At 62.0% G+C, this 57,671-nt stretch carries 47 protein-coding genes (1 of these 47 running past the window's edge); 22 read left to right on the top strand and 25 right to left on the bottom strand.

All coding sequences use genetic code 11. The annotated features are described in order from the left end of the window. On the bottom strand, positions 1 to 44 hold the 5' end (the start) of the coding sequence (locus tag TU79_RS23380) for a response regulator transcription factor (protein ID WP_057010203.1). It extends 658 nt beyond the left edge of the window; 44 of the gene's 702 nt are visible here — the first part of the coding sequence; it begins with the start codon at positions 42 to 44; the stop codon falls past the left edge of the window. Positions 45 to 208: 164 nt separating this feature from the next. On the opposite strand from TU79_RS23380, the gene TU79_RS23375 reads away from it, so the two are divergent. The 3 genes from TU79_RS23375 (at position 209) to TU79_RS23365 (ending at position 5,187) form a co-directional block, all read left to right on the top strand. Next, complete coding sequence (locus tag TU79_RS23375; protein WP_057010202.1) at positions 209 to 1,351, top strand: efflux RND transporter periplasmic adaptor subunit; 1,143 nt, start codon at positions 209 to 211, stop codon at positions 1,349 to 1,351. Between the two features lie 6 nt (positions 1,352 to 1,357). Then, complete coding sequence (locus TU79_RS23370; protein WP_057010201.1) at positions 1,358 to 4,456, top strand: efflux RND transporter permease subunit; 3,099 nt, start codon at positions 1,358 to 1,360, stop codon at positions 4,454 to 4,456. Between the two features lie 89 nt (positions 4,457 to 4,545). Beyond that, positions 4,546 to 5,187, top strand: coding sequence for a DUF1345 domain-containing protein (locus TU79_RS23365; protein WP_057010200.1), 642 nt, complete (start codon positions 4,546 to 4,548; stop codon positions 5,185 to 5,187). A 50-nt stretch (positions 5,188 to 5,237) separates the two neighbouring features. Here TU79_RS23365 and TU79_RS23360 read toward each other — a convergent pair whose 3' ends face one another. From TU79_RS23360 to TU79_RS23350, 3 genes are all read right to left on the bottom strand, one after another. Further along, positions 5,238 to 6,995 (bottom strand): autotransporter outer membrane beta-barrel domain-containing protein, encoded by a 1,758-nt coding sequence (locus tag TU79_RS23360; protein ID WP_057010199.1) that lies wholly within the window; start codon positions 6,993 to 6,995, stop codon positions 5,238 to 5,240. 769 nt (positions 6,996 to 7,764) lie between these two features. After that, a complete protein-coding gene (locus TU79_RS23355; protein WP_231986841.1) occupies positions 7,765 to 9,861 on the bottom strand; it encodes a hypothetical protein in 2,097 nt (698 codons plus the stop codon). Between the two features lie 150 nt (positions 9,862 to 10,011). Then, positions 10,012 to 11,907: a hypothetical protein gene (locus tag TU79_RS23350; RefSeq protein ID WP_231986842.1), complete on the bottom strand. Its 1,896-nt coding sequence runs from the start codon at positions 11,905 to 11,907 to the stop codon at positions 10,012 to 10,014. A gap of 356 nt (positions 11,908 to 12,263) precedes the next feature. Between TU79_RS23350 and TU79_RS23345 the strand changes: the two genes are divergently transcribed. The 5 genes from TU79_RS23345 to TU79_RS23325 all read left to right on the top strand — a co-directional run bounded on the left by TU79_RS23345 (position 12,264) and on the right by TU79_RS23325 (position 17,401). After that, the gene (locus TU79_RS23345) at positions 12,264 to 13,292 is read left to right on the top strand and encodes a LacI family DNA-binding transcriptional regulator (protein WP_139136783.1); all 1,029 of its coding nucleotides are present in this window, start codon (positions 12,264 to 12,266) and stop codon (positions 13,290 to 13,292) included. A gap of 80 nt (positions 13,293 to 13,372) precedes the next feature. Next, on the top strand, positions 13,373 to 14,155 hold the full coding sequence (locus TU79_RS23340; protein WP_057010198.1) for a sugar phosphate isomerase/epimerase family protein: 783 nt from the start codon (positions 13,373 to 13,375) through the stop codon (positions 14,153 to 14,155). Beyond that, a complete protein-coding gene (locus TU79_RS23335; RefSeq protein WP_057010197.1) occupies positions 14,148 to 15,089 on the top strand; it encodes a sugar kinase in 942 nt (313 codons plus the stop codon). The genes TU79_RS23340 and TU79_RS23335 overlap by 8 nt, the downstream gene beginning before the upstream one ends. 45 nt (positions 15,090 to 15,134) lie before the next feature. Continuing rightward, positions 15,135 to 16,427: an MFS transporter gene (locus TU79_RS23330; RefSeq protein ID WP_057010196.1), complete on the top strand. Its 1,293-nt coding sequence runs from the start codon at positions 15,135 to 15,137 to the stop codon at positions 16,425 to 16,427. After that, a complete protein-coding gene (locus tag TU79_RS23325) occupies positions 16,424 to 17,401 on the top strand; it encodes a 2-hydroxyacid dehydrogenase (protein ID WP_057010195.1) in 978 nt (325 codons plus the stop codon). The genes TU79_RS23330 and TU79_RS23325 overlap by 4 nt, the downstream gene beginning before the upstream one ends. A gap of 421 nt (positions 17,402 to 17,822) precedes the next feature. On the opposite strand, the gene TU79_RS23320 is transcribed toward TU79_RS23325, so the two are convergent. From TU79_RS23320 to TU79_RS23275, 10 genes are all read right to left on the bottom strand, one after another. After that, entirely contained in the window at positions 17,823 to 19,526 is a 1,704-nt protein-coding gene (locus TU79_RS23320) for an AMP-binding protein (RefSeq protein WP_057010194.1), read from the bottom strand. Between the two features lie 31 nt (positions 19,527 to 19,557). Next, positions 19,558 to 20,856 (bottom strand): acetyl-CoA C-acetyltransferase, encoded by a 1,299-nt coding sequence (locus TU79_RS23315; RefSeq protein WP_057010193.1) that lies wholly within the window; start codon positions 20,854 to 20,856, stop codon positions 19,558 to 19,560. Beyond that, the gene (locus TU79_RS23310; RefSeq protein ID WP_057010192.1) at positions 20,853 to 21,743 is read right to left on the bottom strand and encodes a MaoC/PaaZ C-terminal domain-containing protein; all 891 of its coding nucleotides are present in this window, start codon (positions 21,741 to 21,743) and stop codon (positions 20,853 to 20,855) included. The genes TU79_RS23315 and TU79_RS23310 overlap by 4 nt, the downstream gene beginning before the upstream one ends. A gap of 3 nt (positions 21,744 to 21,746) precedes the next feature. Further along, a complete protein-coding gene (locus TU79_RS23305; RefSeq protein WP_057010191.1) occupies positions 21,747 to 23,090 on the bottom strand; it encodes a 3-oxoacyl-ACP reductase in 1,344 nt (447 codons plus the stop codon). A gap of 108 nt (positions 23,091 to 23,198) precedes the next feature. Further along, positions 23,199 to 25,751, bottom strand: coding sequence for an acyl-CoA dehydrogenase (locus TU79_RS23300; RefSeq protein ID WP_057010190.1), 2,553 nt, complete (start codon positions 25,749 to 25,751; stop codon positions 23,199 to 23,201). Positions 25,752 to 25,905: 154 nt separating this feature from the next. After that, positions 25,906 to 27,315 carry an outer membrane protein transport protein gene (locus TU79_RS23295; protein WP_057010189.1) on the bottom strand — a complete coding sequence of 470 codons (1,410 nt, stop codon included), beginning with the start codon at positions 27,313 to 27,315 and terminating at the stop codon, positions 25,906 to 25,908. Between the two features lie 123 nt (positions 27,316 to 27,438). Then, positions 27,439 to 27,942, bottom strand: a complete 504-nt coding sequence (gene praB, locus TU79_RS25740) for an alkane oxidation protein activator PraB (protein WP_169793816.1) — start codon at positions 27,940 to 27,942, stop codon at positions 27,439 to 27,441. A 134-nt stretch (positions 27,943 to 28,076) separates the two neighbouring features. Then, entirely contained in the window at positions 28,077 to 28,571 is a 495-nt protein-coding gene (praA, locus tag TU79_RS23285; protein ID WP_057010188.1) for an alkane oxidation protein activator PraA, read from the bottom strand. A gap of 58 nt (positions 28,572 to 28,629) precedes the next feature. Next, entirely contained in the window at positions 28,630 to 29,910 is a 1,281-nt protein-coding gene (locus TU79_RS23280; protein ID WP_057010187.1) for an alkane 1-monooxygenase, read from the bottom strand. Between the two features lie 183 nt (positions 29,911 to 30,093). Next, positions 30,094 to 31,134: an alpha/beta fold hydrolase gene (locus TU79_RS23275; protein WP_057010186.1), complete on the bottom strand. Its 1,041-nt coding sequence runs from the start codon at positions 31,132 to 31,134 to the stop codon at positions 30,094 to 30,096. A 201-nt stretch (positions 31,135 to 31,335) separates the two neighbouring features. On the opposite strand from TU79_RS23275, the gene TU79_RS23270 reads away from it, so the two are divergent. The 11 genes from TU79_RS23270 (at position 31,336) to TU79_RS23220 (ending at position 44,742) form a co-directional block, all read left to right on the top strand. Next, positions 31,336 to 32,874, top strand: coding sequence for a flavin-containing monooxygenase (locus tag TU79_RS23270; RefSeq protein ID WP_057010185.1), 1,539 nt, complete (start codon positions 31,336 to 31,338; stop codon positions 32,872 to 32,874). Next, entirely contained in the window at positions 32,871 to 33,761 is an 891-nt protein-coding gene (locus tag TU79_RS23265) for an SDR family NAD(P)-dependent oxidoreductase (protein ID WP_057010184.1), read from the top strand. The genes TU79_RS23270 and TU79_RS23265 overlap by 4 nt, the downstream gene beginning before the upstream one ends. A gap of 16 nt (positions 33,762 to 33,777) precedes the next feature. After that, on the top strand, positions 33,778 to 34,626 hold the full coding sequence (locus TU79_RS23260; protein WP_057010183.1) for a metal-dependent hydrolase: 849 nt from the start codon (positions 33,778 to 33,780) through the stop codon (positions 34,624 to 34,626). A 160-nt stretch (positions 34,627 to 34,786) separates the two neighbouring features. After that, on the top strand, positions 34,787 to 35,068 hold the full coding sequence (locus TU79_RS23255) for a peptidylprolyl isomerase (RefSeq protein ID WP_057010182.1): 282 nt from the start codon (positions 34,787 to 34,789) through the stop codon (positions 35,066 to 35,068). Between the two features lie 126 nt (positions 35,069 to 35,194). Further along, complete coding sequence (locus TU79_RS23250) at positions 35,195 to 37,054, top strand: extracellular solute-binding protein (protein WP_057010181.1); 1,860 nt, start codon at positions 35,195 to 35,197, stop codon at positions 37,052 to 37,054. Then, entirely contained in the window at positions 37,054 to 38,112 is a 1,059-nt protein-coding gene (locus TU79_RS23245) for a microcin C ABC transporter permease YejB (protein ID WP_057010180.1), read from the top strand. Before TU79_RS23250 ends, TU79_RS23245 begins: the two co-directional genes overlap by 1 nt. Next, positions 38,112 to 39,134, top strand: coding sequence for an ABC transporter permease (locus TU79_RS23240; RefSeq protein ID WP_057010179.1), 1,023 nt, complete (start codon positions 38,112 to 38,114; stop codon positions 39,132 to 39,134). Before TU79_RS23245 ends, TU79_RS23240 begins: the two co-directional genes overlap by 1 nt. Positions 39,135 to 39,144: 10 nt before the next feature. Continuing rightward, complete coding sequence (locus tag TU79_RS23235; RefSeq protein WP_057010178.1) at positions 39,145 to 40,716, top strand: ABC transporter ATP-binding protein; 1,572 nt, start codon at positions 39,145 to 39,147, stop codon at positions 40,714 to 40,716. A gap of 232 nt (positions 40,717 to 40,948) precedes the next feature. Further along, complete coding sequence (locus TU79_RS23230) at positions 40,949 to 41,722, top strand: 3-hydroxybutyrate dehydrogenase (RefSeq protein ID WP_057010177.1); 774 nt, start codon at positions 40,949 to 40,951, stop codon at positions 41,720 to 41,722. A 163-nt stretch (positions 41,723 to 41,885) separates the two neighbouring features. Beyond that, positions 41,886 to 44,423 (top strand): PAS domain-containing hybrid sensor histidine kinase/response regulator, encoded by a 2,538-nt coding sequence (locus TU79_RS23225; RefSeq protein WP_057010176.1) that lies wholly within the window; start codon positions 41,886 to 41,888, stop codon positions 44,421 to 44,423. Positions 44,424 to 44,466: 43 nt separating this feature from the next. After that, positions 44,467 to 44,742, top strand: a complete 276-nt coding sequence (locus tag TU79_RS23220) for a peptidylprolyl isomerase (RefSeq protein ID WP_057010175.1) — start codon at positions 44,467 to 44,469, stop codon at positions 44,740 to 44,742. Positions 44,743 to 45,209: 467 nt separating this feature from the next. Here TU79_RS23220 and TU79_RS23215 read toward each other — a convergent pair whose 3' ends face one another. The 8 genes from TU79_RS23215 to TU79_RS23180 are packed head-to-tail and all read right to left on the bottom strand — an operon-like array spanning position 45,210 to position 51,568. Then, a complete protein-coding gene (locus TU79_RS23215; RefSeq protein WP_057010174.1) occupies positions 45,210 to 46,118 on the bottom strand; it encodes a sugar kinase in 909 nt (302 codons plus the stop codon). 38 nt (positions 46,119 to 46,156) lie between these two features. Continuing rightward, a complete protein-coding gene (locus tag TU79_RS23210; RefSeq protein WP_057010173.1) occupies positions 46,157 to 47,365 on the bottom strand; it encodes an amino acid deaminase in 1,209 nt (402 codons plus the stop codon). Positions 47,366 to 47,374: 9 nt separating this feature from the next. Next, positions 47,375 to 48,139: an IclR family transcriptional regulator gene (locus TU79_RS23205; RefSeq protein ID WP_057010172.1), complete on the bottom strand. Its 765-nt coding sequence runs from the start codon at positions 48,137 to 48,139 to the stop codon at positions 47,375 to 47,377. A 6-nt stretch (positions 48,140 to 48,145) separates the two neighbouring features. Beyond that, on the bottom strand, positions 48,146 to 48,535 hold the full coding sequence (locus TU79_RS23200) for a RidA family protein (protein ID WP_003238127.1): 390 nt from the start codon (positions 48,533 to 48,535) through the stop codon (positions 48,146 to 48,148). A 16-nt stretch (positions 48,536 to 48,551) separates the two neighbouring features. After that, positions 48,552 to 49,334 (bottom strand): amino acid ABC transporter ATP-binding protein, encoded by a 783-nt coding sequence (locus tag TU79_RS23195; RefSeq protein ID WP_057010171.1) that lies wholly within the window; start codon positions 49,332 to 49,334, stop codon positions 48,552 to 48,554. Further along, positions 49,331 to 49,993, bottom strand: coding sequence for an amino acid ABC transporter permease (locus TU79_RS23190; RefSeq protein WP_057010170.1), 663 nt, complete (start codon positions 49,991 to 49,993; stop codon positions 49,331 to 49,333). The genes TU79_RS23195 and TU79_RS23190 overlap by 4 nt, the downstream gene beginning before the upstream one ends. An 11-nt stretch (positions 49,994 to 50,004) precedes the next feature. Further along, positions 50,005 to 50,667, bottom strand: coding sequence for an amino acid ABC transporter permease (locus TU79_RS23185; protein WP_057010169.1), 663 nt, complete (start codon positions 50,665 to 50,667; stop codon positions 50,005 to 50,007). 52 nt (positions 50,668 to 50,719) lie between these two features. Then, entirely contained in the window at positions 50,720 to 51,568 is an 849-nt protein-coding gene (locus TU79_RS23180) for a transporter substrate-binding protein (protein WP_057010168.1), read from the bottom strand. A 322-nt stretch (positions 51,569 to 51,890) separates the two neighbouring features. On the opposite strand from TU79_RS23180, the gene TU79_RS23175 reads away from it, so the two are divergent. Continuing rightward, complete coding sequence (locus TU79_RS23175) at positions 51,891 to 52,139, top strand: hypothetical protein (protein WP_057010167.1); 249 nt, start codon at positions 51,891 to 51,893, stop codon at positions 52,137 to 52,139. A gap of 90 nt (positions 52,140 to 52,229) precedes the next feature. Continuing rightward, positions 52,230 to 52,583 carry a thioredoxin domain-containing protein gene (locus TU79_RS23170; protein WP_057010166.1) on the top strand — a complete coding sequence of 118 codons (354 nt, stop codon included), beginning with the start codon at positions 52,230 to 52,232 and terminating at the stop codon, positions 52,581 to 52,583. Here the strand turns inward: TU79_RS23170 and TU79_RS23165 are convergent. The 3 genes from TU79_RS23165 to TU79_RS23155 form a co-directional block, all read right to left on the bottom strand. Beyond that, positions 52,543 to 54,108, bottom strand: coding sequence for a TerC family protein (locus tag TU79_RS23165; protein WP_057010165.1), 1,566 nt, complete (start codon positions 54,106 to 54,108; stop codon positions 52,543 to 52,545). The genes TU79_RS23170 and TU79_RS23165 overlap by 41 nt on opposite strands. 376 nt (positions 54,109 to 54,484) lie before the next feature. Then, positions 54,485 to 55,318 carry a glutathione-dependent disulfide-bond oxidoreductase gene (gene yghU, locus TU79_RS23160; protein ID WP_057010164.1) on the bottom strand — a complete coding sequence of 278 codons (834 nt, stop codon included), beginning with the start codon at positions 55,316 to 55,318 and terminating at the stop codon, positions 54,485 to 54,487. Positions 55,319 to 55,408: 90 nt separating this feature from the next. Continuing rightward, entirely contained in the window at positions 55,409 to 56,176 is a 768-nt protein-coding gene (locus TU79_RS23155) for an SDR family NAD(P)-dependent oxidoreductase (RefSeq protein ID WP_057010163.1), read from the bottom strand. Positions 56,177 to 56,313: 137 nt separating this feature from the next. On the opposite strand from TU79_RS23155, the gene TU79_RS23150 reads away from it, so the two are divergent. After that, entirely contained in the window at positions 56,314 to 57,462 is a 1,149-nt protein-coding gene (locus TU79_RS23150; RefSeq protein ID WP_057010162.1) for an aldose epimerase family protein, read from the top strand. Positions 57,463 to 57,671 lie beyond the last annotated feature (209 nt).

The raw sequence follows: 57,671 nt of genomic DNA, 5'->3' as shown, positions 1-57,671 counted from the left end.
TCGGAGAGCGCGGCGTCGTCTTCCACCAGCAGGATGTTCGGCATCAAGATGTTTCCAAATAGTACGGCTTTGCAGGATTGTGCAAGGATATACGCCCTCGGCCCACAGTGGGCTGCACCTTACATTTATTCACACCCGACCTACACAGCTTTACAGCACCACGGCGCCGGTGACCTTAGGATGCGCCAGTCAATATTGGGATAAGAGCATGTCGAAGAATCTGTTTGCGCCATTCTGCCTGTTGGCACTCACACTGGCGCTGAGCGCGTGTGACAAGTCCACGGCCAAGGCGCCGCAAATGCCCCTGGCCAAAGTGCGCATCGAAACCCTGCAGGCCAAGCCGCTGTCCATCACCAACGAGCTGAGCGGGCGCATCGCCGCGCCGCGCATCGCCGAAGTGCGCGCCCGGGTGGCCGGCGTGGTGCTGCAGCGTGTGTTCAAGGAAGGCCATGACGTGAAACAGGGCGATGTGCTGTTTCGCATCGACCCGGCGCCGTTCAAGGCTGACCTCGACAGCGCCCAGGCCAACCTGAGCAAGGCCGAGGCCAATGCCTTCCAGGCGCGTCTGCAAGCGCAGCGTTATAGCCAACTGGTGGAAGGCAACGCGATCAGCGGCCAGGACTACGACAACGCCCGCGCCGCCGTGCGCCAGACCACCGCCGAGGTCGCCGCACAGAAAGCCGCCGTCGACCGCGCCCGACTGAACCTGGGCTACGCCACCGTCACCGCCCCGATTTCCGGACGCATCGGCCGTGCGCTGGTCACCGAAGGCGCGCTGGTGGGCCAGAACGAAGCCACGCCGCTGGCGACCATCCAGCAACTGGACCCGATTCACGCCGACCTCACCCAGTCCACCCGCGAACTCAATGACCTGCGCCGGGCCTTCCGCGCCGGCAGCCTCAAGCAGGTCGGCCAGGATCAGGCCAGGGCCACCTTGATTCTGGACGACGGCAGCCTGTACCCGCTGCCGGGCAAATTGCTGTTCGCCGAGATCAGCGTCGACCCTGGCACCGGGCAGATCATTCTGCGCAGTGAGTTCCCCAACCCGGACCTCGACCTGCTGCCCGGCAGCTTTGTGCGGGTGCGCTTGGAACAGGCCGTCGACCGCCAGGGCATCAGCGTGCCGCAACGCGCCATCACCCGCGACAGCGCCGGTATCCCGATGGTGCTGCTGCTGGACGCCGAGCAGAAAGTCAGCCAGCAGCCGGTGGAGCTGGGCTCGGTAGTCGGTGATCGCTGGATCGTCAGCAGCGGCCTCAAGCCGGGCGACCGTATCGTCGTCGAAGGCCTGCAACACGCGCGCCCCGGTGAAACAGTTGAAGTCGACGCCAGCCCGCTCGTGAAGGAATAACCCGCCATGCCGCAGTTCTTTATCGACCGCCCGGTGTTCGCCTGGGTGGTGGCCCTGTTTATCCTGCTGGCCGGTGCGCTGGCCATCCCGCAGTTGCCGGTGGCCCAGTACCCTGACGTCGCGCCGCCGAAAGTGGAAATCTACGCGGTGTACCCGGGCGCCTCGGCCCAGACCCTGGACCAGAGTGTGGTCAGCCTGATCGAGCAGGAGCTCAACGGCACCGACCACCTGCTGTATTTCGAATCCCAGAGCAGTCTGGGGTCGGCCACCATTACCGCCACCTTTCAGCCGGGCACCAACCCGGAGATGGCCCAGGTGGATGTGCAAAACCGCCTCAAAGCGGTGGAGCCGCGCCTGCCCCAGGCCGTCACCCAGCAAGGCCTGCAGGTGCAGAAAGTCTCCGCCGGCTTCCTGCTGCTGGTGACCCTGACCTCCAATGACGGCAAGCTCGATGACACCGCGCTCAGCGATTACCTGGCGCGCAACGTGATGAACGAGCTCAAGCGCCTGGATGGCGTGGGCAAGGCGCAGCTGTATGGCTCCGAACGAGCGATGCGCATCTGGATCGACCCGCAGAAACTGATCGGCTTCAACCTCACGCCGGCCGACGTGAACGCCGCGATTGCCGCGCAGAACGCCCAGGTTGCCCCCGGCAGCATCGGCGACCTGCCGGGCACCAATACCCAGGAAATCACCGCAGCGATTCTGGTCAAGGGCCAGCTGTCGACACCGCAGGAATTCGCCGACATCGTGCTCAAGGCCAACCCGGACGGTTCCACCGTACGTGTCGGCGATGTGGCGCGGGTGGAAGTCGGCAGCCAGGAATACCAGTTCTCCACGCGCCTGAACGGCAAGCCGTCCACTGCCGTGAGCGTGCAACTCTCGCCGGGCGCCAACTCGTTGAACACCGCGACGCTGGTGCGCGCAAAGATGGATGAGCTGTCGCGCTATTTCCCGGCCAATGTGGAATACAAGATCCCGTACGACACCTCGCCGTTCGTCAAGGTCTCGATCACCAAAGTGGTCTACACCCTGCTCGAAGCCATGGCCCTGGTCTTCGCGGTGATGTTTCTGTTCCTGCAGAACGTGCGCTACACGCTGATCCCCACCCTGGTGGTGCCGATTGCCTTGATGGGCACCTTCGCCACCATGCTGGTGCTCGGCTTCTCGATCAACGTGCTGACCATGTTCGGCATGGTGCTGGCGATTGGCATCCTGGTGGACGATGCCATTGTGGTGGTGGAAAACGTCGAGCGCATCATGGTCACCGAAGGCCTGTCGCCCAAGGACGCGACAAAAAAAGCCATGGGCCAGATCACCGGCGCCATCATCGGCATCACTCTGGTGCTGGTGGCGGTGTTCCTGCCGATGGCCTTCATGAAAGGCTCGGTGGGGGTGATCTACCAGCAATTCTCGCTGTCGATGGCCACCTCGATCCTGTTCTCGGCGTTCCTGGCCCTGACCTTGACCCCGGCCCTCTGCGCCACCTTGCTCAAACCGATCGCCAAGGGCGAGCACCATGCCAAGGGCGGTTTCTTCGGCTGGTTCAATAAACGTTTTGAACAACTCACCGACCGCTACGAGGGCTGGGTGACCTATGCGCTCAAGCGCAGCGGGCGTTACCTGCTGATCTATCTGGTGTTGCTGGTGGGCCTGGGCTGGATGTTCTCCCGCCTGCCCTCCTCGTTCCTGCCGGTGGAGGACCAGGGCTACACCATCACCGACATCCAACTGCCGCCGGGCGCGAGCAAGAACCGCACGGTGCAGGTGGCCGAGCAGATCGAGGCACACAACGCCACCGAGACCGGCGTGGGCGATACCACCATGATCATGGGCTTCAGCTTCTCCGGCTCGGGGCAGAACGCGGCATTGGCATTTACCACGCTCAAGGATTGGTCGGACCGCGGCGCCGACGCCTCCGCAGAATCAATTGCCAACCGTGCCAACGCCGCCTTTGGCGGCCTCAAGGACGCGATTGCCTTCGCGGTGCTGCCGCCGCCGGTTGACGGCCTGGGTACCTCCAGTGGTTTCGAGTTTCGTCTGCAGGACCGTGGCGGCGTCGGCCACGCAGCGTTGATGGCGGCGCGTACCGACCTGCTCAATGCGGCGGCAAAAAGCCCGATCCTGGCCAACGTGCGTGAAAGTGCCCTGGCCGAGGCTCCGCAGGTGCAGTTGGAAGTGGACCGCAAGCAGGCCAACGCGCTGGGGGTGTCGTTTGCCGATGTCGGTAATGTGCTGTCCTCGGCGATTGGTTCGGCCTATGTCAACGATTTCCCCAACCAGGGCCGCATGCAGCGGGTGGTGGTGCAGGCCGAAGGCGATCAGCGCAGCCAGGTGGCGGACTTGATGAAAATCAACGTGCGCAACAAGGATGGCAAGATGGTGCCGTTGTCGGCGTTTGTCGAAGCCCGGTGGACCCAGGGCCCGGCGCAATTGACCCGCTACAACGGTTACCCCGCTATCGCGATCACCGGCGAAGCCGCACCGGGGCACAGCACCGGCGAGGCCATGGCGGAAATCCAGCGGCTGGTCAGCCAGTTGCCCGCCGGACTGGGCCAGGAATGGACCGGCCTGTCGTTGCAGGAGCGCTTGTCCGGCTCCCAGGCCCCGATCCTGCTGGGCTTGTCGCTGCTGATCGTGTTCCTGTGCCTGGCAGCCTTGTATGAAAGCTGGTCGATTCCGACCTCGGTGCTGCTGGTGGTGCCGCTGGGCGTGCTCGGCGCGGTGCTGGCGGTGACCTTGCGCGGCATGCCCAACGATGTGTTCTTCAAGGTTGGCCTGATCACCATCATCGGCCTGTCGGCAAAGAACGCGATTCTGATCATCGAATTCGCCAAGGATTTGTATGACCAGGGCGAAGACCTGATCAGCGCGACGCTCAAGGCCGCACGGCTGAGGTTGCGGCCGATCATCATGACTTCGCTGGCGTTCATCCTCGGCGTGGTGCCGCTGGCAATCGCCACCGGCGCCAGTTCGGCGAGCCAGCAGGCGATTGGTACCGGCGTTATCGGCGGGATGATCACGGCGACACTGGCGGTGGTGTTTGTGCCGGTGTTCTTTGTGGTGGTGATGAAGCTGGTGCGCAAGCGACACAAGCAAGACTGATCGACACCACAGCGTTCACTTGTTCGAGTTCATGATCAAGTGCAACCGAATAGGCTAAGGTGCTCTCAACTACCCAGTTGTGAGCACCCATGGCCTTCCTTGCCCGCACCCACCCTCGCCTCTCCTGCGCCGCCGTCCTTGGCGTTGCCGTCGGCATCCTGGCTCCGGCCGATACGTTTATCGGCAAAATCCTGATCGGCTGGAACGCCGGCGTCTGGACCTATCTGCTGCTGATGCTGTGGCTGACCAGCCGCTCGCGCGCCGAGGACGTAAAACGCATCGCCGAAATTGAAGACGAGAACGCCGGGTTGGTGCTGTTCATGGTGTGCATCGCTGCGATTGCCAGCCTCGCCACCATTACCCTGAATCTGGTGGGCATCAAGGATCTGGACAGCACCGCGCGCCTGGTGCACTACGGTTTTACCGGCATGACGGTGATCGGTTCGTGGCTACTGATCGGGGTGATTTTCAGCGTGCATTACGCCCGTCTTTTTTACACCTGGGAGGGCGACGAGCCGGCGCTGCGCTTTGCCGAAGGCTTGCGTACCCCCAATTACTGGGACTTTCTGTATTTCTCGTTCACCATCGGCGTGGCGGTGCAGACCTCGGATGTGGGCGTGGCCACGCGCAGCCTGCGCAAGGTGGTGCTGGGACAATCGCTGATCGGCTTTCTGTTCAATACGGCGATTCTGGGTTTTTCGATCAATATTGCTGCAGGGTTGTTCGGTTAAAACGCAAAAAGGGGAAGCCTGAGCTTCCCCTTTTTGCAGGCGTGAGCCCCTTAGAACGCGTACTGCACACCTACCGTGGCGCCCCACGGCTGGTCATAGGCCTTGCCTTTCATGTGAGTGGCTTCAGCATGCACACTCAGGCTTGGCGACAACGAAACAGCCATGCCGCCTGCGACCTCGTAACTGCCGCCGGACAGGTTGTTCTTGAAGGCCTGGTCGTTGATGTAGACCTTGTTGTCCGGGCTGAAATCACGTGCTACCGCCGCACGCAGGTACGGCTGCAGAATGCCGCCGCTGTCGAGCTGGATGTTTTTACCGGCGGTCATGCCCACCTTGCCGATCGCCGAAGTGGCACGATCGCTCTTCGCCTTCAGACCGTTGTCCATGGTGTAGTTCGAACCGCCAATGGCGGCGACGGACAACTGCGCGAAGGGTTCAAGATACAAACCATCGTCATCGAGCTTGATATTCTTGCCGACTTCAACCGATGCACTGACCGCGTCCTGCGAGTATTTGCCTTTGGCGCGCTGACCGTCACTCATGTTGACCTGGCTCTGGCCGTTCAGTCGGTTGACCTTGGCGGTCAGGTCCACATACACCCCGCTCTCGTCATCCCGAAAAATGCCATAGAGACCGGCGTAGTAGCTGTTGACCATACCGCTGCTGCCGCGACTCAGGCCCAGGTTTGAGTTGCTGTAACCGCCCATCACACCCAGTGTCCACAGCTCATCCATCGCCCAGTCCGCACCCAGGCTCAGGCCTGCCTGATTCTGCGAGTAGCCGACGCCATTGCTGTTGGCTGCCACGTCAATCTTGTTGCCGTAACCGCGCATCCACAGACCTTGGCTCTTGCCTTCACCGAAGCGGACTTCCCCCATGCGCGTGCGCAGGATGCTCTCCTCGCCGCGCAGTACCACCGGCGCCGCGTTGGCAAGCGCCAGTACGGCCTTGGCGCTGGTACTGGTGCCTCTCTTCTCGACGTCCAGGAACCAGTCGGTGCCTTCCTGTTTGAGCCCGTATTCGAAAGCGCCGACATCGACGGTATCGCCCACCAGGCCGAACGTGGCACCGCCACTTTCGGTGTGCACCACCTTGATCGCGTTGCCGGTGGCCAATTCCGAGCCACTGGCACCCACCAGCAGTTGGTGATTACCTTCGGCATTGCCGTTGACATTCAACAGGTCGGTATCGCCGGTGTTGAAGTTGGTGTGCATCTTGAAGGTGCCGTTACCGGTCAGGCTGTTGGTGTTCAACTGGACGTATTGCGCGGGGGCGCCAAACACCACATTACCGCCCCCCATTTTCAGCGCACCGACCTGGCTGTCACCCACCAGCACCCACTGGGCATTGCTGTTGACATCCAGTTGCTTGACGTTGAACAGCTGGCCGGTCAGCGAGGCGTTATTGTTGAGTTGCACAGTGCCCGTACTGCCAGCGCCAATGCGCACATCACCGAACAGGCTGCTGTTGTCGACGTTCATGTTGGCGGTGGAGTTATTGGCTACCTGAAGCAGATTACCATTGCCGCTGAGCAGGTTCGAACCGTTAAGCACTTGAATATCGGCATGGGTTCTATTGGTAGCGGCCGGGTTCACCAGAATGGCGGCGCCAGTTTTGCCCTGGACCACGGAATTATCGAGTATCAAGGAGTTGGTATGGGTCAGGGTGGCGTCGTTGCGCATGTTGACGCCATTGACGCCGCCGATGATACGGCTGTTGTTCCTTGCCGTGGCGTCGGAGTTGAACAGCACCAAGCCAGTACCCGTCGCGAGCGTGGCTTCGACACGCGCATTATCCAGGCTCACCACACCGTAGCCTGCGGACGAAATACCACGAGTCGCGGCGATAACACTGCTGTCTTTTATCGTCACCGATGAACCATCTGTTCCGCCTGCGGTTCGGGTAGCAGACACACCCCAGCCGGAGGTACTCGTCACCGTACTGTTATTGATCACCGATAGACTGCTGTTATTGGTCACCAGAATGGCTTGATTTGGCGCGTTGCGAGAAATGACCTGCGAGCCATCAATCAGAACAGTCGATTGCAGCGCTGCACTGATATCCTGTGTCGTGCCGCCTGCATCTACAGTCAGCCCTGCACTATTCATTACAACATAATGGATGGCAGTGCCATGGACATTCAAGCTCGAATTTGGATTCAGCAAATAATTATCAGGCGGAGTACCGCTCGATACCGAAGCACCAGTAAGTGTTACTATAACTTGCGCGTGGGCATTGGGCGCAGCCATTAGCAATAAAGCGATGGCTGGGGCCGTCAACGCAATGCTCAAGGGTGTGCGTTTGAAATTAAATACTGCCGACATATAGTGGACCTCTAGTTCCTGCGCGAAACGATAGGGAGGGTCCTAAAACACGGGCGACCACCCCATCAAGCGGTGCAATAATTGAACAGCACAAACCTAAAATCTGTAGGAAAGCTCCGAATAAATCACATCAAATAGGCACCCTGTTACGTAGGGAGCAGCGCCCCCACCATAGCCGAGGCATCATTAATCATGTAAACGGAGCAACCAAAGAGGGGGATGCCCTCTTTGGTATTTTCATGGGCTCTTGACCCTAAACAGGCACATACCCACCGGCACAATAGCTGCTGTTGCGAGTGGCACTTCTGTAGCCTCGAACTTTATAGTAAGCGGGAACAGAGGGTACCGATTGCCCCGAATACTGCGTGTTGGTAGTAACGGTTGCCGAACCCACCGACAACAATGCTTTACTCGCGTTGATCGGGTTATACAAGAGCGCAGAACTCACATTAAAGTCCACCTCGAACCCATTGCGGCCCGCAACATTATCAGGCACTTTGAATGTTCGAGTTTCATTGATCACTGCCGGCGGAGTATTGGTGTTATTTTGGAATCCCATGTACGTCACTTCGACCTCTTGCCCTCCCTCCAGATAATCCGATCCGGGAATATGTATAATCAGACTCCCGGTATTAATCGGCCTCAGGCTATCACAGGTGAGTGTACCGGTATTATTGAGCACCCTGGGCGCAGCCATTTTCAGGATAACGGAATCAACCGTGACAATTGCCTCTGCCGAGGACTGCGTATTTTCACTCTCAGGCGAACTGAGGGTATACCGCACCACCTGCACAGGACCACCCGCCGCTCTGATAACAGAAAAGGGAATAATGAACTCGATAAACCCACTCGGTGGAACAACTTTCACCTCCTGAGCCGGCAGAGAAATATTGCCATACTGCAACGTAATCGTGAAAGGCGCCGCGTCTACAGGCAGCTCAGGCTCTGTCCACAATTCAATAAGTGCTCTGGCAGGTTTATTAGCATCATCTGCTTCCAGATGATTGTCAGGCCCAAATAGGCCATTGTCGCGTATTGCATTGATCACGGGCGCCTTGAGGTGGGTATTGATCGTACCGGGCGGCGTGATATCAGGGCCGGGCACAGACAGGTCCAGATCAAATGGCGTGCTTAACGGCACTTGTGGATAAGTGTTCGTCCCGCGTTTTATGGAATAGGACGCTGTCACTCCCAGCCTTTTTCTTGGCGGTGTTCGAGTCCCGTAAAGCGTCTCCACCTCAGCGACGGTGAACTTAATCCCCAGCGGAAGATTATTATTGCCCAAGGGCACGGTCTTCTTGACCGTGCCGACAGACGAGACCAGTTCGATTTCAATCTCATCCGTGCCGCGCAGGGCATTCAGATAGGCCGGAATCACCACCCTCAAACCGTCGATAACTGCCACATCCTTAATATCAATCAGACCATCACCGGGGACAGCCCCCTCGACCCCTGGCGCAAGGAAGTCTTGTGGCAGAGGCTCCTCGGTCAAGTCTTCAAGGTCCAGGCTGTAGGATATTTCGGAAGGGTTCCCGGCAACATCGGATATGACATAGCGGATTGTGTAATTGCCCTTCTTTTCAGCCTCGACCACTCGCAATGGCAGCGGAATGGAAGGCGGCACCGCTGGATCCAATCGATATTTGGTATCCGTGCTGGGGGGAGGACCATATACGTAAGGCCGATCGGAAGAGCCAAAAAACATTTCAACAGTATCGTCCGGCGCCAAGCCTTCCAATACGCTGTAAGGAATCGGCAGATATACCGTTTGGTCTTGCTGGCTGGCTATATAAGCGCGGTCCAGAGGTCCCGTGATACCCGGCATTGGTGCAGGAGGCTTGACGCGGGGCCCGTCGTAGGGCGACGTCTCGTCGACCACCAATAGTTGCGCGACCGAATAGTTTGAGACGTTCGTGTCCGGGAATTTTACTTGGTACCTGACCAGATACAGCCCAGGAGAGCGATAACCCTGTGGTATGGGCAGCGGAATAGGGTCAGGCTGATTCGCCAGACGAAGTTGAAACTTGAAGGCATAGCTAGCAAAGTAGTTATCTTCGAGCTCGATGGGTGTCTGGGGCTTACTGGGGTCCTCTGGCAGCAGGGTTCGCAGATCGGTGTAAGGGGCAATTTCGACGTTGATTATATCAGGGTTGGTTATATCTAAACTGGCGCCGTCATACAGGGGCACATTAAAGTTGGTCAGCAGCTTTTTGGAGCCCGTGCGCGTCAACAACCCCACGTAACCAGGCACCTCATCTTCAAACGCCCCTATATCATATCGTTCAGTTGGGTAATCGGTAGTAAGCTTCGGGACGAAACTATCTATGATTTCTCTGTTTGTAGGTTCCATTATTCTGCTCCGACGGTTGATCCTTGAACATCACGACATACACTGCTGATTGATAAGCATCGTGTATCAATCACGCACCCTTTAATATTTACACGCAACGCATACACCACGTAGGCTGAAACAACGGCAGACGAATCAACAACGCACACCTTAGCTGCACACCACGCCACGCGGTGTGCAATAACAACCCGTTGAATACGTCAGATCGATCCGCACGTACGCTAGCGATGACTCACCCACCTTCACGCCACCACGCCATACCTCATAACTGCCGGTGGCGGATTTGAATTGACGCAGTGGATACAGTACTGCGTCGTAGTCGTTCATTACGAATATCGCCCCTGCCGCTGTATTATTGGCCGCTTCCCATTGCAGCGACTGCTCGAATACCACATTCTTGTTTCGAGTATTCCAATTGTTCTCGTTGAACCCCTGCCATTTAAATTTCACGATGTCATCCACGCGAATATTGGCATTCGCCGCTACCAACCAGCGCACGCCATCCGCCAGCATTGACCACTCCACGCCATTCACCGGTTTGGTTTGCGAACGACAGGTTAAATAACCATTAGTGAGGGTGTGTTGTATCACCGGGACGGGCAACGGCAGGAACTTGGTATTGAGGGTTGTCACAGGGGAACGTTGTTCGTTAACGCCGTTACTGGTGATGTAATGCACCATATGAGCCGTCAGTGCGAGGCCATCGAGCACGGTCGCCGGCACATTGGGAAAGTTCACCCAAGTACCGGCGACATCACCCGCCTTCACCGAATAAGTGGCTACCGGGCCTATGCTATTCCAGAACAGGTGCAGCACATCACCTGGCTGCGGCGTGCTGAACAACCGCACACGCACACGAATGGGATTGCCTCGGTCTGCATCAACCAGCAGGTTGGTGCCGGTGCTGCCCTCGACTTCCACTGGGGCCAATGTCGAGTTCAGCAGCGCGGGAGCGTTGAGATGATCCTGACCGGCAATCGTCAGGTTGACATTGACCGCCAGAAGCGCGGACATCGTCGGCGAAGGGTTGAGGCCCATCAATTCGTAACTTACCTGCACGGTCTGCGCAGCCAAAACCGCGTTATTACCTCGCAGAACAGGCCAGGGAATTTCAACCTCGAAGGGGATCTTTTTCACCGCCTGGGCAGGGATCGGACGACCATCCCAGTACACGATAACTTGATGCCCGGCGGATGCCGACCAACCGGGATAATCAATACGCACGAACACGCCCGCGCGCGCATCATCGCGCTTGATCAATTGATCGTCGTAGGCCGGAGGACGAATGCTCGGAGCCGGCAAACCTCCACCTATGACAAAGGGCAAGCCCATGCTCAAATCACTGTAATTGCCAGTCGCGTCGAAAATCCGAAAAAACGCATACGCAGGGCCACTGTTCAGACGGCGAAAGGCGTCGGAATCCAGCGTAACCGTACGTGGGACAGTACCGAAATCCACCGGTGACTCCCCATCCGCCGGGGTATTGGGAGGGGTTGGCGAATTGGATAGATAGATCTCGACCCGGTCACCCGGAGCCTCGATGTTATAGGTCGGAAGCTTGAAGACCGTAGGTTGATGATCGAGCATGTATTGATCATCCAGCACCGGTGCGGGAGGCACCTGAAACGCCAGTATGTCGTTTGGGCTCAGCAGCATCGGCCGCTCAAGATCAATGGTGATCGTTACTTTGGGATCGCTGAAAGTCGTGCCGCCCTCGCTGCGAACGGTGTAGTAAAGGTGCGCGACCCGCGAGCGGCTGCGCAGGTGGACCAGGCTGATTTCACGCTCGTAAAAGTCAGGCACCGCTGGTGGTGGCACCCCCACGGTAAAGGTGTCGAGCAGCCTGGGGCCATCGTCGCTCTCCCACCAGACTTCGCAGGTGTGCTCTTTGTCGGAAGGGTCGCTCGGCTCGGGTTGCCAGGAGGGAATCTGCAATTTCAGTGGCGCCAGCAGCAAGCTCTGCGCAACGACACCTCTGCCGTCCGACGTGTCGACCCCCGGCACCGTCAAGGGATCCAATCCAATTGCAATCGTGGCGCTCTTCAAGGTTATTCCGGAATGACGGGAATAGGGTTTTGGGATAGTTGTCATGTTCCGGCCTCAAGATTGATTTCTTTCAGCGCATCAGGACAGCCATCCTTCCCGTGTGCCGTAGGAAAATTAAACGCTCAAAGCTGATGGCCGGATACTGTCATAACTAACAGGTGGCCCTGTCCATTCGTCGGGTTATTCAGGTGTGATGCACCAGGCTTTTTCTTAAATAGTGCTTGACGAAACAGCTTGCCTGGCATTTTATGAAACCGGTTTCAGCCGACCTGTGCGAGCGGTTCAACCACACTTCCAATAAGAAAGGCCCGTCTACTGTGACTCCATTTTCCGCCGCCCAGCGCAGCCGCGTGAGCATGCTCGATGTCGCCGAACACGCAGGCGTCTCCAAAGCCAGCGTTTCACGCTTTATCGGTGACGGCCGCGCTCTGCTCTCCGATGCCATAGCCCTGCGCATCGAACAGGCCATCAGCGAACTCGGCTACCGCCCCAACCAGATGGCGCGCGGTTTGAAACGCGGCCGCACGCGGCTGATCGGCATGCTGGTAGCCGATATTCGCAACCCCTATTCCATTGCCGTGATGCACGGCGTCGAGACGGCCTGCCGCCAGCACGGCTACAGCCTGGTGGTGTGCAACACCGACCGTTGCGACGAACAGGAGCGCCAGCATCTGGCCGCGCTGCGCTCATACAACATCGAGGGGTTGATCCTGAACACCCTTGGCCATCACCTTGATCAGTTGCTGGAACTGCAACAGGAAATGCCGCTGGTACTGGTGGACCGCAGGGTCGAGCCGCTGCACAGCGACCTGGTGGGTCTGGACAACCCGGCAGCGGTACGCATGGCACTGGAGCATCTGGAACAGCAGGGTTATCGCGACGTATTGCTGGTGAGCGAAGCCGCCGACGGCACCAGTTCACGCCAGGAGCGCCTGGACAGTTTCCATGCCGAAATCGCGCGGCGCCCGGTATTGACCGGCTCGGTGCTGGAACTGGACGCTGACTTGCACAGCCCTTTACAAACGTTTCTCGACAAGCCCGGCCCCAAGGCGGTGTTCTGCGCCAATGGCATCGCGGCATTGGCCTGCACCCGCGCACTCAAAGCCCTGGGGTGCACACTGTTTGACGACGTGGGGCTGATCGCTCTGGATGACCTGGACTGGTACCCGTTGGTGGGCAACGGCATCACCGCCCTCGCACAGCCCACCGAGGCGATTGGCGCCAGTGCCTTCGACTGCCTGCTCAAACGCCTGCGCGGTGATGACGCGCCGACGCGCACCCTGGATTTTTTGCCGGAACTGATTATCCGAGGCTCCACCACAATTACCTGTGGGCGCCGGCTTGCCCGCGATGAGGGTTTATCAGACGAAGCAGTAGTCGACTGACCCACCGCTATCGCAGGCAAGCCAGCGCCCACGTTTGTTTTTGCGTATAAAAATGAAACCGGTTTCAGAGGTAAACAACAATGCACCACTACCCCGTTTCCATCAGCCTTTCCAGCTACGGCGCCGACCTGGTACGCCAGCAGGGCCAATTGAGTTTCGTCCAGTTGCTGGCGGCTGCCGGCGCGCAACGCATCGAGTGGCGTGAAGAATTGCTGACCACCGAGCAACCCGCCGAACTCGCTCAGGCGGCTGCCAGCCATGGCCTCGAAGCGGTATTTTCTTCACCGCTGGAGCTGTGGGTGGCTGGCCGCGCCCAGCCGAACGGCGAGCTCGCCGCCACCCTCGACCGCGCCCAGGCCTTTGGCGCGCGTTGGCTGAAGGTTTCCCTCGGCTACTTCACCGATACCAACGACCTGCAAAGCCTGCACGCCCTGCTCAACCGACACACGGTGCAGTTGCTGGTGGAGAACGACCAGACCCTGCATGGCGGGCGGATCGAGCCGATGCAACGGTTTTTCAGTGACGTCGAGCGCCTTGGCCTGCCGGTGAAGATGACCTTCGATATCGGCAACTGGCACTGGCAGGACCAGTCGTCCCTCACCGCCGCGCGCCTGCTGGGCCGGCACGTGGACTACCTGCATTGCAAGGCCGTGGCCCGGCGTGCGGACGGCAAGCTGGTCGCACTGCCGCCCAGTGCCACCGACCTGCACCTGTGGGAACAATTACTCAAACACATGCACCAAGGTATTACCCGGGCGGTGGAGTTTCCGTTGCAGGGCGATGATTTGGTCGAGGTTACCGCCCGCCAGGTCGCCGCCCTCGCCTGCCTTGGCCAACCTCGCGCGGAGAGTGCCCATGTCTGAGATCGATATCCTTTCGTTCGGCGAAACCATGGCGATGCTGGTCGCCGAGCAAACCGGTGACCTGGCCCAGGTCATGCAATTTCACAAGCGTATTGCCGGCGCCGACAGTAACGTCGCCATCGGTTTGTCGCGCCTGGGTTTCAAGGTCGCCTGGCTGAGCCGGGTGGGCAACGACTCCCTCGGCCGTTTTGTGGTCGACACCTTGCAGAACGAAGGCCTGGACTGCCGGCATGTGGCGGTCGACCCGCTGCACCCTACGGGCTTTCAGTTCAAGTCCCGCGAAGAGACGGGCAACGATCCTCAGGTGGAGTATTTCCGCAAGGGCTCGGCGGCCAGCCATTTGTCCGTCGACGCTCTGAAACCGGCGCTGCTGCAGGCGCGCCATCTGCATGCCACCGGGATTCCGCCGGCGTTGTCCGAGGCTACGCGCGCGCTGTCCTTCGAGTTGATGACGCAGATGCGCAAGGCCGGGCGCAGTGTGTCGTTCGACCCCAACCTGCGCCCGGCACTGTGGTCCAGCCAGCAACAGATGATCCGCGAAATCAACGCCCTCGCCGCCCTTGCCGACTGGGTACTGCCGGGCCTGAACGAAGGGCGCCTGCTCACCGGGCTGGATGACCCGGCCGATATCGCCGCGTTCTACCTGGACCAGGGCGCCGAAGCCGTGGCCATCAAGCTCGGCGCGGACGGCGCCTATTTCCGCACCCGGATGGACCAGGGATTTATCGCCGCCGTCCCGGTGGACAAGGTGGTCGACACCGTCGGTGCCGGCGACGGCTTCGCGGTCGGCATGATCAGCGCCCTGCTGGAAAACCTGAGCTTCCCCGAGGCGGTGCGGCGCGGCAACTGGATCGGCAGCCGCGCCGTGCAAAGTCGCGGCGACATGGAGGGCCTGCCGACCCGCGCTGAACTGACTACCCGATCCATCGCATAACCCATTCCCTGTTGCCACAACTACAACAAGCTCAGGAGCAACCTTATGGAAACCGTGAAACTCGCCACCCGCCGCTGGTGGTACATCATGCCCATTGTGTTCATCACCTACAGCCTGGCCTACCTGGACCGCGCCAACTATGGTTTCGCCGCCGCTTCCGGGATGGCCGAAGACCTGATGATCACGCCGGGCATGTCATCGCTGCTGGGCGCGCTGTTTTTCCTTGGCTACTTTTTCTTCCAGGTGCCGGGGGCGATCTACGCGCAGAAACGCAGCGTTAAAAAACTGATTTTCGTCAGCCTGATCCTCTGGGGCGGCCTCGCCACCCTGACTGGCGTGGTGTCCAACGCCTACATGCTGATCGTGATTCGCTTCATGCTCGGTGTGGTCGAAGCCGCCGTGATGCCGGCGATGCTGGTGTATCTGTGCCACTGGTTCACCCGTGCCGAACGCTCGCGGGCCAATACCTTCCTGATCCTCGGCAACCCGGTGACCATGCTGTGGATGTCGGTGGTGTCAGGCTACCTGGTGCAGCATTTCAGCTGGCGCTGGATGTTCATCATCGAAGGCCTGCCGGCAGTGCTGTGGGCGTTTATCTGGTGGAAACTCGCCGACGAGCGCCCCAAGGACGCCAAATGGCTCAGCGACAGCGAAAAACACAGCCTGGAAAGCGCCCTCGCCGCCGAACAGGTGGGCATCAAGGCTGTTAAAAATTACGCCGAAGCGTTCCGCTCGCCCAAGGTGATCATCCTCGCGCTGCAGTTCTTCTGCTGGAGCATCGGCGTGTACGGCTTTGTGCTGTGGTTGCCGTCGATCCTCAAGAAAGGCCTGCAGATGGACATGGTCGAGGCCGGCTGGCTGTCGGCGCTGCCCTACCTCGCGGCGGTGATCGCCATGCTGGTGGTGTCGTGGGGCTCGGACAAACTGCAAAAGCGCAAACGCTTCGTGTGGCCGCCGCTGCTGATTGCCTCCATCGCCTTCTATGCCTCCTACGCCTTGGGCGCCGAACATTTCTGGTGGTCCTACACCTTGCTGGTGATTGCCGGGGCCTGCATGTATGCGCCCTACGGGCCGTTTTTTGCCATCGTGCCGGAAATCCTCCCGGCCAACGTTGCCGGCGGTGCCATGGCGCTGATCAACAGCATGGGCGCCCTCGGTTCGTTCGGCGGCTCGTACCTGGTGGGCTACCTCAATAGCAGCACCGGCTCGCCCGGCACGTCCTACCTGCTGATGAGCGGTGCGTTGATGCTGTCAGTGGTGCTGACCATTTTCCTCAAGCCCGGCGCCAGCGACCGCGCGTCCTCACCTACTCTGGAGCTGAAGGTAAAGACCTCATGAAAAAATCCGTCGTGCTGTACAAGAAACTCTCCGCGCCGCTGATGGCGCGCCTGCACGAACACGCAGACGTGACCCTGATCGATGCCCTTGACGAAGCCGGCCTGGCCAAACTGCGCGACGCCCTGCCCGGCGCCCACGGCCTGCTCGGCGCCAGCCTGCGTCTGGACGCCGAGCTGCTCGACCTGGCGCCTAAACTCGAGGCTGTGGCCAGCGTCTCGGTGGGCGTCGATAACTACGACATCGACTACCTCACCCGCCGCCGTATCCTGCTCAGCAACACCCCTGACGTCCTCACCGAAACCACCGCCGACACCGGTTTCGCGCTGATCCTGGCCACCGCCCGCCGTGTGGTGGAACTGGCCGACATGGTGCGCGCCGGCCAATGGCACAAAAACATCGGCCCGGCGCATTTTGGCAGTGACGTGCACGGCAAGACCCTGGGCATCATCGGCATGGGCCGCATCGGCGAAGCCCTGGCCCAGCGCGGGCATTTCGGCTTTGGCATGCCGGTGATCTATCACAGTCATTCGCCAAAACCCGAGGTGGATGCGCGTTTTGGCGCGCAGTACCGCAGCCTCGATGACCTGCTGCAGCAGGCTGACTTCGTCTGCCTTACATTGCCGCTGACGGCAGAAACGGAAAAGCTGATCGGCGCGCGCGAGTTCGCGCTGATGGGGCCGGAGACGATCTTTATCAATATCTCGCGGGGCAAGGTGGTGGATGAGGCCGCGCTGGTGGACGCGCTGCAACAGCGCACCATTCGTGCGGCGGGGCTGGATGTGTTTGAGCGTGAGCCGCTGGAACATGGGTCGCCGTTGCTGCGGTTGAATAATGTGGTGGCGACGCCGCATATTGGCTCGGCCACTCATGAGACACGGGAGGCGATGGCCAGGTGCGCGGTGGATAATCTGCTGGCGGCGTTGGGGGGGGAGCGGCCTTTGAATTTGGTGAATCCGGGGGCTTATGTGGGTTGAGCCCTTTTTTGGGGTTTTACGGGGTACATATCCGTTATTTGAGTAACGGCTGATATGGATTCCGCCCTTACGGCGGGTCACTTTGGAAAAGCCCCAAAGTAACCAAAGGGCTCTTGCCCCACCACTCGGCACCTCGCTAAGGCTCGGTGTGCCCGCACGCAGGCTTGAATCCGTGGGCCGCCGCGATGGGCCATCCCTGGCCCAGCGCGGCTAACCCGGCGTCCTGCCGGGTTACCCACGGATTCAAGCCTGCGTGCGGCCAGCGTGGTTGACGGGGCGCCTAAGATCAAAAGCCAAAGCAAAGCAGATCAAAAGCAGTGTGATATCCAACAGCCGAATGGAGATCAACTGTGGGAGGGCGGAACCGCCAGCCGCCATCACCTAAATAACGGATATGCTCCCGTAAACCCAGCCAAAAAGCTCACCGCAACGCCCTGCGCAACACCTTCCCCACCGTCGTCTTGGGCAACTCCGTACTTCGAAACTCCACATACCTGGGTACCTTGTACCCCGTCAGATACTCCCGGCAATGCGCAAGAATCTGCGCCTGGCTCAAGCTCGGATCCTTGCGCACCACAATAATCTTGACCCTCTCCCCGGTCACCCCATCCTCCACCCCGATGGCCGCCACTTCAGCCACGCCGGGATGCATCGCCACCACGTCTTCGATTTCGTTGGGGTACACATTGAAACCCGAGACCAGAATCATGTCCTTCTTGCGATCCACCAGACGGATATAGCCACGCTCATCCATCACCCCGATATCCCCGGTCGACAACCACCCCTGCGCGTCCAATACCTCCGCCGTTTCTTTGGGCCGCTTCCAGTAACCCTGCATCACCTGCGGGCCGCGCACTTGCAATTCGCCCGGCTCGCCAATCTCGGCAATCTCGCCGTCTGCCCGCACGAACCGCACCCAGGTCGACGGCAGTGGCACGCCGATGCTGCCGGTGAACTCCATCTCGCGCATGCGTGAAATATCGATGGGGCTGATGCTCACCACCGGCGAGCATTCGGTGAGGCCGTAGCCCTCGATGATCGGCAGCCCGGTGACGTCCTTCCAGCGCCTGGCCACCGCGGTGTGGGTGGCCATGCCGCCGGCGATCACCAGGCGCAGGGCGGAAAAATCCCGCGCGCAGAAGTCCTTGTTCTCCAGCAAACCGTTGAACAGCGTGTTCACCCCGGCGATCCCGTTGAAGCGTTCCTTGCGCAGGATCATCTGCACACGCTTCACGTCCCGCGGGTTGGCGATGAGGATATTGCGCCCGCCCAGGCACATGAACATCAGGCAGTTCACCGTCAGGGAAAAGATGTGGTACAGCGGCAACAGCGTCACGTTGCTTTGCTGTTGCGCCTGGTCCAGTTGGTCGCCGACCCAGGCCTTGGCCTGCAACAGGTTGGCGATGATATTGCGGTGGCTGAGCATCACACCCTTGGCGTCCCCCGTGGTGCCGCCGGTGTATTGCAGGAAGGCCAGGTCATCGCGTTGCATCGGCACCGGCAGGTGATTGAGCGCCCGCCCCTGTTTCAGCACCTGGTTGAAACGCACCGAACCGCGCAGGTTGAACACCGGCACCTGTTGTTGCACACGGCGCAGGATGAAGTTCATCGCCGCGCCCTTGAAGGTGCCGAGCAGATCACCGATGGCTGCCACTACCACGCGTTTGACACTGCTGCCCTCCATGACTTTTTCCAGGGTATGGGCGAAGTTTTCGAAGATCACCACGGTCTCGGCGCCACTGTCCTTGAGCAGGTGCCTGAGCTCATGGGAGGTGTACAACGGGTTGACGTTGACCACCACCGCACCGGCCAGGATCGTGCCCAGCAGGCAGATCGGATATTGCAAACAATTGGGCATCATCAGCGCCACGCGGTCGCCTTTTTTCACGCCCTGGCCCTGCAGCCAGGCGGCAAACGCAATGCCCTGAGCCTGCCAGTCGGCGTACGTCATCTCGGTGCCGATGCTGACGTAGGCCACGCGCTCGCGAAATTTTTCCAGGTGTTCGAGGAACACGTCGCGCAACGATGGGTAGGCCTCAATATCGCCCTCAATGTCTGCCGGAACCCCGGGCAGGTAAGCGTTCAACCAGATGCGTTCGGTCTGTTCCAGGCTGATAGCGTTCATGGCAGTTTCCCTGTTGTTGTTATGGGTGGCGCTATTTTTCGACGATGGCGGTGATGCCCAGGCCGCCCGCTGCGCAGATCGAGATCAGGCCGCGCCCGCCGCCGCGTTCATGGATGGCCTTGGCCAGCGCAGCGAGTTGCCGGCCTCCGGTGGCGGCAAAGGGGTGACCGCAGCCGAGCGAGCCGCCGTTGACGTTCATCTTCGCGCGGTCGATGGCGCCCAACGGCGCCTCCAGGCCCAATCGTTCGCGGCAATAGTCGGGGTCTTCCCAGGCCTTGAGCGTGCACAGCACCTGGGCGGCGAATGCTTCGTGGATCTCGAAGAAATCGAAATCGGCAAAGCTCAGCCCTTCACGCTTGAGCATGCGCGGTACGGCGTAGGCCGGGGCCATCAGCAGGCCTTCGCTGCCGTCGACGAAATTCACCGCCGCCGTCTCGCCGGTGCGCAGGTAGGCCAGCACCGGCCAGCCATGGGCGGCGGCCCAGGCTTCGCTGGCCAGCAGCACCACCGAGGCGCCATCGGTGAGCGGCGTGGCGTTGCCGGCGGTGAGGGTGCCGTGCTCGCGGTCATAGGCCGGCGCCAGGCCGGCGAGTTTTTCCAGGCTGGTATCGGCGCGCAGGTTGTTGTCGCGCGCGAGGCCGCGATGGGGACTGATCAGGTCATCGAAAAAGCCACGCTTGTAGGCGGCATCGAGACGCTGATGGCTGGTGAGGGTCAATTCGTCCTGGGCCAGGCGCTTGATCTGCCAGCGCCTGGCCATTTCTTCGCAATGCTCACCCATGGACAGGCCAGTGCGCGGCTCGCCATTGCGCGGCAGCAGTGGCTTGAACAGCATCGCCGGGCGCGCCTTGAGCAGCGCCTTCAGCTTGTCGCCCAGGCCTTTGCCGCGATTGGCCGCCAGCAGCACATGGCGCAGGGATTCATTGATGCCAATGGGCGCATCGGAGGTGGTGTCGGCGCCGCCGGCAATGCCCACCTCGATCTGACCGAGGGCGATTTTATTCGCCACCAGCAACGCCGCTTCAAGCCCCGTGCCGCAGGCCTGCTGCACATCGTAGGCAGGCGTTTCAGGGGACAGCGTGGTCGACAGCAACGACTCGCGCGCCAGGTTGAAATCCCGCGAATGTTTGATCACCGCGCCTGCGGCAAACTCGCCCAGGCGCTGGCCGTGCAGGTTGTAGCGATCCACCAGGCCTTGCAGCGCGGCCACCAGCAAATCCTGATTGCTCTCATCGGCATACACCGTATTGGAACGGGCGAACGGAATGCGGTTGCCGCCGATGATCGCCACACGGCGGGTCGGCGCCGGGTTAAAGCTGTAGTCACTCATGCCAGGTTCTCTTTCCAGATAAACAGCCCGCGCATGTGCGGCTTGTCGCCCGCGACGTTGCGCACTTCGAATGCCCGGCGCGGGCCGCTCAGCGGATGACTCCACAGCGCGACCTGACCGGGGAGGAAGATCGGCAATTTGAAGTCGCAATGAGCCTCGGCCACCGCGAGACCGCCCGGAGGTTGCCCGGCGGCCAGCGCCCGGCCCAAGGTCCACATGCCGTGGGCGATGGCGCGGCGAAAACCAAAGATTTTTGCGCCGATCAGCGAGGTATGAATCGGATTGAAGTCCCCCGACACCCTGGCGAAACGACGTCCCAGGTCGGCGGGCAACACCCAGCGCTGGGTGCGCAACAGGCCTTCTTCCTGCAAGGGCAACGCGTCGTCCCACAGCTCGCCGACGGGATTTTCCACCTCGCGGCGCAAGTAAAGGCTGTCGCTTTCCCACACCAGAGCGCCTGCGCCGTAAGCGCGGGTGGCGATGCTCAGCGCCTGACCCTTGGGGTGGGCCACCCAGCGCTCGCAATACACTTCCAGGCGCAGGGCCTGGCCTTCGTGCAAACGCTGATGCTGACGGATGCGGTTGGCCAGGTGCACCATGCCGCTGGCCGGATACGGAAAACTCGGCCGGGTCAGCAGCATCAGGTGCAGGGGAAATGCCAGCACGTGGGGATAGGACAGCGGCACGCCCTGCTCGCGTCGAAAACCACAGGCACGGCCATAGGCGGCGATGCCGGCAGGTGACAGCTCCACGGCCGAACGCACCAGGCGCTGAGTGGGCAACGGCGGCGCACCGTCGAGCGCGGGCTTGCGCAAGGCGCGCACGCCGTCCAGCAGCAGTCGGGTGCGCGACGGTGGCGGGTCGATGATCTGCGTCACGTAGTCCATGGCTCAGGCTCCCAGCAGGCTTTGGCCGCACACCCGCACCACCTGGCCATTGACCCCGCCCGAGGCCGGATGGGCCAGCCAGGCGATGGTCTCGGCCACGTCGATGGGCTGACCGCCCTGGGACAGCGAATTCATGCGCCGCCCCGCTTCGCGGATCATCAGCGGAATCTTCGCGGTCATGCGGGTTTCGATGAACCCGGGCGCCACCGCATTCACCGTCACCTGCTGCGCAGCCGCCTGGGGGGCCAGCGCCTGCACCAGACCGATCACCCCCGCCTTGGAGGTGGCGTAATTGCTCTGTCCCAGGTTGCCGGCGATACCGGAAATCGACGACACGCAGATGATGCGCCCGCCCGGGTTCACCCCCTGATGGTCGAGCAGCGCCTGACTCAATTGCAACGGCGCTTGCAGGTTGACGGCGAGCACACTGCGCCAGGCGTCTTCGCTCATTTTGGCGATGGTCTTGTCGCGGGTGATCCCGGCGTTGTGCACCACCACATCAAAGGCGCCGTGCTGGCTGATATGGTCCTGCAACGATGCGGCGGCATCCGCGGCGGTGATGTCCAGCGTCAGGGCCGCGCCGCCCACGCTGCTCGCCGCTTGTTGCAACGCATCCCGGGCCTGGGGCACATCCACGCACACCACGTGGGCGCCGTCCCGCGCCAGCACCTGGGCGATGGCCAGGCCGATGCCCCGGCTGGCGCCGGTCACCAACGCGCGGCGACCGGCGAAGGGCGCGTTCCAGTCGACCGCGACCTGGCCGTCCACCGGTTTCTCCAGGCGCACCACTTGCCCCGAGACATACGCGGAGCGGCGCGACAGGAAAAACCGCAGGCTGCTGTCGAGCGCGTCTTCGGCGCCCGGCGCCACGTAGATCAACTGCACGGTAATGGCCCGGTGCAGCTCCTTGGCCAGCGAGCGCACCAGGCCCTCAAGGGCGCGTTGGGCGATGGACTGCGGCGCAGCCTGGCAGTGTTCCGGCGCAGTGCCGAGCACCACCACCCGAGACTGCGGGCCAAGGCGCCGGGCATTGGCGTGGAAGAATGCGTAGAGCGCGTCGAGCTGCTGCACGTCGACCACGCCGGTGGCGTCGAACACCGCGCCCTGCACCTTCACCGTCGACGGCGCCTTGAGCGTCGCCGGGGTGGCAGCGACGGTGTCGGTGGCCGTGAAAAGGCGTTGCACCTGCTCGACCAGCCGCCCTGCCCCGGCGACGATCACCGGATTGACCAACGCGGCCTGACCGCTGCGATGGCGCAGCAAAGGCACGGGTTGCGGCAGGCCGGCGGCCTGGGCCACGCGGCGCCCCCAGGGGGAATTGACGAACGAAAGGTAGCGGTCACTCATAAATACATTTCCTTGCACACTATTCGAAAACTGCCACAGGCCTCTGTGGCGAGCGGGCTTGCCCCGCGTTGGGCGGCGGAGCAGCCCCCGTAAGACGAATGCGTGGTATCAGGCACTGCGCGTGGGCTGGTTTTGGGGCTGCTTCGCCGCCCAACGCGGGGCAAGCCCGCTCGCCACTTTGGCCGGTTCCAGCGCTTGCTTGCGTTGCTGCAGCGCCTCCAGCAAACCGAAGTCCTGCGCGAAGTCGTCCACCTGGATGGCGTGGTCGGCGTATTCCACGTAGCGCCCGAGCAGGGTGTCTTCGTCGTCGCTGATCAGGTCCAGCGCCCGTGCCTTGACGCGCCAGGCGGTAAAGGCCGTGGCAGCAATCGGCATCGGTTCGAGCAGGCCCTGTTTGATCGCAGGCTTGAGCCGCGCCTCGATCAACTCCAGTTGAGGCAACAACCGGAACCCCAATTCACCGTAAGCCAGCTTGTCGATTTCCGGCCGGGGAATATAGGAATCGGCGAGCAAACGGTCGCGGGTTTCGCAGGGCGTCTGCACCAGGTCGGCGACCTCGGCCAGCAGGCGATCGGACGGTTTGCGCTGGGGAATGCCCAACGGAAAACTCAAGCCGCGCAGCAGCGCTGCCGCCGCTTTGGACGGGTAGTTATCGAGCACTTCGGCCAACGCTTCGTGGGCCCGCAGCAATGCATCACGGGCCGACCAGTGCACCAACGGCAGGTCCGCCTGGGGCCGGCCGTCGTCTTCAAAGCGCTTGAGCACGCAGGACAGGATGTACAACTGCGACAGCACATCGCCCAGGCGCCCGGTGATGCTTTCCTTGCGCTTGAGGGCACCGCCGAGCACGCCCATGGACACGTCCGACACCAGCGCCAGCACCACCGACAGACGATTGGCCTGGCGGTAGTAGCACGCCAGCGCGGGCTCGGTATGTGCGGGTGCGGCAATCAGGCGGCCGCCGGTCAGCCCATGCACCGCCGCGCGCACGGTGTTGGCCAGCACAAAGCTGATATGGCCGAACATCGCGCTGTCGAACGCTTCCAGCGACTTGCGCCGGTCCGGGTTGCGCGCGGCTTCCATCTCGCGAAACACATAGGGATGGCAACGAATCAGGCCCTGGCCATAGATGATCAGGCAACGCGTCATGATGTTCGCGCCTTCCACCGTGATGGCGATGGGACTTTGCTGGTAGGCGCGGGCCAGGAAGTTGTTGGGGCCCATGCAGATGCCCTTGCCCGCGACGATGTCCATGCCGTCGTTGACGATCATCCGCGCACGCTCGGTGACGTGGTACTTGGCGATGGCCGAAATCACCGAGGGCTTCTCCCCGGCATCCAGCGACGCCACCGACACCTTGCGCACCGCATCGCAGGCATACAGATGCCCGGCCATGCGCGCCAGCGGCGCCTGCACCCCTTCGAACTTGCCGATGGGCAGACCGAACTGCTTGCGCATCGCCGCGTACGCCGTGGTGCCGCGCACTGCAACCTTGCCCAGGCCGACGTTGGCCGATGGCAGCGAAATCGCGCGCCCCGCCGCCAGGCATTCCATCAACATGCGCCAGCCATTGCCGACCTGTTCGCGACCGCCGATTACCCACTCCAGCGGAATGAACACATCCTTGCCGGTGGTGGGGCCGTTCTGGAACACCGCGTTCAACGGCCAGTGGCGACGGCCGCTGTTCACCCCGGGATGCGCGGTGGGGATCAGCGCGCAGGTGATGCCCAGCGCGCCCGGCGCGCCGAGCAGGCCCTGGGGGTCTTCGGCGCGAAATGCCAGGCCGAGCACCGTGGCGATGGGCCCCAGGGTGATATAGCGCTTGTCCCAGGTGACTTTGAAGCCAAGGACTTCCTGGCCCTCGTGCAGGCCTTTGCAGACGATGCCGAGGTCGGGAATCGCGCCGGCATCGGAGCCGGCATACGGGCTGGTCAGCGCAAAGCACGGGATATCTTCGCCCCGCGCCAGGCGCGGCAAGTAGTAGTTGCGCTGGGCATCGGTGCCGTAATGCAGCAGCAGTTCGGCCGGGCCCAGGGAGTTGGGCACCATCACCGAAATCGCCGCCGCCGAGCAGCGGGTCGACAACTTCATCACCACCTGCGAATGGGCGTAGTGGGAGAAGCCTTTGCCGCCGTACTGCCGGGGAATGATCATGCCGAGGAACCCGGCGTCCTTGGTGTACTGCCAGGCTTCGGGGGACATGTCCTGCCAGACCTGGGTGGTTTCCCAGTCGTTGGCGATGTCGCACAGGGTTTCGACTTCGTTGTCGAGAAAGGCCTGCTCTTCAGCACTCAGGCTGGCCGGCGCGGCTCTCAAGAGGCGCTGCCAGTCGGGCTTGCCGCTGAACAGCTCGGCGTCCCACCACACGGTGCCGGACTCGATGGCCGCCCGCTCGGTGTCGGACATCGCCGGCATGATCGTGCGAAACAGCGCCAGCGCCTTGCCGGTCAACAGCGCACGGCGCAGGGGTTTGATCGCCAGCAGCAGCGCGGGCACTACCACCAGCAGTGCCGCGACGGTGATGCCCACACGCGCTACCACGCTGAACAGGTAACCCATCGCCAGCCATGCCAGGCCAGTGCCGAGCCACAGCGCGGCGGCGGCTTGTCGATACGCCAGAACAATCGCGGCGGCGACACCCACCAATAACCAGATAACCATGGGACACCTCTCTCGATTTCAGGATGGAGCAAATTCAAATTAAACTTTGAAATTTTTATTTAATGCTTGAGCCAAAAAAAGCAGCCAACCCGGTCAGCCGCCTGTTACTCGATTGCTTCGCCATGGATCGCCCGCGCGACCCATGGCGACAGCATCAGAACGCGTAAGTCGCCGACAGGCTGACCACTTCGCCCTTCGCATCGGCCTTGCCGTCCAGCGTGGCCCCACCGAGGCGATCCTGGTTTTGCGTCCTGAGCTTGGCTTTTTCGACGAATTGCCGCGAATAGGCACCGTCGATGCTCAAACCGGGAATGGCGCGAATGTTGTAGCCGAAGCCCAGGGACGCGAAAATCCGGTCCCCGTCCGGGATACGCGGGTCACGCGTGGAGTTGCGCGTGGGCGTCTGGTCGGTGGCCACGCCAGCGCGGAAGGTGAAGTCATCGGTGAATTTGTAGTCACCACCCAGCGACACCATCCAGGTGTCCTTGTAGTTATAGGGAATCGACACGATTTGCTGGCCGTCGGACTTCAATGTCAGCGCCTTGAACGACGACCACTGGGTCCAGGTGACGCTGGCCCCCAAGGTCAGGCGGTCATTGAACTGGTGGACCCAGTCAACGGAGGCATTGGCCGGCACGTCCAATTGCGCCGAAGCGTTGGCGCCGTTGGCGTTGAGGTTCAGCCCGGGATAAGCCAGCGATGGCAGGCCGCTTTCAATCAGTGTCCTGTTGGCCTCGTCGGCGTAGATGTTGTATTTGCCCTCCAGCTTGTTCTTGATTTTTGCGTGGTAGTTCAGGCCCAGGGTGTCGAACTCGGTCGGTTTCCAGACCACACCGGCAAACCAGCCCACGGAGGTGTTATCCACCTTCACGCGCATCAGCGCGGAGCCTACGCCTGAGGGGAACGGCAGACCGATGTTCGGCGACAGCGCCGCGGCCGAATACAGGTCAAGGTTCTGGCTTACAAAACCTTTGGTGTGCTGCACGATGGCGCCGCCACCCAGCGAGAACTGATCGTTGACCTTGAACGATAACGAGCCGGTGACACCCACCGTTTCAATGCGGGTATCGACGGCAAAGTCGCGGCCGATCCAGTCCTGGTCCCACGTGGTGCGCGCACCCATCGGCACCACCTGGCTCAAGCCGAAGGCAAAGCGATCGTTGATTGGCATTACCATAAAGCCGGTTGGCAACCATGCGGTAAAGCCGCCCTGGCCACCGTCGCCGGTGCGGGGCGTGGAACTGAAATCCGTGGGGTCGACGCTGGCGGGCGCATTGCCTGCGTAATCCTTGGCCGTGCCCTTGTACTTGACGTTGATACGCGCGTAATCAACGGTGAACTGCGAGATGTTGTGATCGATAAACGCCATCGCCGCCGGGTTGTTATAGGCCGCCGAAGGATCGTTCTGGAACAGCGAGCCGCCACCGAAGGCGCGCCCCCATCCGGGAGCGCCGAAGGTCGGCGTTCCAAAGCCGCCGGCTTGCGTCTGACCCGTTACACCGATAAGGCCGCCGAGGACTGCCAGGCTCAATAATGCGCGGGCCTGCCGTTTCTTATTATTCATGCTCCACTCCTTATTTTTATCCTCCAGGATCGGCTGTCCCGACCTGGCCTGCCGCAACAAGTGCCCCTTGCGAGGCACTTGCGTGTTTCAACGTGTGATCATCACGTCAAGCGCTCCGGGCCCTCAGGGCGTCACGGTGAACGCAGGGTTCGGCACGGCAGTCAGTGCAGTGATCTTGCAGCGACCCACGGTCTGGGCGCTCGGCACGCTCAAGGTGTTGGTGGAGTTGCTCCAGTTCACCGCGATGGTCACCGGCGCGCTCGAGCAGTCGTTGAGGATCTTGAAGTTCACCCCGGACACGGTTCCGGTGAACGCATTCGGGCCACCGCTGGCGACGCTCAGCGTCCAGGGCAAGCCTTGCAGCACTGGCACGCTGCACAGGGAGTTGGAGCCACTGACCGATGCGCCAGTGATGGCGGCACTCGCACCGTTCGCTGCGACGGTGCCGGTGAAGGTGATGTTGCAGGTGACCGGCAGGTTCAGGGAGGCAGGTGACGTCACCGTGATGGAGCCTGCTGTCGAGAAGCCGGCACCGGCGGGTGCGATAGTTGCCGCATTAGCCATCGACGCCGCGCCAAGGCACAGCGCAAACGAAGTTGCACAAACGAGGGTTTTCAAGCTTTTCATTGTTTTTCCTCACATGTTATGGCGAATCATTTCGCCAGGGGTAATGGCCATGAACGAGAAGTCACGGTGAAACTGCAGAACGTCCCTTTCCAGCCAAATTTCAATGCATTTACCGCGTTAACAAATCGGAATACTCAGTCGACCACTTTGAAAGTGGGCGGCATCTTGATCGACACTGACTTGATCCTGCACTCCTCGCCAATCGGCACATCGCGGGCCTCCAGCTTGCCGGTGGCGTTATCCCAGGTGCCATCGGCGGTTGACGGGCCGCACTTGCCGCCCAGGCCGAAGGCATGCACGTCGACGCTGATCCCGGACATGGAGCCGCTTTGCGTGTCCCGGGCGATCAGCACCCAGGGCAGGTTGATGGCCTCGACGCGGCCGCACTTGAGGCCGCCGTCGAACTCGACCTTGTCGACATTCACCGAGGAGCCATCGGCCGCGACCTTGCCGGCGACCTTGATGGTGCAGTCGGCGCTGATCAGCTTGCCCTTGGAAAAACTGATCGGGCCCTGGGCGGTGAAGGCGCTGCCCGCGGGCTCGATGCGCGCGGCCTGGGCCTGGTGGCAGACGATCAGGCCCAACGCGGCCAGAACGATAGAAGAGATGAACCTGGCAGGTGTTTGCATGGTGGATATCCTTCCCTTGAAATTATTGTTATTCGGGTCATACAAGGTGCTTGCAACTTCACATCGGTGCAGCGCTGCGACCGTACAGGTGCAGATACTTGGCGCGCTGTGACGGTTGAAGATTGGTCAGCGCGACGTCACCGGCGTAATGATTGAGCACGCGGTGGTCCATGCGGCGGCGCCACAGGTAGGGCACGTAGGCCCACACGATCATGCTGGCGTAGCCGTAGGGCAGTTGCGGCGACTCATCGAAGTGACGCAGCGACTGGTAACTGCGGGTGGGGTTGGCGTGATGATCCGAATGCCGTTGCAACTGGAACAGAAAGATATTGGTGACAATACGGTTGCTGTTCCACGAATGGCGCGGCGAGCAGCGTTCATAACGGCCATTGGGCAACTTCTGGCGCTTGAGGCCGTAGTGCTCGACATAGTTGACCACCTCCAGCAACGAGAAGCCGTACACGCCCTGAATGATCAGAAACGGAATCACCGCAGCACCCAGCCAGGCAATCATCGCGCCCCACAACACCACGCTGTACATCCACGCGCTGAGCACGGCGTTTTTCCAGTGCCAGGCCGGCAGGCCGAGTTTGCGCAGGCGTTCACGCTCCAGGTTCCACGCCGAGCGGGCGCTGAACCACACCGAGCGCGGCAGGAATGCCCAGAAACTTTCGCCCAGCCGCGAACTGGCAGGGTCTTCAGGCGTGGCAACCCGCACGTGATGGCCACGGTTGTGTTCGGTGTAAAAATGCCCGTAGAAGGTCGGCGCCAGGGTCACCTTGGCCAGGAACACCTCCAGCGGACGAGGCTTGTGGCCCAGTTCATGGGCGGTGTTGATGGCAATGCCGGTGGCCGCGCCGGTGGACATCGCCATGCCCAGGTAGGTGAACCAACTGATTGCGCCGTGCAGCTCGGTACGCGCGGTAATAAAGGCGGCGGCGCTTGCCAACCCACTGGCGGGATCCAGCGTGGCGGTGGCCCGCAGCAGGCCACCGTTGATGATCCAGTCGATGCCGCCGGCCGCGAGCCAGCCGGTGACCACCACCGAAGCGATCACGAACAGCACGCCGATGTAAACGATCCAGCGGTAGTAGCGTTGGCTTTCGAGGTGGTTGACGGCGGACTCGGGCGGGTTGCTGACGTCTTCGCCGAGCAGCCCGTCGATCAGAGGGATCAGGCCGAAGATCACCAGCACACCCACCCACCACAACGATTGAACGCCGGTGGCGATGGCCAGTGCCCCAGAGAGCAAGGGCGTGGCCAGCGGCATGATGCCCAGCCACCACAGGTAGCGCTTGCCGTCGGTCCACACGCCGGGGGCTGTCAGGGTCTGATTCATGACAGCCTCCGCGCGCACTGTGCGGCAGACGGGTTCATGGAGCGCCGACGGCTTGCGGCAGTCAGCCATGCGATAAAAGGCGTTTTTTTCATTATTTTATTCGCTCTTAGGCATTTCAAAAACTGTTTCAAATTACACATTGAAATAATTTTTTTAAATAAATAGCGCGGAATAGTTAGGTCGTCAACTAAATTCTTGAAGCCTTTTTGTGTGACCGGGCAGTCTTTTGGCGACCTGCTCTACCAGGGTCGCCACGCGTTCGGTGGCGGTAATCGGCAGCATGTGCCCAGCGCCCTCCACCACTTGCAGCTTGAGCCCGGGCACCTTGCTGGCGAGGGCCTGGCCGTGTTTGCGCAAGTCGAGCACCGTGTCCCGCGTGCCGTAAATCAGCCCGATGGGCAGGGTCAGCTGCGGATAGCGCGCCACCATGTGCGGCAGGTCAGCGTTGACCTGGTTGATCTCGGTAGAAGCCGCGTAAAAATTATCCGGACGCATGCCCAGCAAGCCACCGCCCCGGGTGGCGAAATCGGCCGGTGCGGCATCGGGCGCGAACACGCCCTTGACCACCGAGCGTTGAGTCAACAGGCCGACAGGCAAGGTCAGCGTGTGCGCGACCCAGCGGCGCAACCATGCCGGACGCACGGCCAGGGACAGGAACACCGGCGGCAACAGGCGCTGGGGATGGGTCAGCGGCGCCACCAGAATCAAGCCGGACACCGTCTCGGGATGATCAAGCGCCAGCGCCAGGGCAATCGCGCCGCCCAGGGAATGACCCAGCACCAGCGGTTTATCCAGGCCCAGAATGTTTATAAGGTCGCTGATCTGCCGCGCCTGGGCTGGCAGGTCCGCCGCCGTGCCTTTGCCACGGGTGGAATAGCCGGAGCCCGGGCGGTCGAGGCTGATCACGCGAAAGTGCGCACTCAACCGGCCAGACAAGGCATAGGTGAGGTTGCGACTGCTGCCCATCAGGCCGTGAATCATCACCAGCGCAGGGCCGCTGCCTTCCTCGACATAATGAAAGCGCTCGCCATTGACCTCCACCACCCGCCCGTTGCGCGGCACGGCCGCTTCTATGCGCCGCGTCATCCAGGCACTCAAGCCCCACAACACCGCGCTTGCAGCGGCAAACACCGCTGCAGCCACACCCCATTCGACAGCCATCGCTTCGTCCTCCGCGTCCCTGGAGCCGGCGACCCGACCGGTATTGATCAAGGCCTCAGCCATCGTCCCTGCCTGCTGCCGGGCGTCATTCATAACGTGCGCGTCCGTCGGACAAGGCGCACATACCAAACATGGTCCTGGCGTGGGCGAATTTTTCAGGTAGATTATTTAAAATCTTTTTTAAAATATGTAATTCAAATTTACTTTGCAATGGTGTTTCATCCAAAAAACAGGAGCGCACCCGATGCCCACGAGGGACTGCCCATGAATACCCAGCGTGAATCCATCGACATCGCCATCATCGGCTCAGGCTTCGCCGGCCTGTGCATGGCCATCCAGCTCAAGCAGGAAGGCTTCGACGATTTCTTTGTTGCCGAACAGGCCCAGACCCTCGGCGGTACCTGGCGCGACAACCACTACCCCGGCTGCGCCTGCGATGTGCAGTCCCACGTGTACTCGTTTTCGTTTGCGCCCAACCCGCACTGGTCGCGGCAATTTGCGCCGCAGGCCGAGATCCGCGCCTACCTCGAACAATGCGCGCAGCGCTTTGAGCTGGCGCCCTACCTGCGGTTCGGCATGGGCCTGCAACGCGCCGTGTTTGATGAACACCAGCAGCGCTGGCAGCTGAGCTTCAGCGATGGTCGTCAGGTGAGCGCGCGGGTGCTGGTGTCGGGCATGGGCGGCTTGTCGCGCCCGGCGTTGCCGGACATTCCGGGTCTGGAGAGTTTCAAGGGCAAACGCTTCCACTCCCAGCAGTGGGACCATGACTATTCCCTGAAGGGCAAGCGTGTCGCAGTGATCGGCACCGGGGCCAGTGCCATCCAGTTCGTGCCGCAGATTGCACCGCAGGTGGCGCACCTGGACCTGTTCCAGCGCACCCCGCCGTGGATCATGCCCAAGCCCGACCGACCGATTTCCGCCGCCGAACGCTGGCTGTTCAAACACCTGCCCTTCACCCAGCGGCTGGTCCGCAGCGCCTTTTACTGGGCGCTCGAAGGCCGCGTGGTGGGCTTTGCCCTGCATCCGCGGCTGATGAAAATGGTGCAGAAAATCGCCCTGCGTCATTTGCGCAGGCAGGTCGCGCGCCCGTCCCTGCGCAAGACCCTCACGCCGGACTACACCATCGGCTGCAAGCGCGTGCTGATCTCCAACGACTACTACCCGGCGCTGTCGCGCAGCAATGTCGAGGTGGTGACCGACCCGGTGCTGCGCATCGAAGCCGACGGCGTCGTCACCGCCGACGGCATCAAGCACCCGGTCGACTGCCTGATCTTCGGCACTGGTTTCCAGGCCAGCGATCCCCTGCCCCGCGACTGCATCATCGGGCGCCACGGCGTCGACCTGATGGACACCTGGCACGACGGTGCGCATGCCTATAAAGGCACCACGGTGCCGGGCTATCCAAACCTGTTCCTGATTGTCGGGCCCAACACCGGGCTGGGGCACAACTCGATGATTCTGATGATCGAGGCCCAGGTCGCCTACATCCTCGATGCGTTGCGACAGATGCAGCGCAAACGCATCGCCACGGTGGACGTCAAGCCTGCCGTCGAACAGGCCTGGAACAACCAATTGCAGAACAGGCTCCAGCGCACCATCTGGAACACCGGCGGCTGCCAGAGCTGGTACCTCGACCCGCGCACCGGCAAGAACACCACGTTATGGCCGGGCTCGACCTGGCGCTTCAGGCAGCTCACCCGGCACTTTGCGCTCAAGGACTACGGGGTCGACCTGGCCCCCGTCCCGGCGCCCACGCGCGCAACGCCTGCGCCCCATTCCACTGCAGAAGGCAGCCTGTCATGAAGTCATTCAACGGCCGCGTGGCGGCCATCACCGGCGCGGCGTCCGGCATGGGCCGCGCATTGGCCCTGGCGCTGGCGCGCGAAGGTTGTCATCTGGCACTGGCGGACATTAACCGCGAAGGCCTGGAGCACACCGTGACGCTGATCCGGTCTTCGACCGTGTCGCCGGTGCAGGTCACCAGCCAAGTGCTGGATGTGTCCGACCGCCAGGCTGTGAACGACTGGGCCGCGCGCTGCGTGGCGGAGCATGGCGCGGTCAACCTGGTGTTCAATAATGCCGGCGTGGCGTTGTCGAGCACCGTCGAAGGCGTGAGCTACAGCGACCTGGAATGGATCATCGGCATCAACTTCTGGGGCGTGGTGCACGGCACCAAAGCGTTCCTGCCGCACCTCAAGGCCAGCGGCAACGGCCATATCATCAATACCTCAAGCGTGTTCGGGCTGTTCGCCCAGCCCGGCATGAGCGGCTACAACGCCAGCAAGTTTGCCGTACGCGGCTTTACCGAAGCGCTGCGCCAGGAGCTGGATCTGCAACGCTGCGGGGTGTCCGCCACCTGCGTGCACCCCGGTGGCATCCGCACCGACATCTGCCGCAGCAGCCGCATCGACGCGAACATGACCGGCTTTCTGATCCACAGCGAGCAACAGGCCCGCGCCGACTTCGAAAAACTCTTCATCACCGACGCCGACCAGGCCGCCAGGGTGATCCTGCAAGGCGTGCGCAAAAACAAGCGCCGCGTGCTGATCGGCCGCGACGCGTATTTCCTCGACCTGCTCGCCCGTTGCCTGCCGGCCGCCTACCAGGCGCTGGTGGTGTTCGCCAGCAAACGCATGGCGCCCAAACCGCGCCGGCCAGTGTTCGAACCCAACGACGAGCCCCGTCTCTGAAAAAGGAGCACGCACCATGTTGCCTATCCGTCGCGATATCCGTTTTGCCTTGCCTGCCGAGCGCATCAAGAACTGGCATGAACAAGGCCCGTTCGTCACGCATTTCTTCAATGCGCTGTCGCTGCTGTTTCCCCAGGGCGAGCTGTTCTTCATGGACAGCGTGCGCCACTACCGCTCGCGCATCGACGACCCCGCGCTGAAAAAGGAAATCCAGGGGTTTATCGGCCAGGAAGCCATGCACAGCCGCGAACACGTGGCCTACAACAACCTGCTGGAGGATGCGGGATTGCCGGCGCATAAGCTGGACCGCCGCCTCAAGGTGATCCTCGACCTGCAAAAAAAACACCTGCCGCCGTCCTTCAACCTGGCGGTGACCATCGCCCTTGAGCACTACACCGCGATGCTCGCGGAAATTCTCCTCAGCGACCCTTCGCGCTTCGGCGATTCACTCAAGGGCTACCAGCAGATGTGGTACTGGCACGCCCTTGAAGAAACCGAGCACAAGGCCGTGGCATTCGATGTCTGGAACCGCGTCATCAAGCCCGGCCCCAAGCGTTATCTGCTGCGCACCGGCACCATGCTGTTCACGACCCTGTTTTTCTGGCTGGTGGTGCTGGATTTCCACGTACGCCTGCTGTTTGCCGACCGCAAGGCCGGCGGTCATTTGAAGGGGTTCTGGCGCATGTGCAAATTCCTCTACGGCCCCAAAGGCGTATTCCCGCGAATGCTGGTGCCGTGGCTGCATTACTTCAAACCCGGTTTTCACCCCTGGGACCATGACAACCGCGCCCGCCTCGCGGGCATCGATGGGCTGGTCGAAGAGATCGAACAGACCCGCACTACCTATGAGTCGGCCAGCCTGTAAAACCCATCAAACACCGCGTTGACTATTCCTGTGGCGAGCGGGCGCGCCACAGGACCGGCGCGCGCTCGTCCGCCCAATCGAAAACCCCGTGGAACTTTGCCAACAAATAACCACCTGAATCCAGTACGCTCACCCTTTTTACATCAAGGAGTTATCTCACATGGCCAAAGCCACCGCCCGCCACATCCTCGTTTCCACTGAAGAAAAGTGCAACGAACTGAAATCCCAAATCGAAGGCGGCGCCGATTTCGCAGAAATCGCCAAAGCCAACTCCAGCTGCCCATCCAGCCGTCAGGGCGGCGACCTGGGGTCGTTCGGTCCGGGCCAGATGGTCAAGGAATTCGACAGCGTGGTGTTCAGCGCCCCGGTCAACACCGTGCAAGGCCCGGTGAAAACCCAGTTCGGCTACCACCTGCTGGAAGTCACCAGCCGCCAGGACTGATCCTGCCCGCGCTGATGCACTAAACGACGGCCCACCTTTTGGTGGGCCGTTGTGCATGGGGTGACGGGCGACCCGTAAGCCGCTAACGTACAGCCCTCATTCCTTACCCGGCGCTCAAGGCTGACCATGCGATTGGCGTTCCCCCCACTGCTCAGTTCCATCCTGGCCCTGCTGCTGGCCAGCACGGCCGTGACCGCAGCCCCGCAGCCCTACCTGACGGTCTATGGCGAGCCGGCCAAATACGCCGAAGGTTTCAGCCACTTCGACTATGCCAATCCCGATGCGCCCAAGGGCGGCACCTTGCGCCGTTCGGCACTGGAGATTGGGCGTTTCGACCATGTGCTGCCCTATATCGACAAAGGCATCGGCGTGTCCCAGATCGACGGCTGGCTCTACTCCCCGCTGGCCCAGCGCTCGCTGGATGAGCCCTACACGGTCTATGGCCTGGTGGCGGAAAAGATGGAACGCGCCGACGATGGCCTGTCATTGCGTTTTTACCTCAACCCCAAGGCGCGGTTTGCCGACGGCACACCGATCACCGCCGAAGACGTGCGCTACAGCTACGACCTGCTGATGACCCAGGGCAGCCTGCGTTTTCGCACGCTGTTCGCCGATGTCAAACAGGTAGTGGTCGAAGGCGAGCGCCAGGTGCGCTTCGACTTTTCCAGCAACGAGAATCGCACCCTGCCCCTTGATCTGGCCACCCTGCCGGTATTGCCGGAGCACTGGTGGAAAACCCGCGACTTCGCCAACGGCGGCGGCTATGAAGCGCCCCTGGGCAGCGGCCCGTACAAGGTCAGCAAGATCGATTCGGGCAGCACTATCACCTTTACCCGCGACCCCGACTGGTGGGGCAAGGACCTGCCGGTCAGCCGTGGCCTGTACAACTTCGATCACCTGAGCCTGGAATACTTTGGCGACACCGAAGTGGCGCGCCAGGTGCTGCGCGGCGGCGCCTATGATTTCAACCGTGAATTCTCCGCCACCGGTTATTCCATCGGCTACAACGGCCCGGCGCTGGACGACGGCCGTCTGCAACGCGCGCACCTGGCCAGGGAGATGCCGCAACCGGCCCAGGGCTACGTGTTCAATGTGCAAAATCCCATATTCAAGGACCGCCGCGTGCGCCAGGCGCTGGCGATGCTGTGGGACTTCGAGTGGGCCAACCGGCAGATGATGCACAACCTCTACATCCGCCAGCAGAGCTACTTCTCCAACAGCCCGTTGGCCGCGACCCAGTTGCCGACCAAAGAGGAGCTGGCGATTCTCGAACCGTTGCGCGGTCAGGTGCCCGACGAGGTGTTCAGCCAGGTGTTCAAGGCGCCGGTCACCGACGGCAGCGGCGTGATCCGCGACAAACAGCTGCAGGCCCTGGCCCTGCTGGAAGAGGCCGGCTGGAAACCCGAGGGCGACAAGCTGGTGAACGCCCAGGGCGAACCGCTGGAATTCACTTTCCTCAACACGCAGACCGGCATGGAACGTCTGCTGCTGCCCTACAAACGCAACCTGGCGCAGATCGGCATCACCCTGAACATTCGCCGTATCGACTCCTCGCAGTACGTCAACCGCGTAATGGCGCGGGACTACGACATGATCGTCACCGGTTTTCCCGTCACCACCTCGCCCGGGATGGAGCTGTACAACTTCTTCGGCTCGGCGGCCGCCCATGACCCCGGCGCCAACAACTACATGGTGCTCAAGGACCCGGCCGTCGACAGCCTGATCAAAGGCCTGGTCAAGGCAAACACCCAAGCGCAGATGCTCACCTACGCCCACGCCCTGGATCGGGTGCTGCAATGGAACTACCTGTGGATTCCCAATTACTACCCGCCGGGCACGTCCGCCGCGTGGTGGAACCGCTTCGGCCGGCCGGCCATCGAGGCCAAAAATGACGAAGCCCTGGAAACCTGGTGGGAAATCAGCCCCACGCCGTTGACCCATGAACAAATGAACGCCGAACTGAAAAAACGCGCAGGAGCCCGCTGATGTTCGCCTATATCGTGCGGCGCCTGCTGCTGATCATCCCGACCCTGGTGGTCATCCTGTTGGTGAATTTCGTCATCGTGCAGGCCGCGCCCGGTGGGCCGGTGGAGCAGGCCATCGCCCACCTGCAAGGCATTGGCGGCGGCGGCGTGGGGGCCGGCGCGGGCGAAAGCATCAGCGCCTCGCGGGCCAGCCGAGGCCTGGACCCCAAGCTGATCAAGGACATCGAAAAGCAGTACGGTTTCGACAAGCCGGCCCCGGAGCGTCTGTGGCTGATGCTCAGGAACTACGCCCAACTGGACTTCGGCAACAGCTTCTTTCGCGGCAAAACCGTGATTGAGCTGATCCTGGAAAAAATGCCGGTGACGATCTCCCTCGGCCTGTGGGCCACCTTGATCACCTACCTGGTGTCGATCCCCCTGGGCATCCGCAAGGCAGTGCGTCATGGCAGCAGTTTCGATATCTGGAGCAGCACCGCCATCGTGATTGGCTACGCGATGCCGGCGTTTCTGTTCGCGATGTTCCTGATCGTGGTGTTCGCCGGCGGCACCTCGCTGAACTGGTTCCCGGTGCGTGGCCTGGTCTCGGAAAACTTCGACGAACTGAGTACCGTGGGCAAGGTTGCCGACTACTTCTGGCACCTGGTGCTGCCGGTCACCGCGCTGGTGATCGGCGGGTTCGCCACGCTGACCATCCTCACCAAAAACTCGTTTCTCAATGAAATCACCCGCCAATACGTGGTGACGGCCCGCGCCAAGGGCCTGAGCGAACGCCGCGTGCTTTACGGCCACGTGTTTCGCAACGCGATGCTGCTGGTGATTTCGGGCATTCCCCAGGCGTTCATCAGCGTGTTCTTCGCCGGCTCGCTGCTGATCGAGGTGATTTTTTCCCTCGACGGCCTGGGCCGCATGAGCTACGAAGCGGCAGTGTCGCGGGATTACCCGGTGGTGTTCGGCTCGTTGTTCATCTTCACGCTGTTCGGCCTGCTGATAAAACTCATCGGTGACCTCTGCTACACCCTGGTGGACCCGCGTATCGACTTCACCGCGAGGAACGCCTGATGCTCAACCTGTCTCCCGTGGCACGCCGCCGTTTCGAGCGTTTCAAGAAAAACCGCCGGGGCTGGTGGTCGCTGTGGCTGCTTATCGGCCTGTTCCTGCTTACCCTCGGCGGCGAACTGATCGCCAACGACAAACCGCTGGTGCTGAGCTTCAAGAACGAGCTGTATTTTCCGGTGTTCAAGCGCTACACCGAGCAACAGTTCGGCGGGCAGTTGCCGTTCCAGGCCGACTACCGCAGTGATTACGTGCAAAAGCTGATCAAACAGGACGGCGGCTGGATGCTGTTCCCGCCGATTCCGTTCAGCGACGACACGCCCAGCTACGAACTGACCCGCCCTGCCCCCAGCCCGCCCTCGGCCGTGAACTGGCTGGGCACCGATGACCAGTCCCGCGATGTGCTGGCGCGGGTGATTTTCGGCGCGCGCGTATCGATCCTGTTTGCGTTGGCCCTCACCGCCATCAGCGCGGCCATCGGCATAGCCGCCGGGGCCTTGCAGGGTTACTACGGCGGCTGGGTGGACCTACTTGGGCAACGCATCCTTGAAGTGTGGTCGGGGCTGCCGGTGTTGTACCTGCTGATCATCCTGTCGGGGTTTGTGGAGCCCAATTTCTGGTGGCTGCTGGGGATCATGGCGCTGTTTTCCTGGCTGGCCCTGGTGGACGTGGTGCGCGCCGAGTTCCTGCGCGGACGCAACCTGGAGTACGTCAAGGCCGCGCGTGCCCTGGGCCTGGGCGACGGCAAGATCATCAGGCGGCATATCCTGCCCAATGCGATGACCGCCACGTTGAGCTACCTGCCGTTTATCCTCACCGGCGCGATTTCCACCTTGAGCGCCCTGGATTTCCTCGGCTTCGGCATGCCCGCCGGCAGTGCGTCGCTGGGCGAGTTGATCGCCCAGGGCAAGCAGAACCTGCAGGCGCCGTGGCTGGGCCTGACGGCGTTTTTTACCCTGGCGCTGATCCTGTCGCTGCTGGTATTTATCGGCGAGGCCCTGCGGGATGCCTTCGACCCCCGCTCATGAGTGACTGCCTATGAACCTCATCGAAATCCGCGACCTGTGCGTCGCGTTCAGCGGCCAGACCGTGGTGCGCAACCTCAGCCTGGACGTGCGCGAGGGCGAATGCCTGGCGCTGGTGGGCGAGTCGGGCTCGGGCAAGTCGGTGACCGCCCACTCGATCCTGCAACTGCTGCCCGAGGCCGGCACCCACACCACAGGCTCGGTGAAATACCGTGACCAGCAATTGATCGGCGCAGCGCCCGCCACCTTGCAGAAACTGCGCGGCAACCGCATTGCGATGATCTTCCAGGAGCCGATGACCTCGCTCAACCCGCTGCACAGCATCGAAAAGCAGATCGGCGAAACCCTGCTGCTGCACAAGGGCCTGGGCGGCAAGGCGGCGCAGGCGCGCATCCTCGAACTGCTCGAACTGGTGGGCATTCAAAACCCTGGGGAGCGCCTCAAGGCCTATCCGCACCAACTGTCCGGCGGCCAGCGCCAGCGGGTGATGATCGCCATGGCGCTGGCCTGCGAGCCGCAACTGCTGATCGCCGACGAACCCACCACCGCGCTGGACGTGACCGTGCAGCGCAAGATCCTGCTGCTGCTCAAATCGCTGCAACAGCGCCTGGGCATGTCACTGTTGCTGATCAGCCACGACCTCAACCTGGTGCGCAGCATTGCCCAGCGCGTGTGCGTGATGCAGGCCGGCGAGATTGTCGAGCAGGCCGCATGCGAAACCTTGTTCACCGCGCCACAGCACCCTTACAGCCGCTTGCTGCTCGACGCCGAACCCTCGGCGCAAGCGTTGTACAGCGCCCCCCGCGAAACCGTGTTGCAGGTGGACGACCTGAGCGTGAAATTTGCGTTGGGCGGCGGGCTGTTTCGCCGCAGGACATACCTGCAGGCGGTGGACGGCATCAGCCTCAGCGTGCAGCGCGGCAAGACCCTGGGCATTGTCGGCGAATCGGGCTCGGGCAAATCCACCCTGGGCCAGGCGATCCTGCGCCTGCTCGACTCCACCGGCAGCATTCGCTTCCAGGGCGAGGCCCTCGATCCGCTCAGCCATCAGCAGATGCGCCCGTGGCGCAAACAGATGCAGGTGGTGTTCCAGGACCCTTACGGCAGCCTCAGCCCGCGCATGTCGGTGCAGCAGATCATCAGCGAAGGGCTGGAGGTGCACGCGCCGTGCAGCCTGGCCGAACGCGACGCGCAAGTGATTCAGGTGCTCAGGGACGTGGGCCTGGACCCGGCCAGCCGGCATCGCTACCCCCACGAATTCTCCGGTGGCCAGCGCCAGCGCATCGCCATCGCCCGCGCGCTGGTGCTCAAGCCGGCGCTGATGCTGCTGGACGAACCTACCTCGGCGCTGGACCGCACGGTGCAAAAACAGGTGGTGACGCTGCTGCGCGAACTTCAAGAAAAATATGGCCTGACGTATCTGTTTATCAGCCATGATCTGGCGGTGGTACGCGCCATGGCCCACGACATGATCGTGGTCAAGGACGGCAAGGTGGTGGAACGCGGGCCGAGCCATCAGGTGTTCGACGCGCCGCAGCACCCCTACACCCGGGAGCTGCTGGCCGCCGCGCACATTGCGCGGTAAGAAATACAGGAAACCCACCACTTGTGGCGAGCGGGCTTGCCCCGCGTTGGGGTGCGAAGCGCCCGCAATCCAGCAAAACGCGGTGTACCTGATACGACTCAGCGCCTGGTTTTGGGGCTGCTGCGCAGCCCAACGCAGGACAAGCCTGCTCGCCACAGGGAATCTGCGCTTAACTGAACGGCATTGGGGCTTAACCGCTCGCCACAACGCAATGCAATTGTGTGAGGCTTTTATGACGAACTTGCATGGCAGGACCGCCCTGGTCACCGGTTCCACCAGCGGCATCGGCCTGGGGATCGCGCTGAGCCTGGCCGAGGCCGGTGCCGACCTGATTCTCAACGGCTTCGGCGATGCCGCCGCGGTGATCGCCCAGGTGCAGGCGTTCGGCGGCAAGGTCGGCCATCACCCGGCCGACGTCAGTGACCCGGCGCAACTGGCCGAGCTGTTCGCCTATGCCGAGCACGACTTCGGCGGCGTGGATATTCTGGTCAACAACGCCGGCATCCAGCACGTGGCGGCGGTGGAAGACTTCCCGGTGGAGCGCTGGGATTCGATCATTGCGATCAACCTGTCCTCGGTGTTCCACACCACGCGCCTGGGCCTGCCGGGCATGAAGGCCAAGGGCTGGGGGCGCATCGTCAATATTGCCTCGGTGCACGGTCAGGTCGGCTCGGTGGGCAAGGCGGCGTATGTGGCGGCCAAGCACGGCGTGATCGGCCTGACCAAGGTGGTGGGCCTGGAGACGGCTGCCAGCAACGTCACCTGCAATGCGATCTGCCCCGGCTGGGTGTTGACCCCGCTGGTGCAGAAGCAGATTGATGATCGCATCGCCAGGGGCATAGACCCGCAGCAGGCGCAGCATGATTTGCTCGCCGAAAAACAGCCGTCGCTTGAGTTCGTCACGCCGCCGCAACTGGGTGAGCTGGTGTTGTTCCTGTGCAGCGACGCCGGCAGCCAGGTACGCGGCGCCGCGTGGAACATTGACGGCGGCTGGCTGGCGCAATAGTGCAACGCCTTGCCCCCTGAAGATGAAAGGTTTCAGCGCAACAGCGGGGTTTTAAAGAAAAAAACCCAGGGCATGCTATTTTTCGAGGGTAGTCACCCAGCCGTAAGCCACGGGATAATGGGTGTTGTCATTTTTTCAAAGCGTCAGGCTCAGGGCTTTTTTCATGAATGGAACATCCACCGGTAGCGAAGCCGGCGCATTGATTGCGCGGCTGGACTGGGCACGAAGCCCCCTCGGTGAGGCCAATGACTGGCCGCAAAGCCTGCGTACAGCGGTGGACATCGTGGTGCATTCGCCGATGCCGATGCTGCTGTTGTGGGGCCACGACCTTATCCAGCTGTACAACGATGGCTTTGCCCAACTGGCCGGCAACAAGCACCCCGACGCATTGGGGCAACCGGCGCACCACACCTGGCCGGAACTGCAGGACTTCACCGCGCCGATCTACGACGCCGTGCTCGGCGGCCAGGTGCGCACCTTCAGCGAACAGCGCTTTGTGTTGCAACGCGAGGGACGCGACACCGAGATCTGGCTCGACCTCACCTACAGCCCGGTGCGCGATGAAAGCCGCCAGGTCGCCGGCATTCTGGTCACCGCCATCGAGACCAACGAGCGCCGCCGCAAGGCCATTGAGCTGCAACAGCGCTCCGAGGACAGCCTCAAGGCGCAGCACAACACCGAGCAACGCCTGCAACTGGCACTGGCGGCGACCGACGCGGTGGGCACCTGGGACTGGGATATCGGCGAAGACCGCTTTATCGCCGACGCGCATTTCGCCTTCCTGCACGGCGTCGACCCCGATCAGGCCAGCCTGCTGCCGATCAGCGACTACCTGCTGGGCGTGCACCCCGAAGACCGTGGCATGGTCACGCGCAGCATCAAGCATTGCATCACCTTCGGCACCGAATACGCCGAGGAATACCGCCTGATGCAGGCCGACGGCGAAGTGCGCTGGGTGTTCGCCCGCGGTCGTTGCTACAAGGACCCCCAAGGCCGGCCGGCGCGCTTCCTCGGCGCCGCGCTGGACCTCACCGAACGCAAGCACACTGAACAGGCCCTGCGCCAAAGCCAGACCGAGCTGCAATTGATCATCAACGCGATGCCGGTGCTGATCGGCTATGTCGACCATGAACAGCGGTTTCGCCTGAACAACAGCGCCTACCTCGAGTGGTATGGCATGACGCCTCAGGAGCTGTACGGCAAGACCATCCGCGAAGTGCTCGGCGATGAGGTGTATGCCGGACGCCAGGACAAGATCGCCGCCGCCCTGCGCGGCAAAGCCTGCAGCTTCATGACCCTCACGCCCCATCGCGACGGACGCCCGCGCCATGCGCTGATGAAGTACCTGCCGCGCTTCAGCAACGACGGTTCGGTCAATGGCTTCTACATCTTTGTGATCGACGAGACCGAACGCAAGCTCACCGAGGAAGCCCTGCGCCACCTCAACGAGAACCTCGAAGAACGCGTGGCCCAGCGCACCCAGGCGCTGGCCGAGGCCAACCAGCGCCTGCAGAACGAGATGTACGAACGCGAGCGCGCCGAAGACGCGTTGCGCCACGCGCAAAAAATGGAAGCGGTGGGCCAGCTCACCGGCGGCATCGCCCATGACTTCAACAACATGCTCACCGGCATCATCGGCAGCCTCGACCTGATGCAGCGCTACATCGCCGGCGGGCGCAGCGAAGAGATCGGCCGCTTTGCCGATGCCGCCGTGTCCTCCGCCCACCGCGCGGCCGCCCTCACCCACCGGCTGCTGGCGTTCTCGCGGCGCCAGTCGCTCGACCGCCAGCCCACCGACCCCAATCAACTGGTGGCGTCGCTGGAGGATCTGTTCCAGCGTACAAAAGGCGCGCACATCTCGCTCAAGGTGCAACTGGGTCAGGACATCTGGCCGGTCAACACCGACGCCAGCCAGCTGGAAAACGCCCTGCTCAACCTGGTGATCAACGCCCGCGATGCGATGCCCGATGGCGGCGAGCTGCTGATCGAAACCGCCAACAGCTACCTGGACGGCACCGATATCACCACCCTCGAACCGGTCAAGGCTGGCGACTACGTCATGCTGGGCGTGAGCGACAACGGCAGCGGCATGGCGCCGAAAATCCTCGCCAAGGCGTTCGATCCGTTCTTCACCACCAAGCCCATCGGCCAGGGCACCGGCCTGGGCTTGTCGATGATCTACGGGTTTGCCCAGCAGTCCGGCGGCCACGTCACCATCCACAGCGAACCGGGCCAGGGCACCTGCGTGCGCCTGTACCTGCCGCGCCTGCACGGCACCGCGCTGGAAAGCAGTTTGCCGACGAACCTGAGCGAAGCGCCCGTGGCCCTGGCCGGTGAAGCGGTGGTGGTGGTCGAGGATGACGCGGCGGTGCGCATGCTGGTGGTCAATGTGCTCGACGAACTCGGCTACACCGCACACCAGGCCGCGGATGCCCGTGCGGCGCTGCCGTTGCTGGAGTCGGATTTGCGCGTCGACCTGCTGGTGACCGACGTCGGCCTGCCGGGCATGAACGGCCGGCAACTGGCGGAAATTGCACGCCAGCATCGCCCCGGTCTGCGCGTGTTGTTCATGACCGGTTATGCCGAGAAAGCCGCCGAGCGCCAGGGCTTCCTCGAGGACGGCATGGACATGGTGGCCAAGCCGTTTTCCATTGACCTGCTGGCCACCAAAATCCGCAGCATGCTCGGCGTGGCCGAATGAGTTCAGGCATAATCGCGCGCCGTCGTCCACCTGGTAGAACACGATGAAAGCCCAAGCCCGTCATATCCTGGTGAAAACCAGCGAAGAAGCCGAACAACTCAAGCAGCGCATTGCCAAGGGCGAAGCCTTCGATGTGCTGGCCAGGAAGTATTCCACCTGCCCATCAGGCAAGCGCGGCGGTGATTTGGGTGAAGTGCGGCCGGGGCAAATGGTGGGGGCGATTGACGCGGTGATCTTCAAGAAGCCCGTGAAGGTGGTTCACGGCCCGATCAAAAGCAAGTTCGGGTATCACTTGGTGCAAGTGTTTTACCGCGATTGAGGGGTTGGCCTTGCACCGCTATCGGGGGCAAGCCCCAATGCCGTTCAGTTAAGCCAGCGTGATGTTCAAAGCAAAGGGCGGTGCGACTTTTTCAGTGTACATATCCGTTTCTGCGGTAACGGCTGCTGTCGGTTCCGCTTTTACAGCGGGTCACTTTTGGAAAAGAGCCCCAAAAGTAACCAAAAGGGCTCTTGCCCCAACACTCGGCACCTCGCTCAGGCTCGGTGTGCCCGAACGCAGGCTTTGGAGCGTGGGCCGCCGCGATGGGCCATCCTTGGCCCAGCGCGGCTAACCCGGCGTCCTGCCGGGTTACCCACGCTCCAAAGCCTGCGTTCGGCCAGCGTGTTTGACGGGGCGCCTAAGATCAAAAGCAAAAGCGCGGCGGCCTGAGAGCCGACCGGAATGGGGAATGTGAACGCGATTAAATGTGGGAGGGGGCTTGCTCCCGATCCGCCCCAGGCGGCCATTCACCCCCGAGGTATCAGCGCCCCCGGCACCTGAATCACTCGACTCGCCAACCGATGCCCCGCCCACGCAGCCTCCTGCGGCGAAGCGCCCTTGAGCCGGGCGGCCAGGTACGCCGCGCTGAACGAATCCCCCGCCGCCGTCGTATCCACCACCTTTTCGACCTTCAACGCCGGCACGGCAACGCGCGCGCCGTCGCAGCGAATTCGGCACTCATCCGCGCCGCGCTTGAGCACCACCTCGGTGATCGCCGGGTACGCGGCGAACACCTGCTCGCTGTCGGCATAACCGAACAACGCCTGCTCGTCGTCTTCGGTAAGCAAGGCAATGTCCACCTCGGCCATGACCTTGCGATACGCCGCCCGCGCCGCCTCGACATCGGCCCACAGGCGTGGCCGGTAATTGTTGTCGAACACCACCCTGCCGCCGCGCCTGCGGGTTTCGGCCAGCGCCTGCAACAAACGCTCGCGGCCGATCTCGCCCAATACCGCCAGGGTAATACCGCTGAAATACACCAGGTCATAGCCCGGCAGCGCCGCCAGGATCGGCTCGGCCGCAGGCGTGGTGAAGCAGTCGCGCACCGCCGCTTCATTGCGCCAGTAAAGAAATTTGCGCTCGCCGTGGGCGTCGGTCTGGATGCAATACAAACCCGGCAGGCGCCCAGGCAGACGCTGGACCATGCCCAGCCCCAGGCCCTCGTCGGCCCACTGCTGGCACATGGCATCGCTGAAACTGTCATCGCCCAGGGCAGTGACGTAGTCGACCGTGCCCACCGCGCCCAGCTCGCGGCGCAGGTACACCGCCGTGTTCAGGGTGTCGCCGCCGAAGCTCTGGTGCAGGCTGCCGTCGGCGCGGTGTTGCAGTTCGATCATGCATTCGCCGATCAGGGCGATGCGAGGTTGCGTGGTCATGGCGTTGCTCTCCGGTGTGGCGATGAAGCCGACTCGGTTTAGAAACAGGTACGCAGGGACTCGATCACACGCAACTCGTCATCCACCAGGCACCCCACCTGCCACTTGTCAAAGGTCAGGCAAGGGTGTGACGTGCCGAATGAAATGATGTCGCCAATGCGCAGTTCAACCTGCGGCGCAATCGTCATGAACGCATGCTGGTCCATCACCGCAGTGACCTGGCACGCACTCACGTCATCGCCCTCGGCCGGCAGGATGCCCGCCCTGTAGCGCTTGAGCGGCACCGGCAGGCCGGCGTCATAAGCCACGTCGCGCTTGCCCAGGGCAATCACCGCAAAGCCGGGCTCGGGCAGCGACTGCACGTGGGCCCAGACTTCCATGGCCGGGCGCAGCCCTTCGTCGAGGTCGCTGCGCCGGTCGAGCACACAGCATTGCGCATCCTTGTAGATGCCGTGGTCGTGGGCCACGTAGCTGCCCGGGCGCAATACGCTGAGGAAACGGCCGGTGGCGTTCTGTTGCTCGAAGGACTCGGCGATCAGGTCGTACCACGCCGAGCCCGAGGCGGTAACGATGGGCCTGACGAGGTCGAATGCACCGTTGTCCTGCAGGTCCACCGCCAGGCGCACCAGGCTCGCGGCGAAGTCGCGGATGCCGCTGATGGCGTGCTCGCCGTGGATCACTCCTTCGTAGCCTTCGATACCGGTGAGCGCCAGGGCCGGCTGGGCCTTGATCGCCGCCGCCAGGTCGCGCACCTGCTGCTCGCTGCGACAACCGCAGCGACCGCCGACCACGCCGTATTCGATCATCACGTTCAGGCGCAGCCCGCGCGCCGCGAAGAACAGGCCCAGATCGGCGACGTTGTCCGGGTGGTCGACCAGGCAGTGGAAGTCGAACTGCGGGTCCTCCAGCAACTCGGCGATCAGCGCCATGTTCGGCGCGCCCACCAACTGGTTGGCCATCAACACACGGCGTACGCCACCGGCGTAGGCGGCGCGGGTCTGCACGGCATTGGCGAGGGTGATGCCCCAGGCGCCAGCGGCAAGCTGACGCTGAAACAGCGCCGGCATCATGCTGGTCTTGCCGTGGGGCGCGAGTTCGGCGCCGCTGCTGCGGACGAAATCCTGCATCCAGCGAATGTTGTGTTCCAGGGCGTCGCGGTGCAGGACCAGGGCCGGCAGGCTGACGTCGCGGGCCAGATGGGCACCGACGGCGGCGGCGCCTTTTTCAACGGCGTTGAGGGCGGACATGCAAAACTCCTATTCGTTGATGCGCCGGGCCAACTGGTTGGCGCTGTCGATCAACACCCGGCGGTAGTCGTTGTAATGGGTGATTGCATCGGCCCGTGGCGCGACGATGCACAGGGTGGCAATGCTGACCCCCTGGGCGTCCCGTACCGGTGCGGCGAAGCAATGGGTGAAGGTGTCGGCCACGCTGTCGAAGGAAAAGAAACCGTCGAGGGTAGCCTGGCGGATCTGCGCCAGGAAGGTGTCCAGGGCCAGGCGCTGGCCGTCCGGCAGGATGAAGTCGTCGGGGTCGATCAGGTCGATGATCTGCTGGTCGCTCAAGTGCCCGAGCAGCAGGCGCCCGGAGGCGGTCCACGGGATCGGCGCGTTTTCGCCGATGTCCGAGGAAATACGGAAATGCCGCTCGCCCTCGCGCATCAGCGCCACCGTGTATTTGCGCCCGTTGAGCAGGCACATCTGCGCGGTTTCACGGGTCTGGCTGACGATTTCCTGCAAGGCATGGTCGGCCTCGCGGGTCAGGTCGAAATGGCGCAGGTGCGCCTGGCCGAGGAAATACAGCTGGCGGCCCAGATAGACGTGGCCGTCCTTGCCCACAGTCTCCAGAATGCGCCGCTCCAGCAGCGAGGCGACCAGTTCGTAGACCGTGGATTTGGGGCTGCCGATGCCGCTGGCAATATCATTCGGACGCAGGGGCTGGCCGACCTCCTTGAGAAAATCGAGGATATCGAATGCCCGGTCCAGGCCCTTGGCGCGGCGTTTGATGGGGTCTTCGGTCATGGCGGTTCAGCCCTTTTTCCTGTAGGCCACGCAATCGATCTCCACCTTGCAATCCACCATCATGCTGGCCTGCACACAGGCCCGCGCCGGGGCGTGCTCCGGGGTGAAGTATTCGCCGAAGACCTTGTTGAAACTCCAGAAGTCGCGCGGGTCTTCCAGCCAGACGCCGACGCGTACCACGTCTTTCAACTCGTAGCCGGCCTCTTCGAGAATCGCCACCACATTGCGCATAGTCTGCCGGGTTTGCTCGATGATCCCGCCGGTGATGATTTCGCCGTCCACCGCAGGCACCTGGCCCGACACATAGAGCCAGCCGTCGGCTTCCACGGCGCGGGCAAAAGGACGCGGCTGACCACCTCCGGCGGTGCTGCCGGCTCCGTAACGAGTAATGCTCATAAAAACAGGCTCCTGATTAAAAACGAATGTTCTTCAAAAATTCCGCCAGGCGCGGCGATTGCGGGCGCTCGAACACGTCTTTCGCGCTGCCCTGCTCTTCAATGCGGCCCTGGTTCATAAACACGATTTTGTCCGAGACTTCATAGGCAAAGCGCATTTCATGGGTAACCAGCAACATGGTCATGCCCTCCTCGGCCAGCCCCTTGATCACACTCAGCACTTCGCCCACCAGCTCGGGGTCGAGGGCCGAGGTGACTTCGTCGAACAGCATCAGGCTGGGGTTCATCGCAATGGCCCGGGCTATCGCCACGCGCTGCTGCTGGCCGCCGGACAACTGGCCGGGAAAGTGATTGCGCCGCTCCAGCAGCCCCACGCGGTCCAGCCACTTCTCGGCCAGTGCCACCGCTTCGTCTTTGGGCATCTTCTTGACCTTCAACAAGCCCAGAGTGACGTTCTGCAACGCCGTCAGATGGGGAAACAGATTGAACTGCTGGAACGCCATGCCGGTCATCGCGCGGTGCCGGGCGATCATACGCTCCGGGTGGCGCACGCGCTTGCCGCTGCTTTCGCTGTAGCCGATGGACTCACCCTCCAGGGTGATCTGCCCGCCCTGGAACTCCTCGAGCAGGTTGACGCAGCGCAGCAGCGTGGTCTTGCCCGAGCCGCTGGAGCCGATCAGCGTGACCACGTTGCCGCGTTGCAGGCTCAGGTCCACGCCCTTGAGCACTTCAAGCGCGCCGTAGTGTTTGTGCAGGCCGCGAATGTCCAGCAGCGGTTGGGTTGTTTGAGGCTGGTTCATGGCAAGGCCACCCGTTTTTCAATGTAGCGCCCGAATAATTCAATGGCGTAGTTGATGACAAAGAACAGAAAGCCTGCGAACAGGTAGAACTCCAGGGTCATGAAGGTGCGTGCGATCACTTGCTGGGTGCTGAGCAGCAGCTCGGCCACGCCGATCACCGAAAGCAGGGTTGAGGCCTTGACGATTTCCGTGGACGAATTGACCCAGGTCGGCAGGATCTGGCGCAGCGCCTGGGGCAACAACACGTAGCCCAGAGACTGGTAGAACGTCAGCCCAATCGCCCGGCCCGCCTCCAGTTGCCCACGGGGGATGGCCTGCAGGGCACCCCGCACGATTTCCGCCACATGGGAGCCGCAGAACAGCGTGAGCCCGACCGCACCGGCCTGGAACGCGCTGATCTGCCAACCGAGCGCCGGCAGCATGTAGAAACATGCCAGCACCAGCACGAACACTGGCGTGCCACGGATCAGGTCGACATACAGGCGAAACGGCGCGCGCATCCAGAACCTGCCGTAGGTGAGGATCAAGCCGGCGACGATGCCGATCAGGGTGCCGAAAAGTATCGCCAGGGCCGACACATGGACGCTGGCCTGGAAGCCGGCCCACAGCGTGTCACGGGCGATCCACAGTGCCTGCAGCCAACTGGGGGATTGATACATGGAGGCCGCTCCTAACGACGGATCGCCAAGCGCTGTTCCAGGTAACGGAGCAGCATGGCGATGAGGTAACAGGCAGCCACGTAGAGCGCCGTCGTGACCAGCCAGGTTTCGATCACCCGGTAGCTTTCGACGTTGATCTTACGGGCGTAATAAGTCAGTTCAGGCACCGCGATGGCGGCGGCCAGCGACGTGTCCTTGAACAGCGAGATAAAGTTGTTCGACAGCGCCGGCAGCACGTTGCGCAGCATCACCGGCACGCTGATGTACGCACGAATGCGCCACTCGCCCAGGCCAATCGCCAGCCCGGCTTCGCGCAGGCCCCTGGGGATATTCAACAGGCCGGCGCGGAACACTTCGGTGAGATAGGCACCGGCGTACAGCGACAGCGTGATGATGAACGAGGGGATCTTGTCCAGGCGGATGCCCAGGCTCGGCAGGGCGAAGTAGATCAACAGAATCAGCACCAGGATCGGCGTATTGCGCACCACCGTCACGTACACCGAGGCGAGAATGCGCAGGGCGCGGTGCCGCGACAGCATGGCGAAGGCCATCAACAGGCCAATCACACAGCCGATGGCGATCGAGATCAACGCCAGCGTCAGGCCCAGGCCGAGCCCCGCCAGCAAGGTGTCGAAGTCGCGCCACACGGCGGCAAAGTTCAACTGATAGTTCATGGTTGGCAGCACCTGCTCGAGGCGTCGTCGCCGACGCCCCAGGGTTTACGATTTACTTGAACTCAACCGGGAAGCCGATCGCGGGTTCCGGCAGGTCCACGCCGAACCACTGCTTGAACGAGGCCTTGTAGGTGGGGAACTCCACACCGGTCATGGCCTCATGCAGGGCGGTGTTGACGAAGTTCAGCCAGTCCTGGTCGCCACGCTTGACCGCACACGCGTAGGTCTGCGGGCTCCAGGCGTAGGTCGGACTGCGGTAGCGGCCGGGGTTCTGCACCATCAGGTACTTGACCGAAGACTGGTCGGTGGCGGCGGCATCGGCGCGCCCGGAGTTCACGGCCTGGTACATCAGGTCGACGCTGTCGTACTGGTCGACCCTGGCCTTGGGCAGCGCCTGGTGCACCAGTTCTTCGGCGTAGACGTTCTGCAGCACGGCCACGGTGACGCTGTCGCCTGCGGCCTGCAGGTCTTCGATCTCTTTATATTTGCTGTTGTTGGGCAGCAGCAGGCCCACGCCTTCGCGGTAGTACGGCAGGGTGAACGCCACCTGTTGCGCACGGCTGGCGGTGACGGTGATGAACTGGCACGTCATGTCGACCTTGTCGGTCAGCAGGTTGGGAATGCGCGCGTCGGACGACTGCACCACGAACTCGACCTTGCTCGGGTCATTGAACAGTCCCTTGGCGACGATGCGGCCGATGTCGATATCGAACCCCTGCAACTTGCCATCCGCGCCCTGGAAGTGCCACGGCGCATTGGTGCTGCCGGTGCCCACGATCAGATGCCCGCGCTTGAGCACGGCATCGAGCTTGCTGTCCGCCGCCTGCACCAGGCCGGCAAGGGACGCCGAGGCGGCGAAAAGAAAAACACACGCTTTGAACACGGAAGGTCGGTGATGCATGGCGAGCACTCCAGGGGCTGTATATTCCGCTATACCGGAACTAGGTATGTAACAACGGAATAAACAGCAGAAAGTGTGCCACTGCCCTTAACAGAAAAACATGGCAGGAATAAAACTCTTATTAATCAAGTGCGTAGTTATCAAGACTGAATGCGGCATTGCGCCAGCATTCCCGCTCGTTGTGCTACCGAGGGCCCCATGCAGGGACGAAAGCACCATGCCAATGCGTCACCGCCCCGTTACCGAGCGCGGCTAGCTGTGGAAAAATCCCGGCGCTGGACTAGCCTTTGGCACACCTCTGACGACAAGGAATGCGCCCCCGATGAAGCTTCGTCTCCCCCTCGTACTGCTCACCCTGCTGGCAGCCGGCAGCACCTGGGCCAGCAACGACCGCCGCGAATGCAAGGAAGAACTGCAGAAACTCAAGGAGGCGTTCAACGTCGACTACACCAGCCAGAACCACCATGGCTACCGCGAGGCGAAGGCGTCCCGCGACAACGAGGAATACCGCAAATGCGCCGGCCAGGCGCGCAAGGCGCGCGAACGCATAGAGCGTGACCGCGACGTTTGATACCTGTGAAGGTTGACAGTAGACGCTGAGAATCGGCCGATTTAGCGTACCGGTAATGGGTTTTCAGACCGGGTACGCAAGGAGATCGTCATGGGCGTTGCAAATACGGTTATCAATGACCTCAAGGAATACGAGAGCATCCTGGAGGAACATCCTCTGGTGATCGCCTTGTTCACCTCGCCCTATTGCGCGGCCTGCATGGGCGCCTGTCAGCGCTTTGAGCGGGTTGCCGAAAAATACGGCCACGGCATTAAAACCATGGTGCTGGATACGACGCGCACACCCTACATCGAAGGCGTCGACGGCACGCCGACGCTGGTGGTGTACAAAAATGCCCTGGAGGTCAAAAACCTCAAGGGCATTGGTGAACCGCAGGATCAGGAAAACATCCTGGAAGCCGTATTCAAGGACTGCGTTGCAACGGCACCAGCAACACCTGTGTAACCCGCCGCTCCGCCACCGCCGCCACCGTCAGGCGCCAGCCCTCGTGCTCCAGGCTATCGCCCAGTACCGGCAGGCGGTCCAGCAGGCTCATCACCAGCCCGGCCAGCGTCTGATAGTCCTCGGTCGCCGCAGCCTTGAAACCGGTGCGCTGACGCACCTGGTTCAGGTTCAACGCACCACTGGCGCGAAAGCCCGCGCCCTCCTCGACGATATCCGGGCCTTCGATCTCGCTGGCGTCCGGCAACTCGCCGGCGATGGATTCGAGGATGTCGGTCATGCTCAACACCCCCATGAAGTCGCCGAATTCGTTGATCACGAAGGCTATGTGGGTGGATGCCTGGCGCATCTGTTCCAGGGCATTGAGGATCGAGAAACTGTCCAGCAGGTTGATCGCCCGGCGCGCGAGGTGTTCCAGGTTCGGCTCGTTGCCGGCCAGGTACTCCTTGAGCAGTTCCTTTTTGTGCACAAAGCCCAGCGGTTCATCCACCGCGCCGTTGCGGATCAGCGGCAGACGCGAGTAGGACGAGTGCATGAGTGTTCGACGAATCGTCTCGGCATCGTCCGCCAGATCGATGCAGTCGACCTTGGCCCGAGGCGTCATCAGGGTGCGGATCGGCCGCTCGGCCAGTTGCAGCACGCCGCTGATCATTACCCGTTCACGTCGGTCGAACAGCGGGCCCTGGGCGGCATCTGCCTCGCCCAGCAGGTGGGCGACGTCGTCATCCACCTCTTCCACCGCCAGGCGGCGCCCGCCCAGCAGGCGCATCACCGCATGGGCGGTGCGCTCACGCACCGGCAGCACGCCCTGCGCCGACTTCTTGCGGCGCGCCCGTGCGATCTGGTTGAACACCTCGATCAGGATCGAGAAACCAATCGCGGCGTACAGGTAGCCCTTGGGAATATGGAAGCCCAGGCCTTCGGCGGTCAGCGCGAAGCCGATCATCATCAAAAAGCCCAGGCACAGCATGATCACTGTGGGGTGCGCATTGACGAAACGGGTCAATGGCTTGCTGGCCACGATCATCAGACCAATGGAGACGATCACCGCGATCATCATCACCGCCAGCTCATCGACCATGCCCACGGCGGTAATCACCGCGTCAAGGGAGAACACCGCGTCGAGCACCACGATCTGCGCCACGATCGGCCAGAACATCGCATAGGCCACATTGCCGCTGCGCTGGGCCACATGGCCTTCGAGGCGCTCGTGCAACTCCATGGTGGCCTTGAACAGCAGGAACACACCGCCAAACAGCATGATCAGGTCACGGCCGGAGAAGCTCTTGTCGAACACCTCGAACAACGGCTGAGTGAGGGTGACCAGCCAGGAAATACTCGCCAGCAGGCCCAGCCGCATCAGCAGCGCCAGGGACAGGCCGATCAACCGCGCGCGGTCGCGCTGCTCAGGGGGTAGTTTGTCCGCCAGGATTGCGATAAACACCAGGTTGTCGATGCCCAGCACCAGTTCCAGCACAATCAGGGTCGCCAGGCCAAGCCAGGCCGTAGGGTCCGCTAACCATTCCATTTCTATAAGTCTCTGTGTTCAGTTTTTCAGGAGGCCGGGCACGGCAATGCGCGATCAGTGGACCGGGACAAGGTTAGCAGTCGGAATACGGGGTGCTTGAGCGGGAACAGCGACGGTGCGTGTCTTGGAGAACGACGACTGGGAGGCTCCGAAAGGGTGTTCATGCAAGTCCTGCAATGGGAAAAGGACTTGAATCCTACAGCCGAAACATAAATTTCCCACAACGCAAAACTATTACAAGATCTGTAAAAGCGCTATGGCCACTGGGCTCGCAGCGGCGAGCGGGCTTCTGTGGCGAGCAGGCTTGCCACAACACATCCATTCACCACAATAAATCCATTCCCCACAAGGAGCCCGGCAGCCAAAGCCTGTGCAATCAATCCAGGTCCGCAGCCTCATGCCGCTCCGCCAGTTGCTCGGACACCTCGCCGAACACCCGGTTGACCCGACGCCCGCGCTTGACCGCCGGCCGTGCGTCGATCGCCTTGGCCCAGCGCATGACGTGGGTGTACTCATGCACCGAAAGAAACTCTGCCGCGTCATACAGCCGGCCCAACACCAACCCACCGTACCAGGGCCAGATCGCAATATCGGCAATGCTGTAGTCATCGCCGGCAATGTACTCACGCTCGGCCAGGCGCTTGTCCAGCACATCCAGCTGGCGCTTGGCTTCCATGGCAAAGCGATTGATCGGGTACTCCATCTTGCTCGGCGCATAGGCATAGAAATGCCCGAAACCACCGCCCAGGTACGGCGCACTGCCCATCTGCCAGAACAGCCACGACAGGCACTCCGCCCTCGCCGCCGGTTCAGTGGGCAGCAACGCACCGAACTTTTCCGCCAAATACTGCAGGATCGCGCCGGATTCAAACACGCGAATCGGCGTGGCGCCGCTGTGGTCCATCAGCGCGGGAATCTTGGAGTTCGGGTTCACCGCCACAAACCCGCTGCCGAACTGGTCGCCGTCACCGATCTTGATCAGCCACGCGTTGTATTCGGCGCCGGTATGCCCCAGCGCCAGGAGTTCTTCCAGCAGGATGGTGACCTTCTGCCCATTGGGCGTGGCCAGGGAGTACAGCTGCAACGGATGCTTGCCCACCGGCAGCGCCTTGTCATGGGTGGCACCGGCGATGGGCCGGTTGATGCTGGCAAAGGTGCCGCCACTTTCAGCGTCCCAAGTCCAGACTTTCGGCGGCTGGTAGTCAGTCATGCTCGGTTCTCCCGTGGGTTGCAACAGTAGGTTGGAAACATTTCGATACTGCCAGCCGGGCGACGTTCCATCCAGCGCCAATCGGTGTGCCTATACCCAGCCCCCGTCGACAATGAAGTTCTGCGCCGAACACATCGCCGCCGCGTCCGACGCGAGGAACAACGCCATATTGGCAATATGCTCCGGCAACACGCTGCCCGGCAGGCACTGGCTGCGCGCGATCAAGTCCCTGGCCGCATCGTCCACCCACATCGCCAGTTGCTTCTCGGTCATCACCCAGCCCGGCACCAGCGTGTTCACGCGGATATGGCTGGGCCCCAGCTCACGCGCCAGGGCACGGGTCATGCCATGGGCCGCCGCTTTGCTGGCGGCGTACACCGGATAGCCGGCCGAGGCCATCATCCAGCCGACGGAGCCGAGGTTGATGATCGAACCGCCACCTGCCTCTTTCATGCCCGGCACCACCGCCTTGGCGGCAAAGAAGGCGTGCTTGAGGTTGACCGCGATCAACCGGTCGAAGGTCTCCGAGTCGACTTCCTCCAGGGTGTGGCGCACATCATTGGCGGCATTGTTCACCAGCACCGTGATCGGCCCCAGCGAATGCTCGAACCGGCCAATGGCCGCGCGATAACCGATCTCGTCGGTGATGTCGCAGCACACGAACTCGACGGTATGCCCCTGCGAACTCAACAGCGCCGCCAGGCGTTCGCCCTGGCTTTGCGCGCGGTCCACAAACGCCACCTTGGCGCCCTGGGCGGCAAAGGCACGCACCATGAACTCACCAATGCCCGAAGCGCCGCCGGACACCAGCACGGTTTTGCCCTTAAGGTCGGGATACACAGCCTGCGGAATACTCATATAACGGTTGCCTCGATCAATTAGTCTTATTTTATTTTACGAAATCGGCTTTAAAGGCTATAAATTCGCTGTCGCACCGACAAAATATCGCTATTAGTAGAACTATTCCACTCAAAACAACAAAAGGAAGTTCGACCATGAAGCACCCTCGATACCTGCTCTCCGGCCTCGCCCTGTCCATGCTGGTTGCCAGTGGCGGTGCCCAGGCAGCCGGCCTGAGCAGTGAGCACAAGCCGTTCGGCAAGACCAATGACGGCACGCCCGTCGAACAGTACATCCTGCGCAACAGCCACGGCATGCAAGCCACGGTCATCACCTACGGCGGCGTGTTGCAGTCGTTGAAGGTGCCGGACAAGCACGGCAAGGTCGACGACGTGGTGCTCGGTTTTGATGATGTGCAAGGCTATCAGGCCGGCACCGCGTTCTTTGGCGCGACCATCGGCCGTTTCGGCAACCGCCTGGCCGGCGGCGCCTTTGAACTCGACGGCAAGCGCTTCCAGGTGCCGCTCAACGACGGCCCCAACTCGCTGCATGGCGGCGCCCAGGGCTTCGACAAGCACGTATGGAAAGCCGCGCAGGTCAAGGACAAGGACTCGGTGGGCGTCACCCTCACCTACCTGTCCAAGGATGGCGAAATGGGCTTCCCCGGCAACTTGAAGACCGAAGTCACCTACCGCCTCAATGACAAAAACGAACTGCACATCGACTACAAGGCGACCACCGACAAACCCACGGTGCTCAACCTTACCAATCACAGCTACTTCAACCTGGCCGGGGCGGGCAATGGTGACATCCTCAAGCAGGTCGCCACCCTGCACGCCAGCCACTACACGCCGGTGAATGCCACGCTGATTCCAACCGGCGAACTGGCACCCGTGGCGGGCACGCCGATGGACTTCCTCAAACCCACGCCTATCGGCCAGCACATCAAGGACGATCACCCGCAGCTCAAGTTCGCCGAGCCCAAGCAAGGCGGGTTCGACTTCAACTGGGCGCTGGATACCAAGGGCGACGTCAAGCAACTGGCTGCCGAGGTGCATGACCCTGAGTCGGGCCGCCGCCTGCAGCTCTACACCAGCGAGCCGGGGGTGCAGTTCTACACCAGCAACTTCCTCGATGGCTCGGTGAAGGGCAAGGCCGGCAAGACGTACCTGCACTGGAGCGGGTTTACCCTGGAAACCCAGCATTTTCCGGATGCGCCCAACCAGCCCAACTTTGCCTCGACCCGCTTGAACCCGGGGCAGACCTACACCCAGAACACAGTCTTCAAATTCTCCGCTGACTAAAACGGTGGGAGGGGGCTTGCTCCCGATGGCGGTGGGTCAGCTATTGATGTGCCAGCTGATGCGCCGCTATCGGGAGCAAGCCCCCTCCCACATTTGCCTCATACGATTCTGAATCAGCGTTGCTTCATGCGGTCGATGACCACCGCCAGCAGCAGGATCGAGCCGCGGATCACGTATTGATAAAACGTGTCGATGTTCTTCAGGTTCAT

Origin of the sequence: Pseudomonas trivialis (assembly GCF_001439805.1) — a bacterium.
Taxonomy (GTDB): domain Bacteria; phylum Pseudomonadota; class Gammaproteobacteria; order Pseudomonadales; family Pseudomonadaceae; genus Aquipseudomonas; species Aquipseudomonas trivialis.
Note: the sequence above shows the minus strand (reverse complement) of the source record. Positions and strands in the feature narration are given on the sequence as shown.

Excerpts from the sequence above, each read along its gene's own strand:
- TU79_RS23270 (WP_057010185.1), top strand. The coding sequence starts at position 31,336 with ATGAATACCCAGCGTGAATCCATCGACATCGCCATCATCGGCTCAGGC.
- TU79_RS23215 (WP_057010174.1), bottom strand. The coding sequence starts at position 46,118 with ATGACCACGCAACCTCGCATCGCCCTGATCGGCGAATGCATGATCGAA.
- TU79_RS23165 (WP_057010165.1), bottom strand. The coding sequence starts at position 54,108 with ATGGAATGGTTAGCGGACCCTACGGCCTGGCTTGGCCTGGCGACCCTG.
- TU79_RS23300 (WP_057010190.1), bottom strand. The coding sequence starts at position 25,751 with ATGGTTATCTGGTTATTGGTGGGTGTCGCCGCCGCGATTGTTCTGGCG.
- TU79_RS23155 (WP_057010163.1), bottom strand. The coding sequence starts at position 56,176 with ATGAGTATTCCGCAGGCTGTGTATCCCGACCTTAAGGGCAAAACCGTG.
- TU79_RS23195 (WP_057010171.1), bottom strand. The coding sequence starts at position 49,334 with ATGAACCAGCCTCAAACAACCCAACCGCTGCTGGACATTCGCGGCCTG.
- TU79_RS23170 (WP_057010166.1), top strand. The coding sequence starts at position 52,230 with ATGGGCGTTGCAAATACGGTTATCAATGACCTCAAGGAATACGAGAGC.
- yghU (WP_057010164.1), bottom strand. The coding sequence starts at position 55,318 with ATGACTGACTACCAGCCGCCGAAAGTCTGGACTTGGGACGCTGAAAGT.
- TU79_RS23365 (WP_057010200.1), top strand. The coding sequence starts at position 4,546 with ATGGCCTTCCTTGCCCGCACCCACCCTCGCCTCTCCTGCGCCGCCGTC.
- TU79_RS23255 (WP_057010182.1), top strand. The coding sequence starts at position 34,787 with ATGGCCAAAGCCACCGCCCGCCACATCCTCGTTTCCACTGAAGAAAAG.
- TU79_RS23280 (WP_057010187.1), bottom strand. The coding sequence starts at position 29,910 with ATGAATCAGACCCTGACAGCCCCCGGCGTGTGGACCGACGGCAAGCGC.
- TU79_RS23185 (WP_057010169.1), bottom strand. The coding sequence starts at position 50,667 with ATGAACTATCAGTTGAACTTTGCCGCCGTGTGGCGCGACTTCGACACC.
- TU79_RS23260 (WP_057010183.1), top strand. The coding sequence starts at position 33,778 with ATGTTGCCTATCCGTCGCGATATCCGTTTTGCCTTGCCTGCCGAGCGC.
- praB (WP_169793816.1), bottom strand. The coding sequence starts at position 27,942 with ATGAAAAGCTTGAAAACCCTCGTTTGTGCAACTTCGTTTGCGCTGTGC.
- TU79_RS23210 (WP_057010173.1), bottom strand. The coding sequence starts at position 47,365 with ATGTCCGCCCTCAACGCCGTTGAAAAAGGCGCCGCCGCCGTCGGTGCC.
- TU79_RS23220 (WP_057010175.1), top strand. The coding sequence starts at position 44,467 with ATGAAAGCCCAAGCCCGTCATATCCTGGTGAAAACCAGCGAAGAAGCC.
- TU79_RS23315 (WP_057010193.1), bottom strand. The coding sequence starts at position 20,856 with ATGAGTGACTACAGCTTTAACCCGGCGCCGACCCGCCGTGTGGCGATC.
- TU79_RS23205 (WP_057010172.1), bottom strand. The coding sequence starts at position 48,139 with ATGACCGAAGACCCCATCAAACGCCGCGCCAAGGGCCTGGACCGGGCA.
- praA (WP_057010188.1), bottom strand. The coding sequence starts at position 28,571 with ATGCAAACACCTGCCAGGTTCATCTCTTCTATCGTTCTGGCCGCGTTG.
- TU79_RS23320 (WP_057010194.1), bottom strand. The coding sequence starts at position 19,526 with ATGAACGCTATCAGCCTGGAACAGACCGAACGCATCTGGTTGAACGCT.
- TU79_RS23295 (WP_057010189.1), bottom strand. The coding sequence starts at position 27,315 with ATGAATAATAAGAAACGGCAGGCCCGCGCATTATTGAGCCTGGCAGTC.
- TU79_RS23245 (WP_057010180.1), top strand. The coding sequence starts at position 37,054 with ATGTTCGCCTATATCGTGCGGCGCCTGCTGCTGATCATCCCGACCCTG.
- TU79_RS23330 (WP_057010196.1), top strand. The coding sequence starts at position 15,135 with ATGGAAACCGTGAAACTCGCCACCCGCCGCTGGTGGTACATCATGCCC.
- TU79_RS23240 (WP_057010179.1), top strand. The coding sequence starts at position 38,112 with ATGCTCAACCTGTCTCCCGTGGCACGCCGCCGTTTCGAGCGTTTCAAG.
- TU79_RS23375 (WP_057010202.1), top strand. The coding sequence starts at position 209 with ATGTCGAAGAATCTGTTTGCGCCATTCTGCCTGTTGGCACTCACACTG.
- TU79_RS23370 (WP_057010201.1), top strand. The coding sequence starts at position 1,358 with ATGCCGCAGTTCTTTATCGACCGCCCGGTGTTCGCCTGGGTGGTGGCC.
- TU79_RS23175 (WP_057010167.1), top strand. The coding sequence starts at position 51,891 with ATGAAGCTTCGTCTCCCCCTCGTACTGCTCACCCTGCTGGCAGCCGGC.
- TU79_RS23180 (WP_057010168.1), bottom strand. The coding sequence starts at position 51,568 with ATGCATCACCGACCTTCCGTGTTCAAAGCGTGTGTTTTTCTTTTCGCC.
- TU79_RS23345 (WP_139136783.1), top strand. The coding sequence starts at position 12,264 with ATGCTCGATGTCGCCGAACACGCAGGCGTCTCCAAAGCCAGCGTTTCA.
- TU79_RS23355 (WP_231986841.1), bottom strand. The coding sequence starts at position 9,861 with ATGGAACCTACAAACAGAGAAATCATAGATAGTTTCGTCCCGAAGCTT.
- TU79_RS23150 (WP_057010162.1), top strand. The coding sequence starts at position 56,314 with ATGAAGCACCCTCGATACCTGCTCTCCGGCCTCGCCCTGTCCATGCTG.
- TU79_RS23200 (WP_003238127.1), bottom strand. The coding sequence starts at position 48,535 with ATGAGCATTACTCGTTACGGAGCCGGCAGCACCGCCGGAGGTGGTCAG.
- TU79_RS23340 (WP_057010198.1), top strand. The coding sequence starts at position 13,373 with ATGCACCACTACCCCGTTTCCATCAGCCTTTCCAGCTACGGCGCCGAC.
- TU79_RS23325 (WP_057010195.1), top strand. The coding sequence starts at position 16,424 with ATGAAAAAATCCGTCGTGCTGTACAAGAAACTCTCCGCGCCGCTGATG.
- TU79_RS23250 (WP_057010181.1), top strand. The coding sequence starts at position 35,195 with ATGCGATTGGCGTTCCCCCCACTGCTCAGTTCCATCCTGGCCCTGCTG.
- TU79_RS23335 (WP_057010197.1), top strand. The coding sequence starts at position 14,148 with ATGTCTGAGATCGATATCCTTTCGTTCGGCGAAACCATGGCGATGCTG.
- TU79_RS23190 (WP_057010170.1), bottom strand. The coding sequence starts at position 49,993 with ATGTATCAATCCCCCAGTTGGCTGCAGGCACTGTGGATCGCCCGTGAC.
- TU79_RS23310 (WP_057010192.1), bottom strand. The coding sequence starts at position 21,743 with ATGGACTACGTGACGCAGATCATCGACCCGCCACCGTCGCGCACCCGA.
- TU79_RS23235 (WP_057010178.1), top strand. The coding sequence starts at position 39,145 with ATGAACCTCATCGAAATCCGCGACCTGTGCGTCGCGTTCAGCGGCCAG.
- TU79_RS23305 (WP_057010191.1), bottom strand. The coding sequence starts at position 23,090 with ATGAGTGACCGCTACCTTTCGTTCGTCAATTCCCCCTGGGGGCGCCGC.
- TU79_RS23225 (WP_057010176.1), top strand. The coding sequence starts at position 41,886 with ATGAATGGAACATCCACCGGTAGCGAAGCCGGCGCATTGATTGCGCGG.
- TU79_RS23275 (WP_057010186.1), bottom strand. The coding sequence starts at position 31,134 with ATGGCTGAGGCCTTGATCAATACCGGTCGGGTCGCCGGCTCCAGGGAC.
- TU79_RS23265 (WP_057010184.1), top strand. The coding sequence starts at position 32,871 with ATGAAGTCATTCAACGGCCGCGTGGCGGCCATCACCGGCGCGGCGTCC.
- TU79_RS23230 (WP_057010177.1), top strand. The coding sequence starts at position 40,949 with ATGACGAACTTGCATGGCAGGACCGCCCTGGTCACCGGTTCCACCAGC.